Here is a 57,671-nt window from a genome sequence, read left to right as displayed (position 1 = left end):
ATATTAATCCCAATTTCAATCCATAATCCTTCATTTAAAATATTTAAGTAAGGCGCAACGGGAACAGCTGTTGACCAAATGCCAATGACGTTATCGTTTTTGTCTAAAATTGGCTCATACACCGCAATCGCTTCTTCACCGACTACTGTTGCTGTACCGATGTAACGCGTTTTTTCATCGATAACAACTTTTGCTACTTCTTCTGAAACTTCGGTATTTAGTGCACGTTCACCATCACCGATAATGTTTGTACTAATACGTGTGCGATCTTGGAAAATCGACGCTAAGTTACCATTCGTTAATTCACGAATATTATCAACAATCGCTGTGTCCCCAACGACGTTTAATTCGCCTTTATGCAACTCACCATCGATTATTTGCCAATCCCCTGGGAACTGCGCATTAATATACGCATCACCAAGCTTTAAATCTGAATACATTTTATTTTCAACGCTTTCAATCAAATTATTTTTTGATTCATTGTAGTTATACACTGCAATGACCGCCATCATCATAATAATAACGTTAAATAAAATGAAATTCATTTTCGTACGAATCATTGTTGCATTTTTAAACAATTTATTCATTTATTTTCCCCCCGCTTACTAACGTCTCTATTAATATTCACTGAGCGAAATTTCTGATTGCCAACCATCAATCATAATTTGTGCACCTTCTGCCTCACTTTTAACAAGCGGGAAAATTTTATCACATTGCGAAATAGCAAATAAATTGCGCACAAACTCATCGACGACAATGATGGCGATTTGCTGACCGCGCATCGACACCTTTTTCGCAAAGTTCACAATCATACCGAATCCTGTGCTATCGACATTCGTTACCTTTTGCATATCGATAATATAATTGCGCTCATGCTGGAATGCCGTTTCCTGCAAAATGCGCTTAATGTCTTCAATTTTACCGTATTCCAAATGACCGCTAAACTCTATCACCGTATATTGCGTCTTCGCATGCACTGCAACACTTGCTTCTACATAATTCATTTTTCTTTTCCTCCTATACGACTATTTTTTTTGTTACGCCGACTAAAAATTGATGCGGCGCGATGTATTCAAACCATAATTGATCAACCATATGCTGCACGAAAAATAAGCCGCGCCCCCGGTCAAACGATTCACCCATCGCATCCATTTCATACGTTAATACTTCTTGCCATTCTTGCTCTGGAATACCATCTGCAAAATCGATGACGCACATACGAATCGTACCATGTATATTTTCAATTTTCACCTGGATACTTTGACGCTCTGGGTCTTCTACTTTTTGCATCGCTTCCACTGCATTAATTACAAGCTCATGTAATACAAAGCATAGCTCTCGCTCATAAGGTAAGCTATGAATCGCAATATAATCTTTCATCATTTCATCGATTAAACGAATACCCTGCTGTGTTGGGGGAATTTCAACAATGATTCTCATCGAACGCTCTGCTACGAAAAACATTAACAACGTATACATTGTGTGATGTCAAATAGTATGCTGAACGACGTAATGCGCCACAGCATTCCTTTTAACATACCCGTTTTTATAGCAGATTTCACCTCACTTTCCTTTTATGTGATGTAGCTAATCAACGTACGTCACGTTGAAACCGTTATGAAGACGAGCGAAATGTCATCTAACTGCTGCATATTAGCAAGCTGCTGATTTTCGACGAAGTTGCGTAAATCTGCTACGTTGCTTTGAGCAATGTATGGCAAAAATTGCTTCGGTTCTACACTCTCATCTTCTTGCTGCAAACCGTCCGTATACAGTACAATGCGCGCATAATCGTGTAATGGCAGCTCTGTTTTTTGAATTTTCAACGTTGGCAATAAGCCGAGTATTGGCGCGTTTGCCTTTAATTCAATGCATGCGCCATGCTCATTGAATATATAACCTGTTGGATGCCCTGCGTTAACGTATTGCAGCGTATTCGCCTCCGTATCGACGAGCAAGTAAATGGCCGTCACTAAGTAGCTATCCATATACTCATCTTTGTACAGCTCATTAATATGACGGTTTAGCTCCTGTACGACTAAATTTGGATCGGCAAGGCGCGTCATCATCCCACGCAATAACGAACGAATCGACATCGTTACAAGTGAAGACGCCACGCCATGACCCATTACATCGTATAAAATAATCGCTGTTTGATGCTCTGATACTTCAAACCAGCAATACATATCGCCACCTAGCACATGCGACGTAACGTAAAAGCCGTCCACTTGAATATTCTTTTTGTAAAGCGATGGCGTCAACGCACTTTTTTGCACATTTTTAGCTGTCTGTAAATCTTTTTCTAAAAATCGCGTTTGCTGCTGAAGCGCTTTCATGCTTAATGAATATTGCATCGCTGTTTGTATTTTCGCTGTTATGTATAATGTGTTATATGGCATGATAAAGAAATCAAATACAAATGGAATGATTCGCTCCACCGCATTCGTCATGTCGACTGTAAAATATAAAATCGGTATATGTCGCTGAAACAGCTGCTCGCAATGCATTAATGTTTTGCTTGTCGGATGTGGCTCGTGCCAAATAATAAGCTGCGCCTTCACATACTTTTGTGATAGCACCTCTTCCACTTGTAGGCATTGCATAACATCTCCATGTAATAACGATGTCATCATCGCGACAAATTGTTCATCGTTACTAATAACTAAATATGCCATTCTCCTCCCCCTTTCTCCATTGCCTAGCTCATTTATCTCATTATGTTATACTTTAAATACCCTAAAAAACACATACTCCTTATTTCTATATAAGGCAATATTCCCTGTATCATCCAACGAGAAAACGATTCTTCCTTAATTTAACCATAGTAAGTTACTATATAAAACAAAATTCCGCCAACATGTTGAAAAAATAGAAAAAGACTGCCCAATAAGCGTGTACTTATCGGGCAGCCTATCATTTACGGTTATCGTACTTCTGCGCCAGCTTCTGCTAATGCCGCTACGATTTTATTATATGCTGCTTCTACTTCTTCTACTGTTAACGTACGCTCTGGGTCAAAGAATGTTAATGAGAATGCGACTGACTTTTTGCCAGCTTCCATCTTATCGCCTTCATATACGTCAAATACGTTTACGTTTTTCAGTAGCTTCGTGCCCGCTTTTTCAATGATCGCTACGATGTCACCTGCTGCTGCGCTACTGTTTAACACAAGCGCCATATCACGCGTCATCGCCGGGAAACGAGGTACTGCTTTGTACGTTAATACGTCCGTTTCAGCTGCTAAAATGGCCGCTAAGTTCATTTCAAGCACGTACGCTTCTTTTAAATCGAGCGCTTTTTGCTCTTGTGGGTGTAAGCCGCCGATGATGCCGACTTGCTCACCATCTAGTAAAATCGCCGCTGTACGACCTGGGTGTAAGCCATCCATTTGTGCTTTCACGTACGTTACGCGAGACGTTAAGCCTAATTTTTCAAATAAACTTTCGACAATACCTTTTAATACGAAGAAGTCTACTTGCTTCTTCTCGCCTTGCCAAGCGTTGTCTACCCATCTACCTGTAATGACCGCTGCGATATGCTCGACTTCGCGTGGTAGCTCCTCAGCAGTTTGCCCTAGGAACACTGAACCAATTTCGTATAGCGCGACGTTTTCTTGAGAGCGTGCTACGTTGTAAGCCGCCGCTTCGAGTAAATGCGGAATTAAGCTTTGACGTAATGTTGAGCGCTCTTCAGACATCGGCATTAATAAACGAGTCGTTTCCTCTGCTTGCAGTGCGAATTTTTGAGAAAGTGCTGCTGACGTTAATGAGTACGTCACCGCTTGGTAAAGACCGACACCTTCTAAATGGTTGCGTACTGTACGGCGCGCCGCCTGATATGCTGATAGGCGTCCTGGTACGTTTGATGCTGGTAACGTCGTTGGAATTTCATCATAGCCGTAAAGACGTGCGATTTCCTCAACGATATCTTCTTCAATTTTAATGTCTTGACGACGTGTCGGTGCATCAATAATTAACATACCATTTGCCGCTTCTACGTCGAATTTCAGACGGTTTAAAATGTCGAGCATTTCCTCTAATGAAATTTTCATACCGAGGCGACCGTTAATGAAGTCCGGTGATACGACAACGCGCGCTGGTGATTTATCTAGCTCATCGACTAGCACTGTGCCTTCTAACACTTGTCCACCTGCAAGCTGTGTAAGTAATTGTGCTGCGCGCTCTGCTGCTGCTAACACACGGTTTGGGTCTACCCCTTTTTCGAAGCGAGCTGACGAATCTGAACGTAAGCCAACTTCCTTCGACGTTTGACGCACTGATAGCGGATTGAAGTACGCGGACTCTAATACAACCGTTGTCGTCGTTTCTGATACTTCTGATTCTGCTCCGCCCATCACACCAGCGATTGCTTGTGGCGTTTTGCCGTTTGTAATGACTAAGTTGTTCGCCTTTAACGTGCGCTCTTGCCCATCTAACGTCGTCATCGTTTCGCCGTCTTGTGCGTAGCGAACGACGATTTCATTTGAGCCTAATTTATCGAAGTCAAATGCGTGTAGCGGTTGACCGTATTCCATTAATACATAGTTCGTAATGTCGACTACGTTGTTATGTGGACGTACGCCTGCTGCCATTAAGCGCTCTTGTAGCCACATCGGTGATTCTTTTACCGTAATGTTTTCGATTACTTTTGCTGTGTACATCGGGTTTGCATCGATGGCATCAACACGTAAGTTAAGCACATCTGACGCTTTTTTCGCTGAAGCTGTGTATGCCACTTCTGGTAAGCTTACTTCTTCGCTTAAAATCGCTGCAACCTCGTATGCTACACCTAGCATCGATAACGCATCTGAGCGGTTCGGCGTTAAGCCTAGCTCTAGCACCGTGTCGCGGAAGCCTAAGTAAGCAAGTGCGTCGCTGCCGATTTCTGCGTCTTCTGGTAATACGTAAATGCCTTCTGCGTAAGCTTTCGGCACGACACGACCTTCAATGCCAAGCTCCTGTAATGAACAAATCATGCCGTTTGATTCTTGACCGCGCAGCTTTGATTTTTTAATTTTAATGCCGCCTGGTAATTTCGCGCCTGGACGAGCAACGATTACTTTTTGACCTGCATCAACGTTTGGTGCGCCGCATACGATTTGCTGAATGCCGTCTTCACCTACGTTTACTTGACATACGTTTAAACGGTCTGCCTCTGGGTGCTTCTCTTTTGATTCCACGTAGCCAACGACAACGTTTTGAATGCCTGAAGCGCGGTCGATGATGGCATCTACCTCAATACCAGAACGTGTAATGCGCTCTGCTAACTCTTCGTTTGATAACTCTTGTGTATTTACATATTGCTTTAACCAGTTTAATGATACTAACATGCTTGTGCCTCCTACTGTTCTGTGCGGTGGAATTGCTCTAAGAAACGAACATCATTTGTATAGAAATGACGAATATCATCCACCCCGTATTTTAACATTGCGATACGCTCTGCCCCGATACCAAATGCGAAGCCTGATACTTTTTTCGAATCATAGCCAGCCATTTCAAGCACGTTCGGATGCACCATACCAGCACCTAAAATTTCGATCCAGCCTGTTGATTTACATACGTTACAGCCTTTACCGCCGCATTTATGACAAGATACGTCTACTTCTACTGACGGTTCAGTGAATGGGAAGAATGACGGACGTAGGCGAATTTCACGCTCTGCACCGAACATTTTTTTCGCTAACGCATCTAACGTACCTTTTAAGTCGCTCATCGATACGTTTTCTTCAATCACTAACCCTTCAATTTGCATGAACTGGTGAGAGTGTGTTGCGTCATCGTTGTCACGACGGAATACTTTACCAGGGCAAATCATGCGAATGTTTTCGCCTTTTTTCTTCTCCATCATGCGCGCTTGTACAGGGGATGTATGCGTACGTAGTAACGTTTCGTCTGTAATGTAGAACGAATCTTGCATGTCGCGTGCTGGGTGACCTTTTGGTAAGTTCATCGCCTCGAAGTTGTAGTAATCCTTCTCTACTTCAGGACCTTCTGCAATTTCGTAGCCCATACCGATAAATAAATCTTCAATTTCTTCAATCACGCGCGTTAACGGGTGACGGTTACCTACTGTTACTGGGCGACCTGGTAATGATACGTCGATCGATTCTGCTTCAAGCTGTGCTGCAATTGCCGCTTCTTCAAGTAGCGCCTTTTTCGCCTCTAGCTTTTCTGTAATGCTTTCGCGCACTGTGTTCACGAGCGCACCCATTTTCGGACGCTCCTCAGCTGATAGCTTACCCATACCTTTTAATAAATCGGTAATTGGACCTTTTTTCCCTAAATATGCAACGCGCACATCGTTTAGCGCCTTTAAATCTGCTGCTGCGTCGATTTTCGCTAGCACTTCTTGTTCTAATTGCTGTAATTGTGCTTCCATGTAAAAATTGCCTCCTTCAACATCGTTGTCTACAGCTGTAGACGATTCAACAAAAAAACCCCGCCCCTAAAAGAAGGGACGAGGACTATTTCGCGGTACCACCCTAGTTATTGCACAAAGCAATCACTTCATTTACGTAACGGCTCTTCACCGGCATAGCTTTTCTGCCACGCTGCGTAACGGGGTGAATTTCATGTAAGCGTCATCGCAAAAGCTTTCAGTCGCGGCTTTTACTCCCTAGTAGATGCGTGTTTACATTACTCGTCCCGGTCAATGCATTTATTTCATTCAATTAGTTGTCATTATACTGTACAACAAAACGACTTTCAACGAAAATTACGCAAATGCGTACAGTAAAATGCCCGTTGCAACGGCGACATTTAACGATTCTGCTTGCCCTTTAATTGGCACGATGACGTTTTGGTCTGTTTTTGCTAAAGTTTGCGGCGTAATGCCTGAGCCTTCGTTGCCGACAATTAGCGCAAAAGTGCCGTTTGTTTTGACTTCTGTAAATGGCACGGCATGTTCAAGCGCTGTCCCGTACACTGTAATGTTGTCGTCTTGCAGGCGGTCTACCCATTCGTTTAACTCGCCGCGCACGATCGGAATGTGGAAGTGTGAGCCTTGTGCTGAGCGAAGCGTTTTTGCGTTGTACAAATCAGCTGTGCCTTTTCCTAAAATAACGGCATCGATGCCTGCTGCGTCCGCTGTGCGAATCATCGTCCCTAAATTGCCTGGGTCTTGCACCGCATCAACGAGTAAAAACTTTTTCCAACCTGCCATTTCGATTTCGGTATGCTGTGCTTGACGCATATGTGCGAACACGCCTTGCGTTTTTTCCGTTTCAGCAAGTTCCTTTGCGACTGGCTCTGTTACTTCAACCATTTCGATGTCGTCAATGTCCCAAAGCATCGGTAAGTCGACGCCGTCTGTGACGATTAAATGTAAAATGTTTTGTTTATTTTTCAGCGCTTCCTCTACTAAATGGAAGCCTTCGATCATATACTCACCCATTTTGTCGCGCTCTTTGCGTAATTGAGCAAGCTTTTTCCACGCTTTTACTTGCGCGTTTTGTGTTGATTCGATTCGTTTCATGTTGTACCGTCCTTTTTATCGGCTCTTCACGTCGAGGCAGGCTTTCCGCGGGCTCGGCTCAAGCCTCCGCGCCACTCATACTTCGTGGCTTACGGGGTCTTGAGGCACGAGCTTTTCCCGTTGGAGTCCGCCTCTCGTTACGAGCAATATCGTAACTGATGAACCTTTTTATTCATAATCTCCTATTGTACAGCATGGCGCGAATGAATTAAAGAATTTAGTGCATCGGCGCACGCAATCATATGCGCCTCGGTCGTCGTGATGCCTGTTGAAATGCGGCAAAATTGGCGTGCTTCATCAAAGGTTTTGCCCATCGCAATAATTGCTTTCGTGCCAGAAGCGCTCGTAATGTCGCACGCACTGCCAGTTGAAATGGCAATCGATTGCGCGTTACAATGCAGCAACGCAAGCTGACCTTCAATACCGCGCATGCAAAGCCCGATAATGTTTGGAAGCTGTGATGCGCGCTTGCTTTCAATGAGCGTAACGTGCGTTTGCTGCAAGCGCGCAGTAAATGCATCACGCAGCTGCCATTGCTTCGCTACGTCGTATGTATAATGCGTCATCGCTGCACCGAACGCAACAATGCTCGGCACATCAAGCGTGCCACCGCGAAGACCGCGCTCGTGCGTCATGCCCGGAAACAGTGGTACGGTGCGGCGGCGCGGATTGACGTACATCGCTCCTAAGCCGCGTGGACCGCCGATTTTATGCGCTGATACGCTCATTGCATCGACGTCTGCATCGAGTGCAATTTTGCAAAAAGACTGCACGCAATCGACGTGAAGGAGCACATTTTTTTGTTTCGCAAGCTTGCTAACGGCAGCAATCGGTTGAATGGCGCCGATTTCTGAATTGACGTGCTGCACCGAAATGAGCGCTGTGTCGTCCGTAATTGCTTCCTCAATTGCCGCAACATCGATGCAGCCGTCCTGTTGTAGCGGCAAGCGCTCGATCGTAAAGCCGTGCCGCTGTAAATAATTCATCGCTGCATGTACCGACGTATGCTCCGCCTGTGACGTAATAATGTGGCGCTTTTTTTGTGCGAGTGCGAGCGAGCAAATGGCGAGCGCGTTCGCTTCCGTGCCGCTTCCCGTAAACGTAATGCCGTCTGCTACAACGTTTAACTTCGCTGCAAGCTGCTTGCGTACCGCCTCAACATATGCGCTTGCTATGCTTCCTGCGTCGTGTAAGCTTGCGCTGTTGCCATATAACTGTGTAGCTGCATCCGCATACGCCTCGATTGCTGGAGCGAGCATCGGTGTTGTTGCCGCAAAGTCTAAGTAAATCATGAAAATCCTCCTTTTACATTTTGTACTTGTTTAACTATTCATTTTATGTAAATATAAGTGTCAAGACAACTGTAAACTTTTGTATTCATAGGGGGATATTCATGAACCAGCTAAAATTAAAGGAAATGCTTACACGCTTTTTCCACGAAGATATCGGAGACGGCGACTTATCAAGTGAGCTTATTTTCCCAGAGAGCGAGCAAGGTACATATACGCTTTACGCAAAGGAAGACGGCATCTTTTGCGGCGCGCTCATCATTCAACGCGGCTTTTTAACGTACGATCCGTCGCTACAAGTAGAGCTGCTAAAAAAAGACGGCGATACGTTAACGAACGGCGAGCCAATCGCTCACGTACACGGTGCGGTGCGCAGCTTATTAACTGCTGAGCGCGTCGTATTAAACTTAGTACAGCGTTTAAGCGCCATCGCAACGATTACACATCATGCGGTTGAGCAAACGAAAGGCACGAGCACACGCATTTGTGACACGCGTAAAACGATGCCAGGACTTCGCATGCTCGACAAATATGCCGTGCGTGTCGGCGGCGCATTTAACCACCGCAGCGGCTTGTATGATGCCGTTATGCTAAAAGATAACCATATCGCATTCGCAGGCAGCATTACCGACGCTGTACAGCACGTAAAAGAAAGCATCGGGCATACGGTTAAGGTAGAAGTAGAAATCGAATCGAAAGAGCAGCTCATTGAAGCAATTGCCGCAAATGTCGACATCATTATGTTTGATAACTGCACACCAGCGCAAATTAAAGAGTGGCTACCACTTGTACCAGCACATATTACGACCGAAGCTTCAGGTGGCATTACAATCGATACAATTGCCGACTTCGCACAAAGCGGCGTGCAATGGATTTCACTTGGGCAGCTAACGCATTCTGTTCACGCATTCGACATTAGTGCCCGTGTATATTTGAAAGGAGCTGTTACGAAATGATTGGTCAACAACCGACATTTTTACCAGAGGCATACCGAACGCTTTCTGTTGAAGAAATGGAAGCGCGTGTGCGAGAAATTCGCGCGCAGCTCGGTACGAAGCTATTCATTCCAGGTCATCATTATCAAAAAGACGAGGTTATCCAGTTCGCCGATTCAACAGGCGATTCATTGCAACTTGCACAAGTAGCAGCAAGCAATAAAGAAGCAGAACATATCGTCTTTTGCGGCGTACACTTCATGGCCGAAACAGCCGACATGTTAACAACATCTGAGCAAAAAGTATATTTACCAGATATGCGTGCAGGCTGCTCAATGGCAGATATGGCAAACATTTATGAAACAGAGCAGGCGTGGGACATTTTACAACAGCTGTTTGGCGACACAATCATTCCACTGACGTACGTGAACTCAACTGCAGCGATCAAAGCGTTCACAGGCAAACATGGAGGCGCGTGCGTCACGTCATCGAACGCAAAAAAAATGGTCGAGTGGGCTTTTACACAAAAAGAGCGCCTACTATTTTTACCAGACCAACATTTAGGGCGCAACACGGCGTTCGACTTAGGTGTATCGCTTGAGCGCATGGCTGTATGGAATCCACATACGAACGAGCTAGAAGCGAACTGTCCAGTTGAAGATGTAAAGGTCATTTTATGGAAAGGGCATTGCTCCGTACACGAAGGATTTACGGTAAAGCATATCGAAAACTTACGTGCGACACGTCCAACGATGCGCATTATCGTCCATCCAGAATGCAGCCGTGAAGTTGTCGCAGCATCAGACGATAACGGCTCGACGAAATACATTATCGATACGATTAACGCAGCACCAGCAGGCTCAGAGTGGGCAATCGGTACGGAAATGAACTTAGTCAAGCGCATTATAGCCGAGCATCCAGATAAAACGATCATTTCGTTAAATGAAAACATGTGTCCTTGCTTAACGATGAACCGCATCGACTTACCGCATTTACTATGGACGCTTGAGCGCATCGTAAATGGTGAGGAAGGTAACATCATTACAGTGGACGAGGAAACAGCAGTACTAGCACGTTTATCATTACAGCGCATGCTAGACCGCGCATAACAACTAAAGCACATCGGAAACGTTCATTGTTCCGATGTGCTTTTTCTGCTGTTCGACTACGCTTTGTTTCGCGGACGCTTTCCTGGGGGAACGGCTCGAGCCTTGCGAATGCAAGTCTCTCGACACGTTCTTTTCCCCTAGGAGTCGCCGCTTCACACGCTCCGTCATACGATTATGAAACTCATATGCTAAACGACCGGAATTCAGTTGTGCTCCAAACTCTTTTTATTAACGATATTTGTTCATCACGCTCTTTTTTTGCCCCGACAAAATGTAATAGTAGGAAAAAGCAACACAAACTGATTGCGAAAAGTTTACAAAAAAATAAACCGCACACCAGCGTCTCCCAGTGTACGGTTCCTATGTAGCGACGACGCTACCCATCTTGATAACTTTTGTCGCGCCTTATGAAAAGCAACTTCCTACAACACGTAGTACGTTGCCAGTGAAGCACGCTCCCATCTTGGATTGTGCATTCAGGGAAGCATGTAAGTTCCGCGAGTCCCCTTCCCTTACCGCTTCTATATACGATTCACAACATGTGAAAGTCGATTAACCTAAAATGGATACAAGAACTGCTTTTTGTGCGTGTAAACGATTTTCCGCTTGCTCAAAAATGTATGAGTTCGGACCATCAATTACTGAAGCTGTTACTTCTTCTTCACGGTGCGCTGGTAAGCAATGTAAAAACATGTAATCTGGCTTTGCATGTGCTACTAGTGCATCGTTAATTTGGTAGTCTTTGAAGTCGATTAAGCGCTTAGCTGTTTCTTCCTCTTGCCCCATTGATGTCCAAACGTCTGCGTAAACTGCATCTGCATCTTTTACCGCTTCAATTGGATCTTGTGTTAACGTAATTGTGCTACCGTTTGCATCGGCAATTTTTTGTGCGCGTGCCATTACGTCTGCGTCACACTCGTAGCCTACTGGTGTAGCAACTGCTACGTGCATACCAACGTGTGCTGCTGCAATGACTAATGAATGCGCTACGTTGTTACCGTCGCCTACGTACGCAATTTTTAACCCTTTTAACTCGCCTTTATTTTCTGCGATTGTTTCTAAGTCTGCTAACGCTTGACAAGGGTGGAAAATGTCCGTTAAGCCGTTAATTACCGGAATCGATGCGTGCTCTGCAAGCTCCTTCACCATTTCGTGTGAGTTTGCACGAATCATAATGCCGTCTAAGTAACCAGATAACACTTTTCCTGTATCTGAAATTGGCTCGCCGCGGCCGATTTGCATATCACGTGCGTTCATATACATACCGTAGCCACCTAGCTGCTGCATGCCTACTTCGAATGATACACGCGTACGAGTTGAGCTTTTTTCAAAGATCATCCCTAACGTTTTGCCTTCTAGTAAGCGAGGGCATTTGCCTGCTTTTGTTAATGTTTTTAATTGTGTTGCAAGTGTAACTAAGTCTTTTACTTCTTCTGATGTATAGTCTAAAAGCGTCAGTAAGTCTTTGCCCTTTAAGCTAGCTACTGGCTTTAATTGCACTTCCTCTAAAAGTTTCATATGAACGCTCCTTGCATTGCTTAATGTTAACTTTATTATACATATGTATTTTTATAAAATCAAGTGAATAATTATGTTTATTTTCACTTCATTGAAAAGAAAGAAAATTACGGTGTAAAACAGAAAAAATCCGCTCATAATGTATTTTCATGCGAATGACGCTTCATTTCCGTATATTTATGTGTTCAATATGCAAAACGTAATTTGCAGCCCGACTTACATAATGCGCATAAAAAAACATCCACACGTATCGCATGGATGTCCTTTCATAACGCTTAGCCGAAAATAATTTCGTTTACTGCGTCTTGATCTAATTTTTTAATCACTTCTACAATAAGCTTCACCGCATTTTCGAAATCGTCACGATGTAAAATGCCTGCATGAGAGTGAATGTAACGAGTTGCCACACCGATTGCTAACGATGGCACGCCGTTTGCTGTAATGTGAATGGAGCCAGCATCTGTCCCGCCACCTGCAATCGCTTCAAATTGATACGGAATGTTATTTTCATCTGCTGTATCAATAACGAAATCACGTAACCCTGTATGTGCAACCATTGATGCATCGAAAATAACGATTTGCGGCCCTGCACCAATTTTTGATGTCGATTCTTTCGGTGTCACACCTGGTGTATCTCCTGCAATGCCGACGTCTACTGCAAAACCGATGTCTGGCTTAATTTTATGCGTCGCTGTTTTGGCGCCGCGTAAGCCAACTTCCTCTTGCACTGTTCCAACACCGTATACAATGTTTGGGTGCTGCTCATCTTTTAATCGACGTAATACTTCGATCGCAATGGCACAGCCGATACGGTTATCCCACGCCTTTGCAAGTAAATGCTTTTCATTTTTCATCACATGGAACTCGAAGTACGGTGTGACCATGTCTCCTGGTAGCACGCCCCAAGACATCGCTTCTTCTTTGCTCGATGCACCGATATCGATAAACATGTCTTTAATGTCCACTGGCTTGTTACGCACTTCTGCAGGTAAAATATGCGGTGGCTTTGAACCGATGACCCCTAAAATTTCCTCGCCTTTACGCGTCGTAATCGTTACGCGCTGTGCAAGCATTACTTGACCCCACCAGCCGCCAACTGTTTGGAACTTTAAAAAGCCGCGGTCATCGATTTGTGTAATCATAAAACCGACTTCATCTAAGTGACCGGCAACCATAATTTTCGGTCCGTTTGCATCGCCTACTTTTTTCGCGATAATGCCACCTAAGTTATCGTATTCCATTTCATCTGCGAACGGCTCGATATGACGCTTCATCACTTCACGTGGTGCGCGCTCATTTCCCGGAATACCGTTTGCGTCTGTTAATTCTTTTAACATGTGTAACGTTTGATCCATTTATTTCGACCTCCTAAATAGTTTTTCCATTACTCATTATAAGACATCATTATGCATTTTAGTAGTATTTACAATGCGAATACTGAAAATGAATTCCACCAAAATTTTTCCAATCTTTTTGAAACCTTCTATTATACATATCCGTAGTATAAACATAGCGTAATGCAAAGGGGGGCTTATGTATGATTGTATTAATGATTCGATTCCTACTACTACTAGTTATCGTTTACGTAATATACGTCACGCTGCGATACTTATTTAATAACGAACGCAAGCTAAAAGCCGCAAAGGAAAAAGGGGCTTTCTTTTTCGAAGATGACGCTAAAAATGTACGCAAAAACTTTTTACTTACGTATAAAGGCGCGCTGTTTGAAGGTGAGAAATATATGGATAATGTAAATGGCACGTTTACTGTTGCATCCATTTTTATACACGCAACGGATGAGTTTCAATTAGATGGCTTTACGAAAGAAAACTTTTTGTGGATTGAGCAACAAGTTCACCTACATTACCCACATGCAACGATCTATTGGAATGACACAATTGAACAGCTATTACGATGCTAAAAAGGTGACGGCAACTAGCCATCACCTTTTTTACATACTTGCTAATTGAACGAGTACAAATACGTGTAGCGCCCCGAGTAACGGTAAGCCGAATGCAAATTTATTGTGCTTCGTTTTATGACGGAATAAATACATACCGAGCACACCACCTAATGCGCCTCCACATAACGCCATAATAATAAGCGTTTTTTCCGATACGCGCCATTCATTGTTTTTCGCGCGCTCCTTATCATATGCCATTAACGCGCAAAGTACGATCGACATAATGATGGTATAAATGAGTATACCGTTGAACATCGAATCACTCCTTTCTTTGTATTGTTAACTATATACAAGGTGATTGAAATTTAAAATGCGAACGAGGCTCGAAACAAGAGGCGAGACTCCTTGGGGAATAGCTCATGACTCAAGACCAACAGACGTAAAGTACGAACGTCGAGGAAGCTTGAGGAAGGTGATAAACGCCACTACACAAGTCATCACCTTCATGACCAACATCGTGTTCCCCGCCGAGCCCCAGCCTCTAGTAAACGCAGAGGAAAAGCGAGCTGCCCTACGCGAAATGCCAGTTGAATGGCTAATCACCCTTCATTGTACACAAAAAAAAGCTGATGGAGTTATCCATCAGCCTTTTATGTGTGCTAATTATTTAACAGCGTTTTTAGCTGCATCTGCTAATTGAGCGAATGCTGCAGCGTCGTTTACTGCTAAGTCAGCTAACATTTTACGGTTAACTTCGATACCAGCAACTTTTAAGCCGTGCATTAAACGAGAGTAAGATAAACCGTTAATACGAGCAGCCGCGTTAATACGAGTGATCCATAATTTACGGAAATCACGTTTCTTTTGACGACGGTCACGGTATGCATAAGAACCTGACTTCATTACTGCTTGGTTCGCTACTTTGTATAAAGTATGTTTTGAACCATAATAACCTTTAGCTAATTTTAAAACCTTTTTGCGACGAGCGCGTGTTACTGTTCCGCCTTTTACGCGTGGCATAGCAATTACCTCCTGCTAATTCTTTTGGAATTATGTTTGTATTTTTTGTTCTGTGTCCGGTCTGAATACCGAGACGAAATTACTTCATGTAAGTTAATAGAGTACGGATACGCTTGAAGTCACCAGAAGTAACAACTTTAGCTTTACGTAAGTGACGCTTAGCTTTAGTAGATTTGTTACCGAATAAGTGGCTACCATAAGCACGGTCAAATTTTAATTTACCAGTACCAGTTTTTTTGAAACGCTTTGCAGCGCCACGGTGAGTTTTCATTTTTGGCATGTCAATTTCCTCCTAAATCAAATGAATATTATTTCTCGTTCTTTGGTGCAAGAACTAAGAACATGCTACGGCCTTCCATCTTCGGTTTTGATTCAACCGTCGATACTTCAGCACAAGCTTCAGCAAAACGATCTAATACACGTTGACCGATGTCTTTATGTGTAATAGCACGACCTTTGAAACGTAAAGATGCTTTCACTTTGTCACCTTTTTCAAGGAACTTGATCGCATTACGTAATTTCGTTTGGAAATCATGCTCATCAATAGAAGGGCTCAGACGAACTTCCTTCACACTAATAACCTTTTGATTTTTACGAATTTCACGGTCTTTCTTTTGCTGCTCAAATTTAAATTTACCATAGTCCATGATACGAGCGACTGGTGGCTTGGCTTGAGGGGCCACAAGGACAAGATCCAAGTTTGCACGAGCAGCAATTTCTAGCGCTTCATTACGTGTTTTAACCCCTAATTGTTCACCAAGATGATCGATTAAACGTAATTCACGTGCGCGGATGCCTTCGTTTACATACATGTCTTTGCTAATAGTAATCCACCTCCAAGTAGTAGTCGCGAATACCGATGTGTGAGTATATGTTACCCGATGTTGAACGGATCATCTACAGCGTCCGCATTTCCATAAAAAAAGGGCGGACATTTGTGATGTCCGCCCGCTATATGTCTATACGCAATCTTTTGCGTAATCAATTCAACGTGTCAACCTGTCAACAACATTTACTGTGTCAGACGCAGGTGAGAAGCGGGCAGCCTCTACTTTTCACAAACTTGTATTCTTTAACCTTCACTATCCTACCACGTTAAAGTTGCGTCGTCAACTATATTACCGATTTTTTCAACGGAATTTTCATAACGATTGCTTTTGCGGAAGCTGTCGGTTGATAGAAGCAAAATAATGCATAGGCGCAAAAATCACTTACATCACTTTTTAATGCTTTAATTTAAGCTATATTTCTTTTGCATGTACGTTTTTTTTGCGCGCTAGGTACTTAGCCGCTTCTTTTGTTCAGAGCTTAATGAATAAGTTATTTTTTAATTTATACTATAGTACAGCTACATCAAACCGAAAGACCTACCTCATGTAACAAAGTATTACATAGCACTTACATAATCACGCGAAAAGACTTAATAATTCCTTTACTAGTTTGTTATATAAAAGAAGTAAAATAAAGGTATTACATACTATATACAAGGTGATTGAAATTTACAATGTGAACGAGGCTCGAAACAAGAGGCGGACTCCAGCGGGAATAGCGAAAATTCTTTTTGCCTCGAGTAATCGCAGAGGCATGAGCGTGACACGAAAAGCTCACGCCACGCTCGCGGAAAGCCTGCCTCGATGTGAAGAGCCGACGAACAAAACGCTAAAATTCATTCACCGTCTATATATTATTAAAAAAGGAGCAAATTAAATGTCAATTAAAAAGAAATTACGACGCTCGTTTCAATTATTAATCGCCTTAACAGTTATTACTTGTGTCGTCAGCTTTATCCTATTAAAAGTCGTCGATATTATTTACAGCGAGACGGCGAAAAATGGCTTGCCCCAAATTGAATATACGAAAGATTTAGAGCGTTACATTATCGAAGAAAAATCAACAGTCGAAAGTTACTTACTCGGCAATTCATCTGCTAAAAATACTTTTATTGAATTAGAGGCAACAATTGAAGCACTCGTTACAGAGCTCGATGCGATGTTTTATCGCGAAAGCTCTAAAGAAGCGCTTGCCGAATTACATGAAAAAATTAATACATATGAAAGCATGCTCGAAAATGTCATTGCTGTATATGAAAAAGACGGACAGCAGCCTGCTACAGCATTGCTCGTTGCAGAGGAGAAAAATTTAATCGCTGCTATTGATGAAGAATCGGTTGCGTTTACGACACAAATTAAAAACGCGTTTACGCAAGCGACATCTACTGCCGCTTCAATTGCAATTGGCTCAGCCATTCTTTCCTTTTTCATTATTGCCATTTCAGCTTACATTGGCTACCGCATTATGCGCCGTACGAACTTAGAAATGATTGAACCTATTCGTCAGCTAGATGACGCGCTTGCTAGCATCGCAAACGGTCAATTAAACAATGAATCACTGCACTTTACGACAAAAGATGAAATCGAAACACTCGGTCAATCATACAACGCAATGAAGGATCATTTACACGCGCTCGTGCATACGTTAGCTGAAACATCGAACACGCTACAACATTCGACACATACGTTATTTATATCCACATCTTCGGCGACAACTTCTGTACAAAACGTAGCAGCTGATACAGAAGCCGTCTCGATGAAAGCACAGCAAATCGCCGTCGCAACGTCTGAAAGTGCAACAGCGATGGAAGAAACTTCACAAGCGGTTCAACGTATTGCAAACGCAACGCATGATGTGTTTGATGCAGCAAGTGCAGCGACGTTAATTGCAGCCTCGGGCGTTAATAACATTATGAGCGCCGAACAAAATGTTCACGGTGTACTTGAAACGACAAAGCTAACGAGCGAACTTATTCATAAGCTCATCACACAATCTGCACAAATTGAAGAAATGTCACAAATTATTACGAGCATTACTGATCAAACGAACTTACTTGCACTAAATGCCTCGATTGAAGCCGCTCGTGCTGGTGAAAACGGTAAAGGATTTGCCGTCGTAGCCGAAGAAGTACGCAAGCTTGCTGAGCAATCGAAAGTAGCAGCAACACAAATCGTGTCATTAACAGCCGACATTCGACGCGACACATCCAACGTTGAAGATGCGGTAAAAGATAGCTTGCATACCGTCGAGCAAAGCGTTGCAAAACTACATGACGCAGGAGAAGCGTTCCAAAGCGTCAACGATTCCATTTCATCGATTCACGAACAAATGGAAGAAATTTCAGCCGTGTCTGAGCAACTCTCTGCTTCTACTGAAGAAGTAACAGCTGCCATTAACGAAATTTCAGAAAACATCGTGCAGTCGTCTACGCAGTTAACGAACACATCACATGCGGCGCAATCGCAAGCAGATGAGCTACAGCGCATTCACACAACGACTGAAGCGATTCAACAAAACGCAACGAGCTTACAAGCGCAAATTAAACAATTTAACGTATAACAAAAAAGTGCTTCAGAAAACGAATATGTTTTCCGAAGCACTTTTTTATTATTTCGTAATTTCTGCTTTAATGTTTGCTAAGAAATCTTCAAACGGTACTGTTTCAGAGTCTTTTGAGCCGTAACGACGAATGTTGACAGCGCCCTCTTCCACTTCTTTATCTCCTAACACTAACATGTACGGAATTTTTTTCATTTGAGATTCGCGGATTTTGTAGCCTAATTTTTCTTCACGATCATCCATTTCCACACGTACGCCCGTAGCTTGAAGCTTCTCTTGTACTTCGCGCGCATAGTCATAATGCACTGAATTTGATACTGGAATAATCGTCGCTTGTACTGGTGCTAACCACGTTGGGAATGCGCCTTTGTACTCCTCGATTAAGAACGCTACGAAACGCTCCATCGTCGATACAACACCGCGGTGAATTACGACTGGACGTTGTGGCTGTCCATCTTCCCCAACGTATGTTAAATCAAAGCGCTGTGGTAATAAGAAGTCAAGTTGAGCTGTCGATAACGTTTCCTCTTTACCGATTGCTGTTTTTACTTGTACGTCTAATTTTGGACCGTAGAACGCCGCTTCGTCCTCTGCGATGTAGTAGTCATATCCTAGCTCATCCATCGCCTCTTTTAACATCGCCTGTGCTGTTTCCCACATTTGGTCGTCATCGAAGTATTTCTCTTTGTTGTTCGGGTCACGGTATGAAAGACGGAACGAGAAGTCTGTTAAATCGAAGTCTTTGTATACTTCTAAAATTAACTCCACTACTTTTTTGAACTCCGCTTTAATTTGGTCAGGACGTACGAAAATGTGTGCATCGTTTAACGTCATGCCACGTACACGCTGTAACCCTGATACCGCACCTGACATTTCGTAGCGGTGCATCGTGCCAAGCTCGGCAATGCGAATTGGTAAGTGACGGTATGAGTAGTAACCGTTTTTAAATACCATCATATGATGCGGACAGTTCATCGGACGTAAAATTAACGTTTCATTGTCCATCTCCATTGGCGGGAAAATGCTATCTTGATAGTGATCCCAGTGACCTGATGTTTCGTATAATTTTTTCGAACCTAACACTGGTGTGTATACGTGCTTGTAACCAAGTGATAGCTCTTTATCAACGATGTAACGCTCGATCGTACGGCGAATTGTCGCGCCATTTGGTAACCAAAGTGGTAACCCTTGCCCTACAGTTTGGCTTGACATGAATAAGTCTAGCTCTTTACCAATTTTGCGGTGGTCGCGCTCTTTTGCCTCTTCAAGCATTTGTAAGTGATGCTTTAATTCTTCTTTTGTGAAGAATGCTGTACCGTAAATACGTTGTAGCATTTTGTTATCCGAGTTTCCGCGCCAGTAAGCACCTGCAAGCGATAATAGCTTAAACTCTTTTAATTTGTTCGTTGACGGTACGTGCACGCCGCGGCAAAGGTCAAAGAAGTCGCCTTGATAGTAAATCGATACGTCTTCACCTGCTGGAATCGCATCAAGTAATTCTAATTTGTACTCGTCGCCTACTTCAGTGTAAATCGCATGTGCTTCGTCGCGTGATACAACTTTGCGCTCGATTTCGATGTTTTCAGCAATAATTTTTTTCATTTCTTTTTCGATTGCTGGTAAGTCTTCTGCTGTAATCGGCGTCGGTGAATCGATGTCATAGTAAAAACCAGAATCGATAACTGGACCGATACCTAATTTTGCATCTGGGAATAAACGCTTCACCGCTTGAGCTGTTAAGTGAGCTGTTGAGTGACGTAAAATTTCAAGTGCTTCTGGTGATTTGTTTGTAATAATTTCGATGGCGCCGTCTTCTTCGATCGCTGTTTTTGCGTCGATCAGTACGCCGTTTACTTTACCTGCTAATGTTGATTTTTTTAAGCCTGGGCTAATTGAACCCGCTACGTCTAACGTTGATGTGCCTTTAGGAAATTCCTTTACCGCGCCATCTGGGAATGTTAATTGAATGTTTGACATGAGAATCGCTCCTTTAATTAAAATGATTTGCTGCTGTGTACGACGATATAATGCGATGCTCGCTACATTTGGCTTGCTTTCCTGGGGCTCGCCCACACATACATATTTCTAGCAAATGAACATAAAAAAAGCACCGTCTCCTATAAAGGGACGATGCGTATGCTCGTGGTGCCACCCTTCTTCCTTCCAAAGTCAATGCTTTGAACGAAGCTCGGACAGTTAACGCACTGTTAAACGTCGATGGATTGTCCCCACCGATGCTCCAAGGTAGTAAAATATATGGCGTCTTTAGGAAGCTTGCAGCCGGTGACTTCCCTCTCTTATAAAGCGTTTCACATATTTGTTGTCCTCTTCAACGCAAGTAGTTGTATTCATTACTTTAAAAGTATACGCGCGTTTTTCTGAAAATGCAACTGCGAAAATGATCAACTCGATTCGATGACTTTTTCTTTATTTTAAAAGACGCCATTGACCGTAGCCGAAAACTGCGCCCGCACACTTATGACTGAAATGACGAGTGTGCAGACGCCATTAATCAACGGAGGTTATTACCAACCATTTCAATTGGCTCTGTAATTGCTTTGATTCGTTCCATAATACGTGCTGCCTTTAACTTTTCTTGGTCTCCTTTATTGGAGTACGCTAGATGGTCTTCTAAATCATCGTAATTTGAATTTGATGTAATAAATGTTGGTAATTGTTCACTCATACGATAATGTAAAATCGTCGCTAAAATTTCATCTCGTGTCCAAGCAGTAATTGTTTCAGCGCCTAAATCATCTAACATTAATACAGGTGCTTTTTTCACGAAATCTAATTTTTGTTGAAGTGTATTATCACCAATTGCGGCTTTTAATTCCCGAATAAACTCGGGAACGAATACGAGAACACACTGAACTCCTAAATATGCCAATTCATTAGCAATAACACCTAGTACAAACGATTTACCAACACCAAAATTACCGTAAATATACAATCCTTTTGTTGGTATTTGTCCTGATTGTGTCGCTTTTAAAAAGGCACCTACTTTTTTCAAAATTTCTCTTCTATCTGGTCTTAAAGTTAAATCCTTTAATCTACCGCGTAATACATCTTTTGGCATATGCATACTAGCAATTCGATTCGATATATCGCGTCGATCATCTTCTAATTTACGTTGTTTACACGCTCGATAGCGAATATCAATTGTACCGCGCACAATAAATAGCTCTGGAATCATACCGTTCATCATATTCGTGCAGCTCGCGGAATTTTCTGCCCCGCAGCACGTAGCACTTTGATTTAAAAACTCCTGTAGCTTCGGAATACTGCGATTGACAGATTCTTTCGTTAGCTCAGAACGATTCGCTAATAAAAAGGAGCGAATGCGTGGCTCCTCTAAAATTTCGCGCTTTAATTGTTCGTAACGTTCCTGAAAGCTTACTGGCATCGCACGCTTCATCGCTTCATTAATTGGTTCCATTAATTATTCACCTCTTCATCAGCTAACCCTAAGCTTTCCAACAATTTTCGTCGTTCCTCTTCTAGCTCTGCCTCTTGTTCTTTAGTTAACTGTTCTTCTGTCTTTTCATGTCGAGTTTCAAACCAATCAGGCAACTTTTCAACGCGACCTGTCCCTTGCTTTTGCTTATACGAACGCGGCGAAGAAGATTTTTTCTCCTCCTGATCTTTCCATTGACGATAATCATCGTGCCCTTTACGAGCTAAATCCATCGCCTCTTGTGCGGTTCTAATATTTTCACGTTGCCAATGCCCTGCAATCGTTTCGATATACTTTCTCGGCATTCGTTTATTTTTCGTAATCATGACATAATCGATCAATACATTTACTACTTCCATTTCCAATCCGTACTGCAAAATGAGTGAGTCAACAATTTCAATATCAGACGGTGGTGGCTCGCGGTCGCCCGATAGCTCACGAAGCACATCGATTGGTGACGTTTGCGCCCAATAACGCAGCTTTCTCTCTTGCAACGTTAGCTCTCGCTTTTCCGGTACTGGCTCTGGCTTTGTGAGTTGAATATGCTTCTCTAGCTTCGGCATTTCTTTTGATTTCATCATTTTATAATACGAACGCGCCTCTTGTATTAAGCGCTGCGACGGCAATTCATTATGCTCATCCAATGCGGCGATTACTACTTTTTGCATATCAAGAGGTGATAGCCGATATAAAAAGGCAAGCTTTGCAATTAATTCTTTCGCCGTCATCGTCAGCGCTGTTGATGGTACAAGTTGCTCCGACAAACCTGCACGCAGCAACGTAAAATCAAATATTTCATAATGAAACGGATAATTGTTCGAAGTCTCCACTTTCGGCACGGTCATTAAATCTTGCGGCATGTTTAACTGCACTGGCACAAATACATCGACGAACGAGCGCGTCACTTCGCGGTAATCATCGTCGCGCTTTTTATGAATGAAACGTGCACGTAATTTTCGATATGCTTGCTCGCCAATTTTACTAAATAAAAACATCGATAGTAGCGGGTCGCTAAAAAATGTTTCGGCATCAAGCGGTCGCACAAGCTCATATGAAAAGTGCTGCCCGTTTTCCGTTTTTTTCGAAAACGTACGCAATAAGCCAATTGCCTCCAATGTAACGCGCGATTCAAAAATATGGCGCAGTGGCTGCCCGAGCATATTCATTAAATAATAGTGCACTTGTAGCCCTGATTCGTACTCTGCCTCTGTCCAAAGCGTGAAATACATCGTCACTGCATCCGCCCCAATAATTGGCTGATACAATAACGTCATAAGTTGCCGTTCATACGTTGATAAATTATGAGGGAGACGAATTTCATACGTATCCGTGGCGTGAAGTTCATGTAAAATATGCATTCGTCTCAATCCTCTCTACTGCTTATGTTGCTGCTTTAAACGAAGCTCTTTTAGCTCCGTAATAAACACATTAATATCTTGATATTGGCGATATACCGAGGCAAAGCGCACATATGCGACTTCATCCATCATCGATAAACGCTCCATCGTCATTTCACCGACCGTCTCAGACTGCACTTCCGCTTGTCCAAGTCGTCGTAAATCATTTTCAATTAAATGCACAACACTTTCTAGCTCCTCTAAGCTAATCGGTCGCTTTTCACAGGCGCGAATTAAGCCGCGCAAAATTTTTTCACGCGTAAACTCTTCACGTGAGCCATCCTTTTTCACGACGATTAGCGGTGTTTCTTCAATTCGTTCAAATGTTGTAAAACGAAACGCGCATGCTTCACATTCACGACGACGACGAATTTCTTTATGATCATCCACCGGTCGTGAGTCTACTACACGCGTCCCATTATGTTGACATGCGGGACATCTCATATTCGTTTTCTCCTGCTCTTATTACAGATTTATATTTATTATTGCTTACTTTTTTATACGAGCCTTCATTTACAAGGCGAAACCATTTCATCATTACATGTATTATACCAAATATTCATCGGACATACGTATTTTTTCATCGCATCTATATGACAAAACAACTGAAAAAATGCTTTAGGAACTTATTATTCTACCATAAATTTGACGCGCTGAAAATATTGTGTACAAAAGCAAAAAAACTCCCCATGCCTACGCATGAGGAGCTTTGTTATTACGCTTGTACTGCTGCTAATTCGTTTACTACTTTACGCGTTAAGTCTACTACACGTGCAGAGTAGCCCCACTCGTTATCGTACCAAGCGATTACTTTAATTTTACGGTTACCTAATACCATCGTTGTTAAACCGTCTACTGTTGAAGAGTACTTCGTCGTGTTGAAGTCAGAAGATACTAATGGCTCCATCGTGAAGTTTAAAATGCCGTTCATTTTACCAGCTGCTGCTTTTTTGAACGCTTCGTTTACTTCTTCAGCTGTTACGTCACGCTCAACGTCCACTACTAAGTCAACTAATGATACGTTCGGTGTTGGTACGCGTAATGCCATACCGTGAATTTTGCCATCTAATTCTGGTAACACTAGGCGTAATGCTTTTGCTGCACCAGTAGATGTTGGGATAATTGATTGTGCACAAGCGCGCGCACGACGTAAATCTTTATGTGGGTTATCTAAGTTCTTTTGGTCATTTGTATAAGCATGTACAGTTGTCATTAAACCGTTTACGATGCCAAATTCGTCATTTAATACTTTCGCAACTGGTGCTAAGCAGTTTGTTGTACAAGAAGCGTTTGAAATAACGTCATGTTTTGATAAGTCTAACTTCTCGTCGTTTACACCTAATACAACTGTAATATCTTCGTTTTTACCAGGAGCTGTTAAAATTACTTTTTTCGCGCCTGCTTCGATATGTTTTGCTGCACCGCTGCGCTCGTTGAATTTACCTGTTGCTTCAATTACTACGTCAACGTTTAACTCTTTCCAAGGTAATAATAATGGATCGCGCTCGCTTACGATTTTTACTTCTTTACCGTTTACGATTAATGCGTTCTCAGCAGTTTCTACTGTACCTTCGTATACACCATGAGTTGTGTCATATTTAATTAAATGTGCTAGTGTTTCAACTGGGTAGCTTGCGTTAATTGCAACTACGTTTAAGTCATCTTGTAACATTGCTTGACGGAACACCATGCGTCCGATACGTCCAAAACCATTGATTGCGATAGAAACTGTCATTATATTTTTCCTCCTGCATTTGCCTTGTTTATATACAAATTATTATCTGTGAATTAGTATAACATATTCCGTACATTTGCCAACAATAATGTGTCACAAATCAAATAATAAAATTTTTCCGAAAAAATAAATAATGACATTTCCGCTATTTAACGTACGTAAAGCACAAAAAACGAGAGAATTTAAGCATTCCCTCGTTTTTTATTTCGGGTTAAATTACGCCCCACTTAGTTAAAACCGCTCGTAATTGTGCTTTCGTATCGTCCAGCGAGCCGTCATTATACAGCACCGCGTCAGCTCCTGCAATTTTTTCAGCAATCGGTATTTGAGAACCGATGCGTGCACGCGCTTCCTCTTCGCTAAAACGGTTGCGCTCCATTAAACGCGCGAGCTGCACATCGCTTGATACGGCGACAACTAAAACGCGATCGACGTAGTGCTGAAGCTTGCTTTCAAACAGTAGCGGAATGTCCATAATGACGTGCTTACCTTCAGCTACGTACGCATCACGCTGCGCAATCATTTCCGCACGAATAGCAGGATGAATAATCGCATTTAGCTGCTCGCGCTTATCGCTGTCGTGAAAAATTTGCTGTCCGATATACGTGCGGTCCATCGTGCCATCTTGTGCAATCGTTTCAGGACCAAATACGTCCGCAATTTGTGCGAGCGTTTTTGTCCCAGGTGCAACAACTTCACGTGCAATGACGTCTGCATCGACAATCGGTAAATCGTATTCACGAAGCATGTTCGCCACCGTACTTTTCCCTGTTGCAATACTTCCCGTTAATCCTATAATCACAAAAACTCCCCCTTATCGTTGGCATGCTGGACAATATACGGATGTGCGCCCTGCGATCGTGAGTGACTCGGTCGCCGCGCCACATGCACATTGCTTTTTGCCGTACATTTTGAGGCGATGCTGCATGCCGCCTGCTTCCCCGTTTACGTTACGGTAATCAGAAATCGTCGAGCCACCCGCTTCGATGCTCTCTTGTAAAATGCGCACAATTTGTGCAAACAACGCGCGCTTTTGCTCCTCACTTAACGTATTCGTCACCGTTTGCGGTCGAATATGCTCCAAATACAACGCCTCGGTCGCATAAATGTTGCCGCAGCCCGAAATGACATGCCCGTCCATAATGACTGCCTTAATCGGCTTGTTCGCATATTTTTTCGTCGCCGCTTTTTGTAAAAAATAATCGCATGCATGCGCTTCAAACGGCTCCGGTGCCATGAGCAGTAGCGGTCGGTAATCCGCTTCCTCACGTAGTAAACGCAGCTCGCCGAATCGACGAATGTCCGAGTACACGAGCAATCGCCCATTACTCATCGTCAATATGACGTGCGCATGCTTTTCATATTTCGCATCAGGAATGTCGCTTAGCTTTTCGACGTCAAACCACGCACCGCTCATTCCTAAATGGCTTGCAAGTAAATACGTCTCACCGTCTTTTGTAAGCGTCATGTAAATGTATTTCGCACGGCGCTCGACACGTATGATCGTCATGCCGATTAACATGTACGTAAAATGGTCCGGCGATAACACTTTGACGATGCATTCTTTGCCCGCTTCCTTCGATGTGTAAATCGTCGGTGATAGCTGGACGTGCGTAATCGTTTTTTGCTCTGCAACAGCACGTAGCTGTCGCACAACTCCTTCTACTTCTGGTAATTCTGGCATAATGTCTCCTTTTATTATATTTCACTGCTCTTAACGTTGAAGCTACCTGTTGTTTCGTGCAGTTGTAAAGTTTAGCTGCTGATTGCACGTTACTTCGCGTCGTACCAAGACTTGCCGTAGCTCACATCTACTTTTAACGGTACCGATAGCTTTACCGCCTGCTCCATCACTTCAGGTACGATGCGCGCGAGTACATCCATTTCCTCTTTCGGCCCTTCGAAAATTAGCTCATCGTGCACTTGTAATAACAGCGTCGATTGCAACCCTTCTGCTCGTAATCGTACATCCATATCAATCATCGCTTTTTTAATGATGTCCGCTGCTGACCCTTGAATCGGCATGTTCATCGCGGTACGCTCTGCAAAGCTGCGTATATTAAAGTTTTTATTGTTAATGTCCGGTAAATAGCGACGGCGGTTTAGCATCGTCGTTACGTATCCGTTCACCTTCGCCTGCTTCACGACGATGTCCATATATTGCTGCACGCCTGGGAAGCTTTTTAAATAGCGCTCAATAAACTCCGCCGCCTCTTGACGTGGAATGCTTAAGTTTTGTGATAAGCCGTAATCGCTAATGCCGTACACGATGCCGAAGTTAACTGCCTTCGCTGTGCGGCGCATGTTCGCATCCACTTCGTCCGCACCGACGTGAAATACATCCATCGCCGTTCGTGTATGAATGTCCATCCCTGTATTAAACGCCTCAACAAGCGCAGGGTCTTGACACATATGTGCAAGCACACGCAGCTCAATTTGCGAATAATCGGCCGCAAATAAATACCAATCTGGATGCGACGGGACGAACGCTTGACGAATTTTACGACCTTCCTCTAAGCGAATCGGAATGTTTTGTAAGTTCGGTTCAACCGAGCTTAAGCGCCCTGTTGACGTTAACGCCTGCTGGAAGCGTGTATGCACTTTACCGTCGTCGTGAATTTCTTTAATTAGCCCTTCAATGTACGTCGACTGAAGCTTCGCGAGCTGGCGATACAGTAAAATATGCTCGATAATCGCATGCTCACCTTTTAGCTTATCGAGCACATCGGCCGCAGTCGAATAACCCGTTTTCGTCTTTTTAATGACCGGCAAGCCGAGCTTATCGAATAAAATGACGCCGAGCTGCTTCGGTGAATTAATGTTAAACTGCTCACCTGCTGCGTCGTAAATGGCCGCTTCAATTTTTTGTAGGCGCTCACGAAGCTCATCGCCCATCGCTTGAAGCGTGTCCTTCGATACAGTAATGCCCGCCGTTTCCATATGGCCTAAAATGCGCGCAAGTGGTAGCTCTAAATCGTAATATAAGTCGTACTGTGCATTTTCGTGTAATCGCGCTTCAATCGCATCACGCAGCGTCCATACAGCGAATGCTTTACGGCTTGCATGCTTTGCGACATCGTCTTGTGATGGGATCGCACGTTTCGCACCTTTTCCATAAACGTCATCATTCGATTCCACATCGCGGTAGTCAAACTCCGCCACTAATGTCGCCACATCGTCTCCGGATAGCGATGGGTTGACAATGTACGTCGCAAGCAGTAAATCAAACGCAACCCCTTCAAGTGGCAAATCGATTCGCGCCAAAGCAGCCTGTGCCGCTTTGCGATCTGTGACGTATTTAATCGCCATGTCATCTTCTAACCACTGACGCACAACATCGCTGTTCATCGCCTCTACCGGAATATATTGAATACCTTCATTCGACGCAATCGCCATTCCTAAAACGTCCGACGTATGATAGTTGTCGGATGCAAGCTCTACATGCACCGCCGCCTCAAATGGCAATGCGTTAACGTCCGTTACAACGCTATACTGTATGTCCGACTTCGGCTCCTCTTCCACGTCCGCAAATTCCGTTTTGTCGAGCAGCTTTTTAAAGCCGAGCTCTTGATAAATGGCACGCAGCTCCTCACCGTTTACCCCTGCATACGCTAAATCGTCAATCGTAATCGTAATCGGTGCCGCTGTATGAATCGTTGCAAGCTGCTTACTCATATACGCTTGCTGCTCGTTCGCAATGAGCTTTTCCTTTAACTTCGCGCCGCTAACAGAATCGATATTTTCATACACCGCTTCCACTGTACCGTACGCTGTTAATAATTTAATCGCCGTTTTTTCACCGACGCCTGGCACGCCTGGAATGTTATCTGACGCATCACCCATTAACCCTTTCATATCGATAATTTGCGCAGGAGTAAGCCCGTACTTCTCAGCAACGAACGCCGGCGTGTACACGTCTAAATCGGTCATTCCTTTACGCGTAATGTAAACGGTCGTGCTATTTGTCACAAGTTGCGTTAAATCTTTATCCCCTGATACAATGACGACGTTTAACTGTTTTTCTTCTGCTTCTTTAGCGAGCGTGCCAATAATGTCATCTGCTTCGTACATGTCTAGCTCGTAACGTGCAATGCCGTACGCATCAATGAGCTTACGAATGTACGGGAATTGCTCTGACAGCTCAGGCGGTGTTTTTTGACGTCCACCTTTATAGTCTGTAAATGTCGTATGACGAAACGTCTTCTTCCCCGCATCAAACGCCACTAATATTTTCGTCGGCTGCTCCTCTGCTATAATTTTATCGAGCATCATCGTAAAGCCGTATACTGCGTTCGTATGAATACCGTGCTGATTCGTCAGCGGCGGCAACGCAAAAAATGCACGATACGCTAAGCTATTGCCATCTAATAAAAGTAATTTTTCGTTCGTCATGTCGATCTCCTTTGTATGCAAATGTCTTCTTTATTATACATGAGCGCATAAAAAAAAGCGTGCTACCACAATTGGCAACACGCGGGCTTTATGCATATCGTAGCAATGTTTCAGCCGTTTCAATAACGCCGGTTAATAACGCTTTAAAGTACGGACGTAGTACTTCCTCAAGCTGCTCCTTATTCGCAGAGCTGACGTTTGATTGCATCGACCATTTTACGAGCTTGTTTGTTTGTCGCTCAAACAATTCGAACTCAAGCTCAGAACGACCGTTAAAACGAACGACACCTTTATATGTTTTGGATAGGTGGATCATCGTTACAGAAGGTAGCTGCTCCATTTCAACAAGTATGTCCGTTGTTAAAATATTTCTTTTCGCTAAATACGTATTTCTTTGATGCATCCATAATCCGAATAACGTAATCATCGATCGTTCAGCTGCCTCCTTTCAATATCGGAATAGTTTTTTATACCCTCGTGCACAACATAGTAAACACTACCTTCCTAGTGTTAACAGTATGCACATTTACGCAGAAACGGTAAAATAGAAGACTGCTTGCACAACAAAAGGAGTCGCTCAAAAACTACTTTTTGAACAACTCCTCCACTGCACTATTTTAGCTTTTTAAACTTATACGCTTGTACGTTTTCAGGCGCCTCATAAAACAGCTCTTCATAAATAACCGTCATTAAAAACGCATTCATAAACGAAAACACAATATATAAAGGCATGCCACCAAGTGTCGGTGCCATCCATGCTTGCATAAACACTTCTACAACGCTAAGCTGCACCGTGAAAAATAGCGCACCGATGCCGACTTGCCATAATGCGCGTGGGTCCGGGCGTTTGTCATAGCGAAACACGCGCAAAAATACGTGTCGAACATCATCTGCAATGAATACATTCACCATCAATGCACCGATGAAAAATAACGAAACCCCAAAAACCTCTGCTGCCATCCACTTAAAATGCGCACCGTTAAACAATGCTGTTAGTGAACTTGCCATCACAAATGCAATTAACATATTTCTTACATAATACTCCACTAGTCGAGCAACTTTCACTCTACCCCTCCTACGAAACATATAAACTTATTTTTTCAGTATAGCAGAACATATCATATTCTCTAGTATTTTATTTTGCATCGCATCATTTTTTTACCGATTCGTGACAACTTTTTGGAGGAGAACATTTCCAACCAAAAATAGCCGCCCGAATGCTCGGACGGCTGTTTGCGCTATTTTATATAAGTGGGGGTTTCACTACCTTCAATATACATTGTTTATATAAAGTCATTATGGACGATATGTTAACGTTTTGTAAATTACGATTTCGGAATGCGCACAATCATTTTCGTGCCGACGCCGACTTCACTTTCTACTTTAATTTTACCGTCATGCGCCTCGACTAAATGCTTTACAATCGCAAGTCCAAGCCCCGTACCCCCTGAATTTCGACTACGAGCACGATCGACGCGGTAAAAACGTTCGAAAATACGCGGAATTTCAGCAGCCTCGATACCAATACCTTCATCTTGAATTTCAACAATGCCATCTTCTTCATCCTCATACACACGAATCGTCACTGTCGTGTTTTCGAGCGAGTAATTAATCGCATTGGCAATTAAGTTCGTAAACACCTGCATTAAACGGTTCGGGTCCCCTGCAACGATGACATCATTTGGCATGTCGACCGCAAACTCCATATTTTTCTCTTCAAGCTTTGCCCCGGTTAAATCAGCCGCATTAATGACGATGTCGCGCAAGCTCGTCTCCGTAATATCGACTGAGAAGCCATGCTGTTCGATTTTCGATAACTCTAGCAGCTCCTGCACGAGAATTTGAATGCGATCGCTTTCTTTATAAATAATTTCTAAAAACGATAGCAACATCGCCTCGTCCTTATAAGCACCGTCAAGTAACGTTTCCGAAAACCCTTTAATCGATGTAATCGGTGTGCGCAGCTCGTGTGATACGTTCGCAACGAAATCTTTTCGAATTTGCTCCAGACGCATGAGCTCCGTTACGTCATGAATAACGAGCACGACGCCGAGCCAGCGACCATGATCCCCAACGACCGGCGCTCCGTAAATTTCATTTTGTCGAATTTCATGTCCAATTTGCACTGACACTTGCTTACGAATCGGCGTTTCCGTTAAAAAAACATGCTCAACGACTTCAACGATATCATCTGGCAATGCGATACTACGAAAGCCTTTGCCACGCACTTGATCATATGCATAATTAAATCGCTTTAAAAACACACGATTCACAATTGAAATCGTTCCTTCACGGCCAATCATCATGAGGGAGCTCCCCATATTTTCAACTAACGTTTTTAAGCGCTCGGCTTCAATTTCACGGATCGTCGTCATATCTTGCAAATTACGCGCTAAAATATTGATTGATTTGCTGAGCTGTGCTGTTTTACTCACACCGTTTTCAAATGCACGCGCGCGGTAATTGCCTTTTGCTAACTCAAGCGCTGTGCGTGTCGCATTTTCAATCGGCTCGGTGAAAATGCGCACCGTCCGATTAATAACGATGCCAATAATAATAAATGCGACGAAGCTACAAAATACCATCGCCACGAAAAAACGATCTTGTGCGACGTCGAGCAATGCCGATGTATCAACGTCAATAAGTGCAGTCACGAGGCGCTTTTGATCTTCCTCTGTTAATATAATGTCACTTTGCTGTAACGTATCGTATAAGACGCGCTCCTCTGCCGCAATCGAACGGTCTAAATACTCGCCAATGTAAACAGGAAAAAGCTGACCTATGACGATGCCAAGGACAGCTAAAATAATACCAATAAGCGCCATGAACGACACAAAAAGGCGCGTGCTTAACGTTTTCATATCGCTTTTGGTTCCTCGAATTTATAGCCTAGCCCACGAATCGTTTTAATGAAAATCGGCTTGCGGCTATTTTCTTCTATCTTGTCACGTAAATGGCTAATGTGTACGTCTACAATGCGTGTGTCTCCTGCAAAGTCGTAATTCCATACAGCACTTAGAAGCTGATCGCGTGTTAGTACACGGTTTTTATTTTCAATTAAATAAACGAGCAGTTCAAATTCTTTCGGCGTGAACTCTAATGATTCGTCGTTTAGTAACACTTCAAAGCGGTCTGGATAAACACGTAGCCCGTTAAATTCAAATATTTTTTCTGCGGATTCCTGCTGTGCCGCCACAACTTGTGGTGAAAAACGACGCAGTACAGCTTTCACGCGCGCAATGACTTCACGCGGGCTAAACGGCTTCGTCATGTAATCATCTGCCCCAAGCTCTAAGCCAAGCACTTTATCAAACTCATCATCACGCGCTGTTAACATAATAATCGGCGTGTTCATTTTATGCATACGAATTTCCTTACATACATCCATGCCATCAAGCTTCGGTAGCATAACGTCAAGCAGCAATAAATCCGGCTTTAATGATAGCGCCATATCTAGCCCCGTTTGTCCGTCGTGCGCTATGTCCACATTGTAACCTGCTTGCTCTAAATTGTACTTCAGTAACGTCGCAATCGATAATTCATCTTCTACTACTAAAATATTTTTTGTCATGATGTTCCTCCGATATTCGGTATTTGAAACCCCCATTTCAAATAGGCCTTACAAGGAAATCGTCGTTCCGTATACACACATACGAACGAGCTGTTTTTTTATTAACTATATGCTTATCATACCATAACTACTCATTGTCTGAATAGTTCTGCATATGTGCAAAAAAAGATGGAGCTGCTCAAAAATTGCTTTTCGAGTCGCTCCGCCTTGTTAATTATAGTAATGCGTCTTTTACTTCACGAACGGCTTCTGCTGAAGTTTGCAGTTGTGCTTTTTCATCCTCTGTTAATTCAAGCTCGAAAATTTTCTCAATCCCATTTGCACCGAGTAATGTCGGTACACCTAAGTATAAATCATCAATGCCATATTCACCTTGTAAATACGCAATTGACGGTAAAATACGTTTTTGGTCTTTTAAAATCGCCTCTGCCATTTCAATCATCGCTGCAGCTGGTGCGTAGTAAGCTGAACCGTTACCGAGTAGGCTTACGATTTCGCCGCCACCTTTACGCGTACGATCGACAATCGCATCTAAACGCTCCTGTGATAGTAACGTCGTCAGTGGAATGCCGCCTGCGAACGAATAACGAATAAGTGGTACCATCGTATCGCCGTGACCACCTAATACGAAGCCTGATACGTCTTTTACTGATACGCGTAGCTCTTCTGCAATAAATGCACGGAAGCGAGCTGTATCAAGCACACCAGATTGACCGATTACGCGCTCTTTCGGGAAACCCGTCTCTTTAAACATCGTATACGTCATCGCGTCTACTGGATTCGTTAAGACGATAACGATCGACTCAGGTGCATACTCTTTAATGTTTTTCGCTACGTCTGTCATTACTTTTTGATTTGTTTGCACTAAATCATCACGCGTCATGCCTGGCTTACGTGCAATACCTGCTGTTACAAGCACAATGCTTGCACCTTCAATGTCCGCATAGTTTGATGTACCGCTTACATATGAGTCAAAACCTTGAATCGGCGCTGTTTCCCACATGTCTAACGCTTTACCTTTTGCAGGATTTTCTTGTGCTGGAATGTCTACTAATACAACATCTCCAAGCTCTTTTTGTGCTGCTAAAAATGCAGCAGTCGCTCCTGTAAAACCACTACCAATAACCGCGATCTTTTTACGCTGTAACGTCATTTCAAAAATCCCCTTTGTCATTTCGTTTCACTTCTATATTATTGTAACATTCTGTATTTTTAACATAAACCTTTTTCCTTACATTTTACGAAATCTTTCATAATTTACATAGTGCTTACATCAAGTCTGTTGATTAGCCCTTTTTATACAGTGGAATTCATGATTTTTAGCAGCCCAGCTGAAATAAATGCTGTATATCAGTGGCAGGGAGCGTACGGCGAGACTCCTTGGGGAAAAGCTCGTGCCTCAAGACCCCGTAAAGCGCGACGCAGGAGCGGTGCGGAGGCTTGAGGAAGGTGGTGAACGCCACGTCCATGTGGCACCACCTTCATGACAAACATCGTGTTCGCCGCCGAGCCCCAGGAAAGCGAGCCGTATTACGCGAACTGCTAATCAACATGCTTGTGCTTACATTATATATGTATAACCAAATTCCTAATTACAAATTTTTCACTCGCTAAACGCGCCGCAAAAAATATCAAAAAACCGCTCCCTTCCGAGGAAGAGAGCGGTTTCGCTAGACTGTATTAGTATATTAAATACGAATATTAGAAGTTTTCGATTAAGCGAGTAGCGAATTCAGAACATTTAACTTCTGTAGCGCCATCCATTAAACGTGCGAAGTCATAAGTTACATACTTAGAAGAGATTGTTTTCTCTACAGAGTTTGTAATTAAGTCCGCAGCTTCTTGCCATCCTAAGTGCTCAAGCATTAATACGCCTGATAATAATACTGAAGATGGGTTTACTTTATCTTGACCAGCATACTTCGGTGCAGTACCGTGAGTAGCTTCGAAAATAGCGTGACCAGTTAAGTAGTTGATGTTAGCGCCTGGAGCGATACCGATACCGCCAACTTGAGCAGCTAATGCGTCAGAGATGTAGTCACCGTTTAAGTTCATTGTAGCAACAACGTCGAACTCGTTTGGACGAGTTAAAATTTGTTGTAAGAAAATATCAGCGATTGAATCTTTAACTAAGATTTTGCCTTCAGCTAATGCAGCAGCTTGTGCTTCGTTAGCAGCAGCTTCACCTTTTTCAGCTTTAATTGCATCGTATTGGTTCCAAGTGAATACTTTGTCGCCGAATTCAGCTTCAGCTACATCGTAACCCCATTGTTTGAATCCACCTTCAGTGAACTTCATGATGTTACCTTTGTGTACTAAAGTAACTGTTGGTTGGTTGTGCTTGATTGCGTACTCGATTGCAGCACGAACTAAACGCTCAGTACCTTCTTTAGATACAGGTTTGATCCCTAAACCAGAAGTTTCTGGGAAGCGGATGTTTTTAACACCTAATTCATTTTGTAAGAACGCTAATAATTTCTTTTGCTCGTCTGAACCAGCTTTGTACTCGATACCAGCGTAGATATCTTCTGTATTTTCACGGAAGATAACCATGTTTACATCTTCAGGACGTTTAACTGGTGAAGGTACACCGTCAAAGTGACGTACTGGACGTAAGCAAACATAAAGATCTAACTCTTGACGTAATGCTACGTTAAGTGAACGGATACCGCCACCGATTGGAGTTGTTAAAGGACCTTTAATTGCGATTAAGTATTCGTTGATTTTGTCTAAAGTTTCTTGTGGTAACCATTCGCCAGTTTGGTTGAATGCTTTTTCACCAGCTAAAACTTCTAACCATTCAATTTTCTTTTCGCCTTTGTAAGCTTTTTCTACAGCCGCGTCGATTACGCGAGAAGCTGCTGCCCAGATATCTGGACCAATTCCGTCACCCTCGATGAAAGGAATTACTGGATTGTTTGGTACGTTTAATACGCCGTTTTCAACTACAATTTTGCCGTTTGTCATTGATAAATTGCCTCCTAATAATCGTAAATCTAGGACTTTGCGAGAACATTTCTCACAACAGTCCTAGACAGTTTAGCATATTTTTTTGAATTGTGCTATATGTGTAGGAAAGATTAACGCTCTGCTACTGGCACATAAGTTTGCATATCTGGACCAACGTACTCAGCACGTGGACGGATTAAGCGGTTGTTTGCATATTGCTCTAAAATGTGAGCTACCCAACCTGAAGTACGAGATACTGCAAAGATTGGTGTGAATAAGTCATGCTCGATACCTAAAGAGTCATATACTGATGCTGAGAAGAAGTCAACGTTCGCTGGTAATTTCTTTTGTTCTACGATCATGTCGTGGATTTTCACTGACATATCGTATAATTCTGGCTTACCAGTTAATTTTGTTAACTTTTCAGACATTACACGTAAATGTGGTGCACGTGGGTCTCCACCACGGTATACGCGGTGACCGAAGCCCATAATTTTTTCTTTGTTGTCTAACTTGTTTTGTACCCAAGCTTCAACGTTATCGATTGAACCGATTTCAGTTAACATTTTCATAACTTGCTCGTTTGCGCCACCGTGTAATGGGCCTTTTAATGCGCCGATTGCTGCAGTAACACCTGAGTAAACGTCTGATAATGTAGCTACACATACACGTGCAGTGAATGTAGAAGCGTTTAATTCGTGGTCAGCGTGTAAAATTAACGCTTTGTCGAATGCTTCGATTGCGATAGCTTCTGGCTCTTCGCCTGTTAACATGTATAAGAAGTTAGCTGCATAGCCTAATTCTGGTTTTGGAGCGATTGGCTCTTTGCCTTGACGTACGCGAGCAAAAGTAGTTACTACTGTACCGATTTTCGCTTGTAGGCGGATCGCTTTGCGGTAGTTAGCTTCTGCTTCCATTACGTCTGCTTCTTCGTCAAATGCACCAAGCATTGATACAGCTGTACGTAATGCAGCCATTGGGTGAACTGTATTAAGTGGCATAGACTTAAATAAGTCCGTAATTGCCGCTGGGATTTCCATGTTTGCTGCTAATTCAGCTTTTAATTCAGCTAATTCAGTAGCGTTTGGTAAACGTGTGTTCCAAAGTAAGAATACTACTTCTTCAAAAGAAGCGTTGTTTGTTAAGTCGTCGATTCCGTAACCAACGTAAGTTAATGTGTCGTCGATGATTGAGCTGATTTTAGACTCAGCAGCTACAATTCCTTCTAAACCTTTTGTTGCTGACATAGGATAATCTCTCCCTTTTCTGTTTGTATTTAGCCGGTCACTGCTCTTGACCTGTACTAATTGTTCTGTTCATGAACCGATAAATAAATCGCTTACATTCACATTATAATCATTTTTGACGGCTTTGTGAATGCCCTGACTAACTTTAATGAAAAAACTGTTTTTTCGATTGATTTTATATTTTTTTCGAGAATAAAAATACTTCTAACTATTTTTATTTTTCGTCTCAAAAGCGGTTTATAGACGCATTTTTGAAAGGAACGAGCTGTTTTTCAATACCCTTTTTTTATTGTATGACGAATTTTCGCAACATTTTTTTGTCGAAAAAACCGCATTTCGCTTACACTATTTTTACATGCTCATAAAAAAAGGCGCTCTGTTTATAACAGAACGCCTCTTTTTAGCGCTGTACAATAACAACAGATGCATTTTTCATCTGTTTTCGCAGCGATTTATACATCATTTTTTGAACAAATTTACGCGTGAATGGCAAAACAAAAATCAAACCAATAATGTCCGTTAAAAAGCCTGGCAAAATTAAAATGACCGCTCCAATTAACACGCATGCTGCATTGAGCGCAGCCGGTCCTGGCGCTTGACCATTTTGGAGCGATTGCTGTAAATTACGAACCGCTTGAAAGCCTTCTTTTTTTGCTAAATACACACCGAGCGCCCCTGTTGCAAGCATAATAAACACTGTCCATAAAATTCCGAATTGGTTCCCAAGCAACAATAGCAATAAAATTTCTGCTAACGTTACGCCAATTAACGCAACGCCTAATTTTTTCAACATACTCATCCTTCTTTCTATATAATTACAATTCATGTCGTGTCATCGATTACATTCTACTATTACATACGTAGCATAGTGAAAAAAGTTTCACGAAACAATGAAGGTTTTTTTGTTTTTCGCCTTTTATGCTCATCTGAAGCTTTCTTCATACATTGCTTCAACTGAATGTTTCAAGACGCCAGAAACATTCGCTTTTTGGCTCGTGCTATTGGCCAAGCTACTGCATAGGCAGTTAAAAATAACACGGTGCTGAACATAAAGTGAAAATGAAAAAACGACGGCATGCTCCATTGCACGTCGCCGTTTTCTTTTACTTATAGTACGCTTGCATGTCCTTTGTAAATTACGCCGGTTTCCGCATCTACTGTAATTTCTTGGTCTTGCTTAATTAACGTCGTTGCATCTTTTACACCAACGATTACTGGAATGCCTAGGCTTAAGCCAACTACTGCTGCATGTGACGTTAAGCCACCCTCTTCTGTAATAATGCCTGCACAACGCTCGATCGCTGGCATCATTTCACGGTCTGTACCGATTGTTACTAATACGCAGTTTTCTAAGTCATACGTTAATGCTTCTTCCGCATTGCGTGCAACGACTGCTTTGCCGACAACTGTTAATTTGCCGATGCCTTGTCCACGCGCTAATAAGTCGCCGATTACGTGTACTTTCATTAAGTTCGTTGAGCCTGCTTCACCAACTGGTACGCCCGCTGTAATAACGACAACGTCACCGTGGTTTACGTAGCCATAACGTAAGCTCTCGTCCACTGCTAGCTCTAAAATTTCATCCGTCGTTTCTACGCGGTGTGTTGCGATTGGACGGACACCCCAAACAAGCGTTAGTGCACGCGCAGTTTGAACTGATCCTGTTACTGCGATAATGCTGCGACCTGGACGGTATTTCGAAATGATGCGCGCTGTGTTGCCGCTTTCTGTCGGTGCTAAAATCGCTTTTGCATTTAAATTAAGTGCCGTATACGATACAGATTGTGAAATCGCATCCGTCATCGTCGTTTCTGTTTCTTTGCAGCGCGCTGAAACGATCGCGTGGTAATTCATTGACTGCTCTGCACGCTCTGCAATTTTATGCATCGTTTGCACCGATTCTACTGGGTAAAGCCCTGCTGCCGTTTCACCTGAAAGCATGATCGCATCTGTGCCGTCAAAAATAGCGTTTGCTACGTCTGATGCTTCAGCGCGTGTTGGACGTGGGTTACGTTGCATTGAATCAAGCATTTGTGTCGCTGTAATAACCGGCTTACCTGCACGGTTACATTTTGCGATTAATGACTTTTGTACAAGCGGCACTTCTTCAGCTGGAATTTCTACTCCTAAGTCACCACGGGCAACCATTAAGCCGTCTGATACTTCGATAATTGAATCGATATTGTCAACGCCTTCTTGGTTTTCGATTTTTGGAATAATTTGAATGTGCGCGCCGCCGTTTTTCTCAAGTAGCTCGCGGATTTCAAGCACGTCTGATGCACGACGCACGAATGATGCTGCTACGAAATCGACTTCTTGCTCAATGCCGAATAAAATGTCTTGTGCATCTTTTTCTGTAATACCAGGAAGCTGCACAGAAACGTTTGGCACGTTGACACCTTTTTTATTTTTTAACACGCCGGCATTTTCAACAATCGTCGTAATTAAACCGTTCGTTTCGTCTTTCGCTAATACGCGCAATTCGATTAATCCATCATCTAATAAAATGATTGAGCCTTGATCTACGTCTTCAATTAATTTTTCATACGTAACAGAAAACATTGCGTTCGTGCCAAGCACTTCCGTCATTGAAATGTCGACTACTTGACCTGTCGTAAAGTGCACTTCGCCATTTTCCATATTGTGTGTACGAATTTCAGGACCTTTCGTATCAAGTAAAATGCCGACATGTTTACCTAGCTTCTCTGCTACTGTACGAATAGCCGCGATGCGCAGTGCATGCTCCTCGTGCGTGCCGTGTGAAAAGTTTAAACGCGCAACGTTCATGCCAGCTTCGATTAATTTTTCTAGCGTTTCTGGTGTTTCACTTGCCGGTCCGATTGTACAAACGATTTTAGTTTTTCTCATAAAATTATGTCACTCCATTATAGTTAAATTGATAGTTGTTCAGTTAATGCATAAAGTGAGATATCCGCTTCATGCTTACCTTCGTATGCTTCTGATAGTTGATAGTCAACAAGTAAATGATTGCGAATGCCTACTGCGACACCGCTTTTTCCTTCGATTAATAGCTCGACTGCACGCCCACCGAATCGACTTGCAAGTACACGATCTCGCGCTGTTGGCGAACCACCGCGCTGCATATGTCCAAGCACCGATACACGCGTTTCAATTTGAGCCTTTTCCTTTAGCTGCTTTGCTAGCTCGTGACCAGACATAACGCCCTCTGCTACAATCATTATGCTATGCTTTTTACCACGCATCGAACTTTTCGTTAAGCGCTGTATCAATCGATCAATGTTAAAATCGACCTCTGGAATGATAACTGCCTCTGCCCCTGCTGCAACACCTGCCCATAGCGCCAAATCACCTGCATCGCGCCCCATTACTTCAACGATGAACGAGTTTTCGTGCGACGTAGCTGTATCGCGAATGCGGTCGATTGAGTACATCACCGTATTAAGCGCTGTATCAAAGCCGATCGTATATTCTGTTCCTGGAATATCATTATCGATCGTTCCTGGTATACCGACACACGGAAAGCCTTTTTCCGTTAGCGACATCGCACCACGATAAGAGCCATCTCCACCAATGACAACGAGACCATCAATGCCATGCTTTTTCAAGTTCGCAATCGCCTGTTGCTGCACATCGTCTTCCTTAAACTGCGGGTAACGTGCTGAATAAAGCATCGTGCCACCGCGCTGAATAATGTCCCCGACAGAGCCGAGCGTCATCGGTTGAAAGCGCTCCTCTAAAATTCCTTGGTAGCCGTGTTCAACGCCGACAACGTCTAGCCCTTCATAAATCGCTTTACGCACAACGGCACGAATTGCTGCGTTCATGCCAGGCGCGTCGCCACCACTAGTTAAAACTGCTATTTTTTTCATTTTAAAGCCTCCCAAACAACGAACTCCATACATATCTATTACCAACATTAACAGAAAAGTGCGGCATTTGTAAGTACCCGGCTAGTTGTTTTTACATAACTTAACCGAAAATATAAAAGACGTAAACGAATGATTTTTCGACGCGTAATTGTTCACACGATAAAAAGCACCATTCGCTTACGTCATGTTATTCATTTTCTATAAAGCGCCCAATTTTCGTAAATTTTTCATATCGTTGTTGCACGAGCTGTTCAACCGTCATTCCTTTGAATGTTGCAAAAACTGAAGTGACGAATTGCTTCATAATACGCCCTTGCTCAGTTGGATTTTTATGCGCCCCGCCTAACACTTCTGGCACGATATCATCAATGACGTTTTGTGCGAGTAAATGTGGTGCTGTAATTTGCATCGCCTCTGCTGCTTGCTGTGCGCGGCTTGCGTCCTTCCATAAAATCGACGCAGCCCCCTCAGGTGAAATAACCGAATACGTCGCATGCTCAAGCATATACACTTTGTTTGCAACGCCGAGTGCTAACGCGCCACCACTTCCGCCTTCACCGATTACAATGCTAACGATCGGTACTGTAAGACTAGCCATCTCGACTAAATTGCGCGCAATCGCCTCGCTTTGACCACGCTCCTCGGCTGCTTTACCAGGATATGCACCTTTTGTGTCGATCAAACATAAAATCGGACGGTTGAACTTTTCAGCTTGCTTCATAAGGCGCAGCGCTTTCCGGTAGCCTTCTGGATGCGGCATGCCGAAGTTGCGCTTGACATTTTCCTTCGTATTGCGCCCACGCTGATGCCCAATAATTGTATACGCTTGCCCATCGATTGTGCCGATACCGCCAACGATTGCCGCATCGTCTCCATATAAGCGGTCGCCGTGCAATTCAATGAAATCATCACATAATGCTTCAATGTAAAACAACGTCGTCGGTCGCTCTGGGTGACGCGCAATTTGTACGCGGTTCCACGCAGAAATGTTCGTATACACCGCCGTTTCAACCTCATGTAACTTATCTTCTAAACGCTGCACTTCAGCTGACATGTCGATGTCGGCATCTTCTGTTGCGCGCTTTAATTCCTCAATCTTTGTACGCAGCTGCTCGACTGGCTGCTCAAACGGTAATAACTTTGTCATTGCTTTTCGCCTCCTACATGCAGTTGAATAAGTAAGCTCAGCTGCTTACGTAAGTCGTGTCGATGAATAACTGCATCAAGTTGTCCGTGCTCTAGTAAAAATTCCGCTGTTTGAAAATTCGCCGGTAACTTTTCGCGCACTGTTTGCTCAATTACGCGTCGACCTGCAAATCCAATTAACGCTTTTGGCTCAGCGATATTAATGTCGCCGACCGATGCAAAGCTTGCCGATACACCACCAGTTGTCGGATGTGTTAATACCGAAATAAACAACAACTTTTGTGCAGCATGCTGTGCAAGTGCCACGCTAACTTTCGCCATTTGCATAAGCGACAGCACGCCTTCTTGCATTCGTGCTCCGCCACTTGCCGTAAAAATAATGAACGGCACGCGCAGCTTTGTCGCATGCTCAACAGCGCGCGTAATTTTTTCGCCAACGACCGAACCCATTGAGCCCATGCGGAAATGTGCGTCCATAACCGCGACAACAACTCGCTGACCGTCAATCGTCGTCACGCCCGTTTTAACTGCCTCGTTCATGCCCGTTTTTTCAACGTCCACTTGCACTTTCTCAACGTAATGCGGGAAGTTAAGCGGATTCGTCGTTTGTAAATGCGCATCTAGCTCCTCAAATGCACCTTCGTCAAATATGTACGCAATGCGCTCATCGGCTGTCATTTTTAAATGATGTCCACATTTGACGCACACTTTCCCATTTTGCTGTAGCTCTTTTGTATATTGAATGTGACGACAATCTTCACATTTTGTCATCATGCCCTCTGGTACAATTAGTTCCTCTTTACTATCATGCTTACGTTTTCGCTTTGTTAATAAATCACGAAAAATCGCCATACGTTATTCCCCCTTGTTAATGAAAGCGAACGTCTCCCCATTCGTTATAAGCGACTGTTGCTTCGACTGTGTAGCCGAGCTGCATCGCCTTTAATAACATTTGAATCGGTCGCTTTTCCTCTGCGCTCGTTCGTGTATGCTGCTCATTGCTGTATGCTACGAGCTGTCGCCAAATTTTTAAACTAAGTCGGTTGCCCGATGTGACGATGAGCTCTTGAATAAATTGTAATCGTTCAATGCTCCCTTCTAGCTCTAGCTGCTGAAAGTAACTGTCCCATACCGGCAACGCACGCAGCTGCTTGGACGACGTAATGAGCAAAATGGCTTCACGCTCATGCATTTTTTTCGTTGCGAGCACGTCCTCATGCTGCTGATTCGTCTGCAAAATGAACATCGATAACACTTCGACTAGCTGATGCTGCTGAAATGCCGTTAAAAACGTGCCACCCCCGTGACGTGTTTCAATTAAGCCGAGTAACTCTAAGCTGCGCAGCGCCTCACGCACCGCTGAACGCGATACGCTAAGCCGCTCCGCTAACACGCGCTCAGACGGTAATTTGTCGCCTGGCTGAATGCGATCCTCGTCGATTATGTGGCGCAGCTGTGTAACGAGCTCGACAAAGCGCTTCGGTTGTTGCTCTGTTGTCATGACGATCACCTCAATTGGTATGACCACTTTTTCGTAAAAAAATAAAAAGTGGTATGACCATTTTTCCTTTAGTAGTGTATCGAACTTTTTTTCCGTTGTAAAGCGAAAAGGGCAACCTCATAAAATGCGAGATCGCCCTTTTCCATTATTATAGGTGATGCAAAGCTTTCGTCTTTAGCTGACGCTTACCGAAACGAACTTCAATTTGCCCTTCTGCTACGACGAGTTGACCGCTCGTTAACGTTTGACCTACGTGCGCAAATAGCTGTGGGAAAATGGTGCAGCTGATCGTGCCCGTTTCGTCCTCAAGTGTTACGAATGCCATTTGCTCGCCTTTTTTCGTGCGCAACAAACGAATATCCTCGATTGCGCCGACAACTTTGACGCATGCGCCATCTTGTATCGTTGTAATTTGTAGCATCGTTGTGCGTCCTTGCAAATTCTCTGGTGCAAGCTGCTCGACTGGATGTGCCGACACGTAAAAGCCGAGCGCTTCCTTTTCATGCTGTAGCACGTCCTTCATCGATAAAGGTGGTACTTTCGTATATTTTAAGCGCATGCTTGCGACATTTTCGTTTATCGGCGTTGCATCGTCTGGTCGATACAATGACGCATGCTGCATTGCTCCGTTCATCGTCGCAAGCAGCGTCGCACGATCATGCTCGAAATCATCGAATGCTCCAGCTTTAATAAGCGGCTCAATATGCTTTTGCGTAAAATGCTTCGCCGATAAATAAATCGCTAGCTCGTACATGCTCGTAAACGGCGTGCCCTTTTGTTTACGCACCGTCATAAGCTGTGCTAAAAATGGCTGCGGTACACCTTTGATCGCCGATAAACCGTAGCGAATTGCCTCGTTTTCAACCGTAAAAATACGCTGGCTTTTATGCAACGACGGCGGTAACACGACGATGCCGCGCTCCTTCGCTTCCTGTATATATTGATGCAAGCGCTCTTGATTGCCGATGCTGCTCGTACAAAGCGCCGCATAAAAGTTCGCTGGGAAGTTCGCCTTTAAATACGCTAAATAATACGAAATGTAGCTGTACGCCACCGCATGACTTTTCGGGAATCCGTAATCAGCAAAGCGCTCAATTAACGCATACACGTCACGCGCAGTCGCCTCGTCAAACCCTTTAGCGATCGCACCGCTCACGAACTTGCCGCGCTGCTCCTTTAATACCGTCTCGTTCTTTTTACTAATCGCACGGCGCAGTAAATCCGCCTCGCCGTACGTAAAGCCTGCCATCACCGCCGCAATTTTTAAAATTTGCTCTTGGTAAATGATGACGCCGTACGTTTCTTGTAAAATCGGACGTAGCGCCTCATGTGGCATGACGACCGCTTCCTCACCGTGCTTTCGTCTTGCATAGCTCGGAATGAAATCCATCGGGCCGGGACGATAGAGCGCGTTAACTGCCACGACGTCTAAAAAATGCGTCGGGCAAATTTGACGCAGCGCCTCTTTCATACCTGCTGATTCAAGTTGGAAAATACCGCTCGTATCGCCGCGCTGTAATAGTGCAAACGTCGCCTCGTTATGAAGTGGAATTTTCTCAAAATCGAGCATGCGCCCATGTGAATAATAAATCGAACGGCGAATCGTTTCTAAAATTGTTAAATTCCGCAAACCTAAAAAGTCTATCTTTAACAGCCCGACCGCTTCGACTTCCTGCATCGGCCATTGCGTTAAATAAACACCGTCATGCCCTTGCTCAACTGGAATGACGTCCACAAGCGGCTTCGGGCTTAGCACGACACCAGCTGCATGCGTCGACGCGTTACGCGGCAAACCTTCTAGCTCCTTTGCGACGGCGAACCATTGCTCATGACGCGGGCTCATATGAACGAGCTGCTGCAACGCCGGTGACTGCGCATACGCCTCGTCTAACGTCACACCGTTTTTATTCGGAATCGCTTTTGAAATCGCATCGAGCATATCTGGTGGAAAGTTAAACATGCGCGCAACGTCACGAGCGACCGCCTTCGCTGATAACGTACCGAACGTAATAATTTGTGCGACGTGCTGCGCGCCGTATTTTTGTGCGACGTATTGAATGACGTCGGTACGCTTCGTATCAACGAAATCAATATCAATGTCTGGCATCGTCACACGCTCTGGGTTTAAAAAGCGCTCAAACACTAGGTCGTATTGCAGCGGATCGACGTCGGTAATAAACGTCGTATACGCAACGAGCGAACTTGCCGATGAACCACGCCCAGGCCCTGTTAAAATGTTGTGCTCGCGTGCATAGCGCATAAAGTCTGCAACAATTAAAAAGTAATCGCTATAGTTCATTTGTGCGATGATACCGAGCTCGTAATTTAGTCGCTCGCTGTACGCATCAGTCGCCTCCGGTAAACGCTTCGCTAAACCGGCATACGCCAGCTCGCGAAGTGCCTCGTCCGCTTTGACACCGTCTGCAAGTGGATATTGTGGTAGCATAAGCGCTTTTTCTGGCATCGTCACGTGACAGCTTAGAAGCATCGCACTCGCTGCTTCTAGCCAATGCGGCACGTCACGAAATGCGTCATGCCATTGCTGCGCGGTCGGCATAAAATGCTCTGGCTGTGCGTACGTTTCTTCATCAATGAGCTTAATGCCTGTTTGAATCGCCTGCGCAACTGTATACGCAAAAAATTGCTCCGGCTGCACGTAACGATTTTCTTGTGTCGCAATAATCGGCATGCTTAGTGCCTCTGCTAATAATACGGTGCGCTCCTCAGTAATGTGGCGGACGCCGTTTGGTCGACTAATACCGATATACGTTTGTTGTGTATAAATCTGCTGAAACGCCTCAACTGTTTGCTGCTCAATAAAGCCTTCTGCGTACGGTATCATCGCAATCGTGCCATGCTGATACGCCTGCAGCCATTTGAGTGGCAACACATGATCTGCTCGCGTTGATACTGCACTTGAAATTTTCACAATCGCTTGATAGCCGTCATTCGCCTTCGCATATAACACAAGCGGCATAATAGTATCATCTACTGCTACGTCAACACGTAAGCCGACGACTGCGTGAATACTCGCTTGCTGCATCGAACGCCAAAAAGGCATTAGCCCGTATAGCGTCGAATTGACGATTGCACAAGCTTCTGCCTTTTGTTGCTGTAAAAATTGTACACATTGTTCAAGGCGAATTGTGCTTTGTAGTAAATCCGCACTCGTTCTCAGTTGTGGGTATGCCACCATACAAAACGCCTCCTATTGTTTTATTTTTATTTCAAAGTTATTGAGTAGACAGTCAACTGGCAAACGCGTATTGCGGCTCGCGTTTCTCGGGCTCGGCGACGAACACGATGTTGGTCATGAAGCACGAGCTTTTTCCCTAGAAGTCTCGCCGCACACGCACTGCCACTAACATGCGACGTGAAATCCATTTTGTTGCTCAAAACAATGGATTTCATCGTATAAAAAGGCTATTCAACACACTTATTGTTGTTTATAATCGCGTACAACTTCCTGTAAACGAGCGATGACGCGGTCTGCTTCTTCCCATGAATACGCTGTTGCACCTGAAGCGAGCGGATGCCCACCACCGTTAAATTCCTTCGCTAGCGTGTTAATGATTGGACCTTTTGAACGTAGGCGCACGCGAATGGATTCGCCCTCTTCAATGAAAATAACCCACGCTGTAATGCCTTTAACGTTGCCAAGTGAGCTTACAAGTAACGACGCCTCTGAAGCGGTCGCGTCAAACTGCGCTAACACTTCCTTTGATAAACGTACGTACGCAGCACCGAGCTCGTCAATTTCGAAGTTTTGGTATAAATAGCCTTGTAAATTGAGCAGCTTGCGATCCATTTCGTACATGCCGTTGAAAATTTCGTTACGGTCAAAGTTATACTCGACTAAGTCGCCTGCTGTGCGGAACGTTTTTAACGTCGTTGATGGGAACATGAAGCGTCCTGTGTCGCCAACGATACCTGAGAATAATAAGCTTGCTGAACGGTCGCTTAACACCCAGCCCTCTAGCTCACGCGCTGCTTCAAATAGCTCATAAATCATTTCGCTGCAAGAGCTTGACGTCGTATCAACCCACAGCATGTCGCCGTATTGATCGTCATTTGGATGATGATCGATTTTAATTAAAAAGTCGCCGTTCGTGTAACGTTGGTCGTCTACGCGGTCTGTATTCGCTGTATCCGTTACGATGACAAGCGCCCCCTTATACGTTTCATCATCCACCGTATCAGGTATTGCCATAAACGTTAATGAATCGTCGTGCTGTCCAACTGCGTATACATTTTTGTTTGGAAAGTTTGCTTGAATAAGCGTTTTTAAACCGTGCTGTGAACCGTATGCATCTGGGTCTGGACGAACGTGGCGGTGAATAATAATCGTATCGTATTGTTTGATTTTTTCGATAATTTGCTGCTTCATCTTTTTAGTTTCCTCCAAATTGCCTTTTTCTTCTAAAACTTATACAATGATAGTAATTCGCTCGAAGGAGGGCATGTATGTATTTTAATTTCATTTGTGTTTTCATTATCGTCGTTGCGCTTATGTTTTATTTATACAATAAAACGAAGCAGCTTCGCACACCTGCTGCTTTAGAAATTCGCCATAAATGGTATAAAGCAAAAGCGAACGTCTGCTTAGGCATTTTCATTTTGACGTTCGGTGTGAATCAGCTCGTGCTGTTTCCAGACTGGGTGACATACATCGTCGGCGGTATTTTTATCGCACTTGGCGCACTTGTTGCGTACGAAAATCGTAAGCGCGCGAAACATTACAGTGCGTTTGTCGCTGAAGAACGCCAGCTATATGAGCAAGCCCAATCATAAAAGAATGCGTGTGAAAGTCATTTCGGCTTTTCACACGCTTTTTTGTGACAAAAGAAGTGCAAGTGATCGCACCACTCGCACTCGTGTTCATTAGCGCTCTAATAGTTGGAACGTCATCATCGCTTTGCCGACAAGTGTTTGCTTGTTGTATACCTCAAAGTCCATTTTCACAAACTTACGTGACATGTCTAAAATGACTGGCTTTACTGTTAGTCGGCTCTCCATTTGCACAGGCTTAATGAAATAAATCGTTAAGTTTTCAGCGACCGCATCGCCACGCTTATGACGCTTTAACGCAAATGCCCCTGCCTCTGCAAGCAACGTCGTAAACGCGCCGTATGAAATGGCACCGTATTGGTTCGTCATTTGCGGCGTTACTTTAAACTCGACAAAAATATCGTCCTCACCAAGCACTTTCATTTCGTTTTTTACGATGTCGTCAATCGTCTCACCGTTATGTGGCTGACGCTGAGCAAGCTGAAGCGCCTTTAACACGTCTTGACGCGAAATAACGCCTTTTAACGTATTGTCTTCATCGACGATTGGCAGTAAATCGATGCCTTCCCAAATCATGCGATGCCCAGCCGATGCGACAGACGTTTTCATCGAGCCGGCAATCGGATTTTTCGTCATTACTTTATCGAGTGATTCGGTGCTCGCTTTGCCGATCACGTCCTTCACCGTTACCATGCCGACAAGCTTGTTGTTTTGCGTTACGACTGGGTATGCACCGTGCGTCGTCGCCTCGTTTTGCTCGTGGAAGTGACGCACCGTTTCATCTGCACGTAAAATCGACGTCTCCTCAAGCGGCACGTAAATGTCCTCAATAAGTAAAATGTCTTTTTTAATGAGCTGATCGTAAATCGCGCGGTTAATCATCGTCGCAACGGTAAACGTATCGTAGCTCGTTGAAATGATTGGCAGCTTAAGCTCATCGGCAAGACGCTTGTTATCCTCGGTCGTTTCAAAGCCGCCCGTTACTAAAATGGCAGCACCTGCTGTTAGTGCGAGCTGATGTGCTTTCACACGGTTGCCGACAATGAGTAAGCTTCCTGCATCCGTATAGCGCATCATATCGTCTAACTGCATCGCACCGATGACAAACTTCGTCAGCGTTTTATGCAAGCCGTCTCGTCCACCGAGCACTTGCCCATCGACAATGTTAACAATTTCTGCAAACGTTAAACGTTCGATATTTTCCTTTTTCTTCTTCTCAATACGAATTGTGCCGACACGTTCAATCGAGCTTACTAAACGGCTATTTTCTGCCTCTTTAATCGCGCGATATGCTGTGCCCTCACTTACTTGCATTTCCTTAGCAATTTGGCGCACCGAAATTTTCGTTCCAACCGGTAGCGATTCAATGTATTGTAAAATTTTCTCGTGTTTCGTAGACAATGTATTCACCTATCTTTCCATGTATCGTCATTCGTATAGTGTACCATAACATTTCGACAAAATATAGAAACAAGGTGATACAGTGATGGTGCTGTTACATTACACTATGCGTTTAGCTGTACTTGCCCGCCCGCTTGCAACACTTGAACTTTTGCGTCTTTTACGTGTGACACGAAATCGTTTACATCGACTTTAATCGGCGGGAATGTATCGTAATGAACTGGTACAGCAATCTTCGGCTTAATGAGTGATACAGCATGTGCTGCATCGACCGGATCCATCGTGAAATGCCCTCCAATTGGTAAAAATGCAACGTCAATTGGGTGACGGCGACCGATCAGCTCCATATCGCCAAACAATGCTGTATCGCCTGCATGATAAATCGTTAGCCCTTCTGCAAATAATAAAATACCTCCTGCTACACCCATGTAATGTACAACACCGTCTTCATCTGTGTATGATGAGCTATGGAATGCTTGCACAAATTTAACTTTCGCAAAGCCTAAGTCGTATGTGCCGCCTAGACCAAGTGGCACTGTATTTGTTACACCTTGCTTGCTTAAATAATCCGCCGCTTCTACTGGTGCAACGACAACTGCATCATTTTTCGCCGCAAGCGCTACCGTATCGCCTACGTGGTCGTTATGCCCGTGTGTTAATAAAATCACGTCTGGCTGCTCCGTATCTGCTGATAAATCCGTTAAGCTATTGCCTGTTAAAAACGGGTCAATTAAAATCGTTTTGTCTCCAATTTGTACTTTTACTACTGAATGTCCATGGTATGAGATGTTCATGTTTGTTCCTCCTTTGAAATAAGCTGTTCACTTTAATGCGTGAACTGAAAAAGCTAATTACTACTATTCGAGATGTTGAGCGTTTTTCCTTCATTTTTTTGTACATTGTGCAAAAAGAGCGTAATATAGACGATAACTTTCATTTACAGGAGGCGTTTTCATGAAGCCATTACAAAACATACAGCACTATTTAACACAGCACAACATCGACGCGGCGTTCATTACGACACCACATAACGTATTTTACACGTCTAACTTTGCGAGCAATCCACATGAACGTTTACTCGGCATTATGATTTTCCAGCAAGCGGAGCCTTTTTTAATTTGTCCGAAAATGGAAGTGCCTGATGTATATGCGGCAGGCTGGGCGTTCGAGGCAGTCGGGCATGAAGATACAGAAAATGCGTGGGACGTGCTAAAGAAAGCATGTGACGCACGCAATGTATCGCTACAAACGATCGCTATCGAGAAGGATCATTTAACAGTTTCACGCTTTGAGGCAATGCAGCAACGCTTTAATGCCGCATTTACCGAAATCGATACGACGCTTAGTAGCATGCGCGTCATTAAAAACGAAGAGGAGCTGCAAAAAATGCGCGAGGCGGCTAAGCTTGCTGATTACGCAATTGAAGTCGGCATCAATGCGTTACAGGAAGGACGGACTGAAATGGACGTCTTAAACATCATCGAATCCGCTGTAAAAGCGAAAGGCTATTCAATGAGCTTCGATACGATGGTGCTTGCCGGTGAAAAAACCGCTTCACCACACGGCACACCAGGCAATCGTCCAATTCGCCGCGGCGACATGATTTTATTTGATTTAGGCGTCGTGTATGAAGGGTACTGCTCAGATATTACACGTACGGTCGCATTCGGTGATGTAACGGACGCTCAAGCTAAGCTGTACGATGCAGTGCTGCGTGCAAACGAAGCGGCGATTGCGGCAGTGAAGCCAGGCGTCCGCGCGATGGAGCTGGACAAAATCGCGCGCGACATTATTGAAGAGGCAGGCTACGGGCGCTATTTCACGCACCGTCTCGGTCACGGTCTTGGCATTTCGATTCATGAGTTCCCTTCGATCAACGGCGCAAATGACTATGCGTTACAACGAGGCACTGTATTTACGATTGAGCCAGGCATTTATAAAGACGATGTCGCAGGTGTGCGCATTGAAGATGACGTCGTTGTGACAAAAGATGGCGTCGAAGTTTTAACGCACTACCCGAAAGCACTCCAAATCGTTCCATTCCGCTAAAAAATAAGGCGATTGACACACATTTGTCGATTGCCTTTTCTGTTTACACTATATATTTTGTATAAACTTATAAAATCAACAATCACATATCATTTTATTAACAAATAAATCGTTTTATTATTATAATAAAATTCATCAGATAAACAAAATCGTCTCTTTTTCTAACAATATCAACACACTACGCACAAATAACATTAGTTTTTCACAAATCAACACTTTCATTTATATGTATTTTTGTTATACTTAACGTATACATATTCAAGGGGGTAGTTGGGAAATGGCACTATCATATAACAACATCGTAGTAGCAGTAGACGGTTCAAAAGAAGCAAACTATGCATTTAAAAAGGCAAAAGAAATGGCGAAACGTCACGAAGCAGCTTTACACTTAGTAAACGTAATCGACACTCGTTCTTTCGCAGCAATCGAAGCATACGATCGTTCAGTAGCTGAGCGCGCGCAAGCACATTCTGAAGAACTATTAGCTGATTACAAAAAGCAAGCTGAAGAATACGGCATTACAGATGTTAAAGTTGTAATTGAGCACGGTTCTCCAAAAACAATCATTACACGCGAGTTATCGAACTTAACAGATGCAGACTTAATCGTTTGTGGTGCTACAGGTTTAAATGCAATCGAGCGTTTCTTAATCGGTTCAGTATCTGAAGCAATCGTACGTTCTGCAACTTGTGACGTATTAGTTGTTCGTACTCCAGAAAACTAATAAAAAAAAGGTGTGTCACCGTCAACTTGACGATGGCACACCTTTTTTACGTTATTTATTTTCTTTCCACATGCGCACTTTCTCAAAGAACATCGCAAGCGCTTCTTTATTTTGCATGTTCGGCACTTTCGCAAGCAATACTTCCTTAGGTGCACGCATCGTCGCTGATTTTTTTTGTAGCACTAAAATGCTCTTCTCATGCACGCGTGATGTGAATAAATTTTCAGGCAGCTGAATAACTGATTGAATCCATACGTGCTTCTTTAAATATTTGTGCAGTTGCTGTGCTTGCTCGGATTCAAACAACGTCGCTGGCACTAAGAAAAACATGTAGCCGCCCTCTTTTACGTAGTTCACCGACTGCTCGATAAATAAATGATGCGCATAGCTCATGCCTTCTGGTGCACATAGTTCATAATCAAGCGCCACTTCCTCGTTCGGATAATAGCCATACGGTACGTCGCATACGATCGCATCGGCTGGATCAATGAGTAAATCCTTCAGCGCATCTTGGTGGTGAAGCTCCACTGGCTGCTCGAGTAAATTTGCTGTCGCCGCCGCAAGCTGAATAAGTAACTCGTCCACTTCAACGCCCGTCGCCTCAATTTTCCCATCAAACGCATTCATAAGCGCATACAATAAATTGCCTGTACCGACTGCTAAATCCGTCACGTTTAATGACTGCCCCGCTTGTAGCTGCTCCTCAAATGACTGCTCGACAAAAAATGACAATAAAAAACCAAATGTGTCTGGTGTCATTTGATGGTTCGGCTGCGTACCTTCACGCATTCCTTTTAAAATGGCGATTTGAATCGCTTTACGAATTTCTTCCTTTGATAAGTTGTGTACATCGACGTGTAAATCGCCGTCTAACCATTTTTCAAGCGCTACGAGTAGCCCTTCTAAATATGTGCCCTCTGTTTCCTTTTGTGCCTCTGTATTTAAAATCGAAAATAATTGCTCGAAGTTTTCCATTTGAAACGTCCTTTCCATTGTCGCATTTGTTCATTATAACAACTGTACGAATGAATACAAAACAAAATTCACCACCTCAGTCAATGCCGAGATGGTGAATCGTTCGTGTGTTAGATTACATATATATAGACGGTGAATGTATTTTAGCATTTTGTTCGTCGGCTCTCCACATCGAGGCAGGCTTTCCGCGGGCGTGGCTTCGAGCCTCGTTCACATTCTAAATTTCAATCACCTTGTATATATGTTGATTAGCCAATGACTCGGCTGTTTGCTTCACGCGGCCAGCTACATTGCGTTCGCTATTCCAATTAAATATTGAAAATCTCGATACCACTGTGTAAAAAGGGCTAATCAACATAACACGTTTAAATTATACTAACGCTTTTACTGCTGCGATTGCCGCTTCGTAGTCTGGGTGGTTTGTCGCTTCTGATACATACTCAACATATGTAACGGTACCTTCAGCGTCTACAACGAAAATAGCACGTGCTAATAAACGTAATTCTTCGATTGCTACGCCGTAAGCTTGTCCGAATGAAAGGTCGCGGTGGTCAGAAACTGTTTGTACGTTTTCGATGCCAGCTGCTGCACACCAACGCTTTTGTGCGAATGGTAAGTCAACTGATACTGTTAAGATGACTACGTTTTCGCCTAGCTCTGCTGCTGCTTCGTTAAATTTACGTGTTTGTTGATCGCATACACCTGTGTCGATTGATGGAACAACTGAAATTAAACGTACTTTACCAGCTGAGTTTTCTAATGTTACTGGTGATAAGTCGTTTGCTAACACTGTGAAGTTTGGTGCTTTGTCGCCAACCTTTACTTCTGTGCCTAATAATGTAACTGGACCGTTTTTGAATGTAATGTTTGCCATGAATCATTCCGCCTCCTAAATTTGGGTTAGTTTCATCTTACTAAACATCGACGCGCTTATGCAACTAAAGCATAGTGAAAAGATGCGAAAACTTAAAACGAGGTGATAAAGAAGCATCGCCTCCTATCACCTCGTATCGTATTACATCGTCGGCTCAACCGGCTCATTTTTCCATACCGGTTGCTCCTCTTTTTCTTTACGTAAAAACGTACCTTCATGAATAACAACTGTATCTGCGATCAAATCATGCAAGCCTTTGTTGTTCGGTACAACGGCAACAAGCACGTAAAAAATGACTGTTTTCACACAGATGAAGCGACCGATCCATTCACGGAATACGACCGCACTCCACGTAAGCTCTCCACCATCATCAGCAATGACACGTAAACCGAAAATCATTTTGCCAACTGTTTGACCAAGATATTTCGTCATACATACGAAGTAGCCGTAAAAAATAATCGCTGAAATAATTGTAAACGGTGCATACCAAGCGTATTGTTCCGCCCTTGCATCGAGCAAGTAAAACACCGGTTTAATGACAATCGACGTTACCGCACCAATTACGAGCAAATCGATCATATATGCCCAAAAACGCATCCAAAAGCCTGCTGTTTTCGTTTCCATCACCATTTCCTTCGCTTGCGGACGCGGTGCTAATAAAATGTCCTCTGGTGTTTGTGGCTGTGGCAATTGCTGTTCATCATGAAATTCAGACATGCTCGCTCGCCCCCTTATTCACCGTATAAATACATCGCACGCGGCGCTTCGTAGTCAGATAATAGCTTGTTTAACACACGCTCTTCTGCTGATGGACCAAAGAACTCTGCTGCTTTTGCAGACATTAATACACTCCACGTTGCATCTGCGTAACCGTATTCAAATACTTCTGCTTTTTCTAAATCAAAATCTTTACGCAATGCTTGTAACGCCGCTTCCTCATCACCGATTGCATCGACTAAACCATTTTCTACAGCTTGCTTCGCTGTGTAAATACGGCCGTCGCCAATTTGACGCACTTCTGCATCTGTCATGCCACGACCTGCTGCGATAACGTTAACGAACTCGTCGTACGCCTCATCAACAAGCGTTTGCATAATCGCACGCTCTTCATTGCTCATCGGACGCGTCGAACTCATAATGTCTTTGTACGGACCTGATTTTAACGTTTCAAAGACGATGCCGTAATCTTCTGCTAGCTGACCGTAGTTAATGCCTTGCATAATGACCCCGATTGAACCTGTCCACGTTTCAGAATATGCATAAATTTTGTCCGCTGGGGCCGCTATGTAATACCCACCTGATGCCGCCATCGAACCCATTGACACGTAAATTGGCATATCACGCGCTTCTTTTAATTCGATAATCGCATCATATAATTGACGTGATTCATACACGCCGCCACCTGGTGTATCTACTTGTAATAACACACCTTTTACTGTCTCATCCTCTTGAATTGCTGCAAGTTGATTTAATACAAATTGGTGGTCGTACTCAATTTCTGTAAATAATGAGCCACTGCCAACGTCTTGAATTGTGCCATTTACTTTCACAACTGCAATACGCTCTTCCATATTCCCCTCTTCTAGCATCACTTCATTTGCTGCAAGCGACGAACCGAGCAACTCATTTGGATCAAATATCGCATCCCAATCTGTTGATGCAATGCTTACTAATGAGTTCATACCAATTGAAATAGCGAATAACACTACTGCTCCAACAAGCGCTAACCATCGTTTAATGTTCATAAATTCACTCCTTTAGCCGTTTCTACGTTCTAGTGTAACAAAAAGTTTCACTGCGCGTCGTTTTTTTCTGTAGCCGATGCAAAATTTATACTAAAAAGACACGCGTGTTAATTAGCCATTCAACCGGCATTTCACGTATTGCGGCTCGCGGTGCTCCTGCGATGACTCGTCGCACATCAATTCCTAAAGCTCGGAGGCGAACACGATGTTTGTTCTGAAGGTGTGGCATTCACCACCTTCCTCAAGCTCTGCGTCGCGCTTTACGGGATATTTCGTTCTGTAAGGAGTCTCGCCGCACGCTTTATGCTACTAAAAACAAGCCATTCAGCTGCATAAACACGGCGTATCAACAAACTTGCTAAAAAGAAGCAGCCTGACACGTCACGTTTATGATGTCGCGCACAAAAAAGCTGTGCTAAACGTCGCCACCGACGATTAACACAGCTACTTTTATTATGCTTGTACTTTTTTAAATTCTTGCTGACGTAGCTCTACGCGACGAATTTTACCTGAAGCTGTTTTCGGTAGCTCGTCGATAAATTCAACAGCTCGTGGATATTTGTACGGCGCTGTTACATCTTTTACGTGCTGCTGTAGCTCTTTAATTAGCTCGTCGCTCGCATTTTCTGGCTCGCGTAGCACGATGAATGCTTTTACGATATGTCCGCGAATTTCGTCTGGGCTCGCGACAACGGCACATTCACGTACAGCTGGGTGCTTTGTTAACGCATCCTCTACTTCAAAAGGTCCGATTGTGTAGCCTGATGAAATGATAATGTCATCGCCACGTCCTTCAAACCAGAAGTAGCCGTCCTCATCTTTCGTTGCGCGGTCACCTGTAATATACCACTCGCCGCGGAATTGCATGCTCGTACGCTCTGGGTCTTTTAAGTAACCTTTGTATAACGCTGGCGTTGAAACGTGCACGGCAATGTCGCCTACTTCACCTGGTTGCACTGGTTCACCGTCTTCGTTAATGACTTCAACATAGTTGCCTGGTGTCGGTTTACCCATTGATCCTGGGCGCGGCTCCATGCCAACCATCGTCCCAACGAGTAACGTATTTTCCGTTTGCCCGTAGCCATCACGCACTTGTAAGTTGAAATGCTTTAAAAACACTTCGATTACTTCACGATTTAACGGCTCACCCGCTGATACAGCTTGGCGTAAGTTTGTTAAGTTATACTTATCTATATAGACGGTGAAAGAAAATTAGAGTTTCAAACAAAGTC

Annotated in this window: 50 protein-coding genes, 1 pseudogene and 2 other annotated features (1 of these 53 running past the window's edge); of the genes and pseudogenes, 7 read left to right on the top strand and 44 right to left on the bottom strand. The window is 43.6% G+C overall.

The window, feature by feature from the left end; genetic code table 11:
• From A6K76_RS03055 to A6K76_RS03020, 8 genes are all read right to left on the bottom strand, one after another.
• A protein-coding gene (locus A6K76_RS03055; RefSeq protein ID WP_245671948.1) for a methyl-accepting chemotaxis protein crosses the window boundary here: on the bottom strand, positions 1-587 show its 5' portion. 1,126 nt of this gene lie to the left of the window's left edge; the window shows 587 of its 1,713 coding nt (coding positions 1-587); its start codon is at positions 585-587; its stop codon lies off the left edge, out of view.
• A 30-nt stretch (positions 588-617) separates the two neighbouring features.
• On the bottom strand, positions 618-1,004 hold the full coding sequence (locus tag A6K76_RS03050) for an STAS domain-containing protein (protein WP_066461967.1): 387 nt from the start codon (positions 1,002-1,004) through the stop codon (positions 618-620).
• A 13-nt stretch (positions 1,005-1,017) separates the two neighbouring features.
• Positions 1,018-1,440, bottom strand: coding sequence for an ATP-binding protein (locus A6K76_RS03045; protein WP_066462077.1), 423 nt, complete (start codon positions 1,438-1,440; stop codon positions 1,018-1,020).
• Between the two features lie 161 nt (positions 1,441-1,601).
• Positions 1,602-2,675 (bottom strand): PP2C family protein-serine/threonine phosphatase, encoded by a 1,074-nt coding sequence (locus tag A6K76_RS03040; RefSeq protein ID WP_066461961.1) that lies wholly within the window; start codon positions 2,673-2,675, stop codon positions 1,602-1,604.
• A 248-nt stretch (positions 2,676-2,923) separates the two neighbouring features.
• Positions 2,924-5,329: a phenylalanine--tRNA ligase subunit beta gene (gene pheT / locus A6K76_RS03035; RefSeq protein ID WP_066461953.1), complete on the bottom strand. Its 2,406-nt coding sequence runs from the start codon at positions 5,327-5,329 to the stop codon at positions 2,924-2,926.
• Between the two features lie 11 nt (positions 5,330-5,340).
• Positions 5,341-6,378, bottom strand: a complete 1,038-nt coding sequence (gene pheS, locus A6K76_RS03030) for a phenylalanine--tRNA ligase subunit alpha (protein WP_066461952.1) — start codon at positions 6,376-6,378, stop codon at positions 5,341-5,343.
• 71 nt (positions 6,379-6,449) lie between these two features.
• Positions 6,450-6,661: a binding site (T-box leader), on the bottom strand.
• 53 nt (positions 6,662-6,714) lie between these two features.
• Positions 6,715-7,473, bottom strand: coding sequence for a TrmH family RNA methyltransferase (locus A6K76_RS03025; RefSeq protein ID WP_066461951.1), 759 nt, complete (start codon positions 7,471-7,473; stop codon positions 6,715-6,717).
• Positions 7,474-7,655: 182 nt separating this feature from the next.
• Complete coding sequence (locus tag A6K76_RS03020) at positions 7,656-8,765, bottom strand: cysteine desulfurase family protein (RefSeq protein WP_066461950.1); 1,110 nt, start codon at positions 8,763-8,765, stop codon at positions 7,656-7,658.
• A gap of 101 nt (positions 8,766-8,866) precedes the next feature.
• Between A6K76_RS03020 and nadC the strand changes: the two genes are divergently transcribed.
• Both nadC and nadA read left to right on the top strand, forming a co-directional pair.
• Positions 8,867-9,718, top strand: a complete 852-nt coding sequence (gene nadC, locus A6K76_RS03015) for a carboxylating nicotinate-nucleotide diphosphorylase (protein WP_066461948.1) — start codon at positions 8,867-8,869, stop codon at positions 9,716-9,718.
• Positions 9,715-10,806 (top strand): quinolinate synthase NadA, encoded by a 1,092-nt coding sequence (gene nadA, locus A6K76_RS03010; RefSeq protein WP_066461946.1) that lies wholly within the window; start codon positions 9,715-9,717, stop codon positions 10,804-10,806. Before nadC ends, nadA begins: the two co-directional genes overlap by 4 nt.
• A 552-nt stretch (positions 10,807-11,358) precedes the next feature.
• Here the strand turns inward: nadA and argF are convergent.
• Together argF and A6K76_RS03000 are read right to left on the bottom strand one after the other, a co-directional pair.
• Positions 11,359-12,324, bottom strand: coding sequence for an ornithine carbamoyltransferase (gene argF, locus A6K76_RS03005; protein ID WP_066461943.1), 966 nt, complete (start codon positions 12,322-12,324; stop codon positions 11,359-11,361).
• A 275-nt stretch (positions 12,325-12,599) separates the two neighbouring features.
• Entirely contained in the window at positions 12,600-13,679 is a 1,080-nt protein-coding gene (locus A6K76_RS03000) for a M42 family metallopeptidase (RefSeq protein WP_066461941.1), read from the bottom strand.
• Positions 13,680-13,861: 182 nt separating this feature from the next.
• Here A6K76_RS03000 and A6K76_RS02995 point away from each other — a divergent pair, with 182 nt between their 5' ends.
• Positions 13,862-14,245: a sigma-w pathway protein ysdB gene (locus A6K76_RS02995; RefSeq protein WP_066461940.1), complete on the top strand. Its 384-nt coding sequence runs from the start codon at positions 13,862-13,864 to the stop codon at positions 14,243-14,245.
• Positions 14,246-14,275: 30 nt separating this feature from the next.
• On the opposite strand, the gene A6K76_RS02990 is transcribed toward A6K76_RS02995, so the two are convergent.
• The 4 genes from A6K76_RS02990 to infC all read right to left on the bottom strand — a co-directional run bounded on the left by A6K76_RS02990 (position 14,276) and on the right by infC (position 16,059).
• Entirely contained in the window at positions 14,276-14,542 is a 267-nt protein-coding gene (locus A6K76_RS02990; protein WP_066461939.1) for a DUF1294 domain-containing protein, read from the bottom strand.
• 348 nt (positions 14,543-14,890) lie between these two features.
• Positions 14,891-15,247, bottom strand: coding sequence for a 50S ribosomal protein L20 (rplT, locus tag A6K76_RS02985; RefSeq protein WP_066461938.1), 357 nt, complete (start codon positions 15,245-15,247; stop codon positions 14,891-14,893).
• A 79-nt stretch (positions 15,248-15,326) separates the two neighbouring features.
• Positions 15,327-15,527, bottom strand: a complete 201-nt coding sequence (gene rpmI, locus A6K76_RS02980; RefSeq protein WP_066461937.1) for a 50S ribosomal protein L35 — start codon at positions 15,525-15,527, stop codon at positions 15,327-15,329.
• A 28-nt stretch (positions 15,528-15,555) separates the two neighbouring features.
• Complete coding sequence (infC, locus tag A6K76_RS02975) at positions 15,556-16,059, bottom strand: translation initiation factor IF-3 (RefSeq protein WP_066461936.1); 504 nt, start codon at positions 16,057-16,059, stop codon at positions 15,556-15,558.
• Between the two features lie 101 nt (positions 16,060-16,160).
• Positions 16,161-16,307 (bottom strand) — a sequence feature (ribosomal protein L20 leader region).
• Positions 16,308-16,954: 647 nt separating this feature from the next.
• Between infC and A6K76_RS02970 the strand changes: the two genes are divergently transcribed.
• Positions 16,955-18,637 (top strand): methyl-accepting chemotaxis protein, encoded by a 1,683-nt coding sequence (locus tag A6K76_RS02970; RefSeq protein ID WP_066461935.1) that lies wholly within the window; start codon positions 16,955-16,957, stop codon positions 18,635-18,637.
• A 48-nt stretch (positions 18,638-18,685) separates the two neighbouring features.
• Here the strand turns inward: A6K76_RS02970 and thrS are convergent, their stop codons facing one another.
• The 23 genes from thrS to A6K76_RS02855 all read right to left on the bottom strand — a co-directional run bounded on the left by thrS (position 18,686) and on the right by A6K76_RS02855 (position 48,270).
• On the bottom strand, positions 18,686-20,614 hold the full coding sequence (gene thrS / locus A6K76_RS02965; RefSeq protein ID WP_066462075.1) for a threonine--tRNA ligase: 1,929 nt from the start codon (positions 20,612-20,614) through the stop codon (positions 18,686-18,688).
• A 535-nt stretch (positions 20,615-21,149) separates the two neighbouring features.
• Positions 21,150-22,076: a primosomal protein DnaI gene (gene dnaI, locus A6K76_RS02960; RefSeq protein ID WP_066461934.1), complete on the bottom strand. Its 927-nt coding sequence runs from the start codon at positions 22,074-22,076 to the stop codon at positions 21,150-21,152.
• Entirely contained in the window at positions 22,076-23,452 is a 1,377-nt protein-coding gene (locus A6K76_RS02955) for a replication initiation and membrane attachment family protein (protein ID WP_066461933.1), read from the bottom strand. The genes dnaI and A6K76_RS02955 overlap by 1 nt, the downstream gene beginning before the upstream one ends.
• Positions 23,453-23,467: 15 nt before the next feature.
• Entirely contained in the window at positions 23,468-23,935 is a 468-nt protein-coding gene (nrdR, locus tag A6K76_RS02950; RefSeq protein ID WP_066461932.1) for a transcriptional regulator NrdR, read from the bottom strand.
• A gap of 271 nt (positions 23,936-24,206) precedes the next feature.
• Entirely contained in the window at positions 24,207-25,226 is a 1,020-nt protein-coding gene (locus A6K76_RS02945; RefSeq protein ID WP_066461931.1) for a glyceraldehyde-3-phosphate dehydrogenase, read from the bottom strand.
• A 211-nt stretch (positions 25,227-25,437) separates the two neighbouring features.
• Entirely contained in the window at positions 25,438-26,028 is a 591-nt protein-coding gene (coaE, locus tag A6K76_RS02940) for a dephospho-CoA kinase (RefSeq protein WP_066461930.1), read from the bottom strand.
• A gap of 12 nt (positions 26,029-26,040) precedes the next feature.
• Complete coding sequence (mutM, locus tag A6K76_RS02935; protein WP_066461928.1) at positions 26,041-26,910, bottom strand: bifunctional DNA-formamidopyrimidine glycosylase/DNA-(apurinic or apyrimidinic site) lyase; 870 nt, start codon at positions 26,908-26,910, stop codon at positions 26,041-26,043.
• Between the two features lie 89 nt (positions 26,911-26,999).
• Positions 27,000-29,618 (bottom strand): DNA polymerase I, encoded by a 2,619-nt coding sequence (polA, locus tag A6K76_RS02930; protein WP_066461927.1) that lies wholly within the window; start codon positions 29,616-29,618, stop codon positions 27,000-27,002.
• 88 nt (positions 29,619-29,706) lie between these two features.
• The gene (locus A6K76_RS02925; protein ID WP_066461925.1) at positions 29,707-30,045 is read right to left on the bottom strand and encodes a hypothetical protein; all 339 of its coding nucleotides are present in this window, start codon (positions 30,043-30,045) and stop codon (positions 29,707-29,709) included.
• Between the two features lie 185 nt (positions 30,046-30,230).
• A complete protein-coding gene (locus tag A6K76_RS02920; protein WP_083995242.1) occupies positions 30,231-30,683 on the bottom strand; it encodes a hypothetical protein in 453 nt (150 codons plus the stop codon).
• Positions 30,684-30,943: 260 nt separating this feature from the next.
• On the bottom strand, positions 30,944-32,479 hold the full coding sequence (gene pnpS / locus A6K76_RS02915) for a two-component system histidine kinase PnpS (protein WP_066461919.1): 1,536 nt from the start codon (positions 32,477-32,479) through the stop codon (positions 30,944-30,946).
• Positions 32,476-33,189, bottom strand: coding sequence for a response regulator transcription factor (locus A6K76_RS02910; RefSeq protein ID WP_066461917.1), 714 nt, complete (start codon positions 33,187-33,189; stop codon positions 32,476-32,478). Before A6K76_RS02910 ends, pnpS begins: the two co-directional genes overlap by 4 nt.
• Positions 33,190-33,403: 214 nt before the next feature.
• Entirely contained in the window at positions 33,404-34,342 is a 939-nt protein-coding gene (mdh, locus tag A6K76_RS02905; RefSeq protein WP_066461915.1) for a malate dehydrogenase, read from the bottom strand.
• Positions 34,343-34,890: 548 nt separating this feature from the next.
• Positions 34,891-36,156: an NADP-dependent isocitrate dehydrogenase gene (gene icd / locus A6K76_RS02900; RefSeq protein ID WP_066461912.1), complete on the bottom strand. Its 1,266-nt coding sequence runs from the start codon at positions 36,154-36,156 to the stop codon at positions 34,891-34,893.
• Between the two features lie 113 nt (positions 36,157-36,269).
• Positions 36,270-37,385, bottom strand: a complete 1,116-nt coding sequence (gene citZ / locus A6K76_RS02895; RefSeq protein ID WP_066461910.1) for a citrate synthase — start codon at positions 37,383-37,385, stop codon at positions 36,270-36,272.
• A gap of 400 nt (positions 37,386-37,785) precedes the next feature.
• Entirely contained in the window at positions 37,786-38,178 is a 393-nt protein-coding gene (locus tag A6K76_RS02890) for an FxsA family protein (RefSeq protein WP_169817976.1), read from the bottom strand.
• Positions 38,179-38,492: 314 nt separating this feature from the next.
• Positions 38,493-40,253, bottom strand: coding sequence for a pyruvate kinase (gene pyk, locus A6K76_RS02885; protein WP_066461908.1), 1,761 nt, complete (start codon positions 40,251-40,253; stop codon positions 38,493-38,495).
• A gap of 23 nt (positions 40,254-40,276) precedes the next feature.
• Complete coding sequence (gene pfkA / locus A6K76_RS02880; RefSeq protein ID WP_066461906.1) at positions 40,277-41,236, bottom strand: 6-phosphofructokinase; 960 nt, start codon at positions 41,234-41,236, stop codon at positions 40,277-40,279.
• Between the two features lie 187 nt (positions 41,237-41,423).
• Positions 41,424-42,383, bottom strand: coding sequence for an acetyl-CoA carboxylase carboxyltransferase subunit alpha (locus tag A6K76_RS02875; protein ID WP_066461904.1), 960 nt, complete (start codon positions 42,381-42,383; stop codon positions 41,424-41,426).
• On the bottom strand, positions 42,380-43,234 hold the full coding sequence (gene accD, locus A6K76_RS02870) for an acetyl-CoA carboxylase, carboxyltransferase subunit beta (protein ID WP_066461901.1): 855 nt from the start codon (positions 43,232-43,234) through the stop codon (positions 42,380-42,382). Before accD ends, A6K76_RS02875 begins: the two co-directional genes overlap by 4 nt.
• A 16-nt stretch (positions 43,235-43,250) precedes the next feature.
• Entirely contained in the window at positions 43,251-43,883 is a 633-nt protein-coding gene (locus A6K76_RS02865; protein WP_066461899.1) for a FadR/GntR family transcriptional regulator, read from the bottom strand.
• A gap of 148 nt (positions 43,884-44,031) precedes the next feature.
• Positions 44,032-47,079, bottom strand: coding sequence for a DNA polymerase III subunit alpha (dnaE, locus tag A6K76_RS02860; RefSeq protein WP_066461897.1), 3,048 nt, complete (start codon positions 47,077-47,079; stop codon positions 44,032-44,034).
• A 240-nt stretch (positions 47,080-47,319) separates the two neighbouring features.
• On the bottom strand, positions 47,320-48,270 hold the full coding sequence (locus A6K76_RS02855; protein WP_066461895.1) for a DHH family phosphoesterase: 951 nt from the start codon (positions 48,268-48,270) through the stop codon (positions 47,320-47,322).
• Between the two features lie 77 nt (positions 48,271-48,347).
• On the opposite strand from A6K76_RS02855, the gene A6K76_RS02850 reads away from it, so the two are divergent.
• Entirely contained in the window at positions 48,348-48,674 is a 327-nt protein-coding gene (locus A6K76_RS02850; RefSeq protein ID WP_066461893.1) for a YtpI family protein, read from the top strand.
• 90 nt (positions 48,675-48,764) lie between these two features.
• Here the strand turns inward: A6K76_RS02850 and A6K76_RS02845 are convergent, their stop codons facing one another.
• Positions 48,765-50,072, bottom strand: a complete 1,308-nt coding sequence (locus tag A6K76_RS02845; RefSeq protein ID WP_066461889.1) for a DRTGG domain-containing protein — start codon at positions 50,070-50,072, stop codon at positions 48,765-48,767.
• Positions 50,073-50,176: 104 nt separating this feature from the next.
• Complete coding sequence (locus tag A6K76_RS02840; protein WP_066461888.1) at positions 50,177-50,866, bottom strand: metal-dependent hydrolase; 690 nt, start codon at positions 50,864-50,866, stop codon at positions 50,177-50,179.
• 160 nt (positions 50,867-51,026) lie between these two features.
• On the opposite strand from A6K76_RS02840, the gene A6K76_RS02835 reads away from it, so the two are divergent.
• Together A6K76_RS02835 and A6K76_RS02830 are read left to right on the top strand one after the other, a co-directional pair.
• Positions 51,027-52,121, top strand: a complete 1,095-nt coding sequence (locus A6K76_RS02835; protein WP_066461887.1) for a M24 family metallopeptidase — start codon at positions 51,027-51,029, stop codon at positions 52,119-52,121.
• Positions 52,122-52,398: 277 nt separating this feature from the next.
• Positions 52,399-52,845 carry a universal stress protein gene (locus A6K76_RS02830; RefSeq protein WP_066461886.1) on the top strand — a complete coding sequence of 149 codons (447 nt, stop codon included), beginning with the start codon at positions 52,399-52,401 and terminating at the stop codon, positions 52,843-52,845.
• A gap of 51 nt (positions 52,846-52,896) precedes the next feature.
• Here the strand turns inward: A6K76_RS02830 and A6K76_RS02825 are convergent, their stop codons facing one another.
• The 5 genes and pseudogenes from A6K76_RS02825 to A6K76_RS02805 all read right to left on the bottom strand — a co-directional run.
• The gene (locus A6K76_RS02825) at positions 52,897-53,820 is read right to left on the bottom strand and encodes a class I SAM-dependent methyltransferase (RefSeq protein ID WP_066461885.1); all 924 of its coding nucleotides are present in this window, start codon (positions 53,818-53,820) and stop codon (positions 52,897-52,899) included.
• A gap of 370 nt (positions 53,821-54,190) precedes the next feature.
• Positions 54,191-54,694, bottom strand: coding sequence for a thiol peroxidase (gene tpx, locus A6K76_RS02820; protein WP_066461884.1), 504 nt, complete (start codon positions 54,692-54,694; stop codon positions 54,191-54,193).
• A gap of 141 nt (positions 54,695-54,835) precedes the next feature.
• On the bottom strand, positions 54,836-55,411 hold the full coding sequence (locus A6K76_RS02815) for an RDD family protein (protein ID WP_066461883.1): 576 nt from the start codon (positions 55,409-55,411) through the stop codon (positions 54,836-54,838).
• Positions 55,412-55,425: 14 nt separating this feature from the next.
• On the bottom strand, positions 55,426-56,439 hold the full coding sequence (gene sppA / locus A6K76_RS02810; RefSeq protein ID WP_066461882.1) for a signal peptide peptidase SppA: 1,014 nt from the start codon (positions 56,437-56,439) through the stop codon (positions 55,426-55,428).
• Positions 56,440-56,892: 453 nt separating this feature from the next.
• Positions 56,893-57,633, bottom strand: a pseudogene (locus A6K76_RS02805) (AMP-binding enzyme); the annotation flags it as partial.
• Between the last annotated feature and the right edge of the window lie 38 nt (positions 57,634-57,671).

Origin of the sequence: Caryophanon latum, assembly GCF_001700325.1 — a bacterium.
GTDB classification, from domain to species: Bacteria; Bacillota; Bacilli; order Bacillales_A; family Planococcaceae; genus Caryophanon; species Caryophanon latum.
Note: the sequence above shows the minus strand (reverse complement) of the source record. Positions and strands in the feature narration are given on the sequence as shown.

Coding starts and splice junctions, on each gene's coding strand:
- A6K76_RS03050 (WP_066461967.1), bottom strand. CDS start 1,004: ATGAATTATGTAGAAGCAAGTGTTGCAGTGCATGCGAAGACGCAATAT.
- A6K76_RS03045 (WP_066462077.1), bottom strand. CDS start 1,440: ATGAGAATCATTGTTGAAATTCCCCCAACACAGCAGGGTATTCGTTTA.
- A6K76_RS03040 (WP_066461961.1), bottom strand. CDS start 2,675: ATGGCATATTTAGTTATTAGTAACGATGAACAATTTGTCGCGATGATG.
- pheT (WP_066461953.1), bottom strand. CDS start 5,329: ATGTTAGTATCATTAAACTGGTTAAAGCAATATGTAAATACACAAGAG.
- pheS (WP_066461952.1), bottom strand. CDS start 6,378: ATGGAAGCACAATTACAGCAATTAGAACAAGAAGTGCTAGCGAAAATC.
- A6K76_RS03025 (WP_066461951.1), bottom strand. CDS start 7,473: ATGAAACGAATCGAATCAACACAAAACGCGCAAGTAAAAGCGTGGAAA.
- A6K76_RS03020 (WP_066461950.1), bottom strand. CDS start 8,765: ATGATTTACTTAGACTTTGCGGCAACAACACCGATGCTCGCTCCAGCA.
- nadC (WP_066461948.1), top strand. CDS start 8,867: ATGAACCAGCTAAAATTAAAGGAAATGCTTACACGCTTTTTCCACGAA.
- nadA (WP_066461946.1), top strand. CDS start 9,715: ATGATTGGTCAACAACCGACATTTTTACCAGAGGCATACCGAACGCTT.
- argF (WP_066461943.1), bottom strand. CDS start 12,324: ATGAAACTTTTAGAGGAAGTGCAATTAAAGCCAGTAGCTAGCTTAAAG.
- A6K76_RS03000 (WP_066461941.1), bottom strand. CDS start 13,679: ATGGATCAAACGTTACACATGTTAAAAGAATTAACAGACGCAAACGGT.
- A6K76_RS02995 (WP_066461940.1), top strand. CDS start 13,862: ATGATTGTATTAATGATTCGATTCCTACTACTACTAGTTATCGTTTAC.
- A6K76_RS02990 (WP_066461939.1), bottom strand. CDS start 14,542: ATGTTCAACGGTATACTCATTTATACCATCATTATGTCGATCGTACTT.
- rplT (WP_066461938.1), bottom strand. CDS start 15,247: ATGCCACGCGTAAAAGGCGGAACAGTAACACGCGCTCGTCGCAAAAAG.
- rpmI (WP_066461937.1), bottom strand. CDS start 15,527: ATGCCAAAAATGAAAACTCACCGTGGCGCTGCAAAGCGTTTCAAAAAA.
- infC (WP_066461936.1), bottom strand. CDS start 16,059: ATGTATGTAAACGAAGGCATCCGCGCACGTGAATTACGTTTAATCGAT.
- A6K76_RS02970 (WP_066461935.1), top strand. CDS start 16,955: ATGTCAATTAAAAAGAAATTACGACGCTCGTTTCAATTATTAATCGCC.
- thrS (WP_066462075.1), bottom strand. CDS start 20,614: ATGTCAAACATTCAATTAACATTCCCAGATGGCGCGGTAAAGGAATTT.
- dnaI (WP_066461934.1), bottom strand. CDS start 22,076: ATGGAACCAATTAATGAAGCGATGAAGCGTGCGATGCCAGTAAGCTTT.
- A6K76_RS02955 (WP_066461933.1), bottom strand. CDS start 23,452: ATGCATATTTTACATGAACTTCACGCCACGGATACGTATGAAATTCGT.
- nrdR (WP_066461932.1), bottom strand. CDS start 23,935: ATGAGATGTCCCGCATGTCAACATAATGGGACGCGTGTAGTAGACTCA.
- A6K76_RS02945 (WP_066461931.1), bottom strand. CDS start 25,226: ATGACAGTTTCTATCGCAATCAATGGTTTTGGACGTATCGGACGCATG.
- mutM (WP_066461928.1), bottom strand. CDS start 26,910: ATGCCAGAATTACCAGAAGTAGAAGGAGTTGTGCGACAGCTACGTGCT.
- polA (WP_066461927.1), bottom strand. CDS start 29,618: ATGACGAACGAAAAATTACTTTTATTAGATGGCAATAGCTTAGCGTAT.
- A6K76_RS02925 (WP_066461925.1), bottom strand. CDS start 30,045: ATGATTACGTTATTCGGATTATGGATGCATCAAAGAAATACGTATTTA.
- pnpS (WP_066461919.1), bottom strand. CDS start 32,479: ATGAAAACGTTAAGCACGCGCCTTTTTGTGTCGTTCATGGCGCTTATT.
- A6K76_RS02910 (WP_066461917.1), bottom strand. CDS start 33,189: ATGACAAAAAATATTTTAGTAGTAGAAGATGAATTATCGATTGCGACG.
- mdh (WP_066461915.1), bottom strand. CDS start 34,342: ATGACGTTACAGCGTAAAAAGATCGCGGTTATTGGTAGTGGTTTTACA.
- icd (WP_066461912.1), bottom strand. CDS start 36,156: ATGACAAACGGCAAAATTGTAGTTGAAAACGGCGTATTAAACGTACCA.
- citZ (WP_066461910.1), bottom strand. CDS start 37,385: ATGTCAGCAACAAAAGGTTTAGAAGGAATTGTAGCTGCTGAGTCTAAA.
- A6K76_RS02890 (WP_169817976.1), bottom strand. CDS start 38,178: ATGTTGAAAAAATTAGGCGTTGCGTTAATTGGCGTAACGTTAGCAGAA.
- pyk (WP_066461908.1), bottom strand. CDS start 40,253: ATGAGAAAAACTAAAATCGTTTGTACAATCGGACCGGCAAGTGAAACA.
- pfkA (WP_066461906.1), bottom strand. CDS start 41,236: ATGAAAAAAATAGCAGTTTTAACTAGTGGTGGCGACGCGCCTGGCATG.
- A6K76_RS02875 (WP_066461904.1), bottom strand. CDS start 42,383: ATGACAAAGTTATTACCGTTTGAGCAGCCAGTCGAGCAGCTGCGTACA.
- accD (WP_066461901.1), bottom strand. CDS start 43,234: ATGGCGATTTTTCGTGATTTATTAACAAAGCGAAAACGTAAGCATGAT.
- A6K76_RS02865 (WP_066461899.1), bottom strand. CDS start 43,883: ATGACAACAGAGCAACAACCGAAGCGCTTTGTCGAGCTCGTTACACAG.
- dnaE (WP_066461897.1), bottom strand. CDS start 47,079: ATGGTGGCATACCCACAACTGAGAACGAGTGCGGATTTACTACAAAGC.
- A6K76_RS02855 (WP_066461895.1), bottom strand. CDS start 48,270: ATGAAGCAGCAAATTATCGAAAAAATCAAACAATACGATACGATTATT.
- A6K76_RS02850 (WP_066461893.1), top strand. CDS start 48,348: ATGTATTTTAATTTCATTTGTGTTTTCATTATCGTCGTTGCGCTTATG.
- A6K76_RS02840 (WP_066461888.1), bottom strand. CDS start 50,866: ATGAACATCTCATACCATGGACATTCAGTAGTAAAAGTACAAATTGGA.
- A6K76_RS02835 (WP_066461887.1), top strand. CDS start 51,027: ATGAAGCCATTACAAAACATACAGCACTATTTAACACAGCACAACATC.
- A6K76_RS02830 (WP_066461886.1), top strand. CDS start 52,399: ATGGCACTATCATATAACAACATCGTAGTAGCAGTAGACGGTTCAAAA.
- A6K76_RS02825 (WP_066461885.1), bottom strand. CDS start 53,820: ATGGAAAACTTCGAGCAATTATTTTCGATTTTAAATACAGAGGCACAA.
- tpx (WP_066461884.1), bottom strand. CDS start 54,694: ATGGCAAACATTACATTCAAAAACGGTCCAGTTACATTATTAGGCACA.
- A6K76_RS02815 (WP_066461883.1), bottom strand. CDS start 55,411: ATGTCTGAATTTCATGATGAACAGCAATTGCCACAGCCACAAACACCA.
- sppA (WP_066461882.1), bottom strand. CDS start 56,439: ATGAACATTAAACGATGGTTAGCGCTTGTTGGAGCAGTAGTGTTATTC.